This window comes from Trichocoleus sp. AS-A1, assembly GCF_039962015.1.
Classification (GTDB): domain Bacteria; phylum Cyanobacteriota; class Cyanobacteriia; order Cyanobacteriales; family FACHB-T130; genus FACHB-T130.
In genome coordinates, this window is sequence record NZ_JAMPKG010000003.1 from 1 (window position 1) to 57,671 (window position 57,671).

At 46.7% G+C, this 57,671-nt stretch carries 56 protein-coding genes and 2 pseudogenes (1 of these 58 running past the window's edge); 27 read left to right on the plus strand and 31 right to left on the minus strand.

Annotated features, from left to right (window positions below):
• Positions 1-127: 127 nt before the first annotated feature.
• Both NC994_RS03300 and NC994_RS03305 read right to left on the minus strand, forming a co-directional pair.
• On the minus strand, positions 128-1,879 hold the full coding sequence (locus NC994_RS03300) for an ABC transporter ATP-binding protein (protein ID WP_190434215.1): 1,752 nt from the start codon (positions 1,877-1,879) through the stop codon (positions 128-130).
• Between the two features lie 245 nt (positions 1,880-2,124).
• Positions 2,125-2,358, minus strand: a complete 234-nt coding sequence (locus NC994_RS03305; RefSeq protein WP_190434216.1) for a hypothetical protein — start codon at positions 2,356-2,358, stop codon at positions 2,125-2,127.
• 392 nt (positions 2,359-2,750) lie between these two features.
• Between NC994_RS03305 and NC994_RS03310 the strand changes: the two genes are divergently transcribed.
• The 5 genes from NC994_RS03310 (at position 2,751) to NC994_RS03330 (ending at position 8,554) form a co-directional block, all read left to right on the plus strand.
• Entirely contained in the window at positions 2,751-4,454 is a 1,704-nt protein-coding gene (locus NC994_RS03310) for a bifunctional diguanylate cyclase/phosphodiesterase (RefSeq protein ID WP_190434218.1), read from the plus strand.
• Between the two features lie 66 nt (positions 4,455-4,520).
• A complete protein-coding gene (locus tag NC994_RS03315; protein WP_190434220.1) occupies positions 4,521-4,736 on the plus strand; it encodes a hypothetical protein in 216 nt (71 codons plus the stop codon).
• A 943-nt stretch (positions 4,737-5,679) separates the two neighbouring features.
• Positions 5,680-5,859 (plus strand): hypothetical protein, encoded by a 180-nt coding sequence (locus tag NC994_RS03320; RefSeq protein WP_190434224.1) that lies wholly within the window; start codon positions 5,680-5,682, stop codon positions 5,857-5,859.
• A 132-nt stretch (positions 5,860-5,991) separates the two neighbouring features.
• Positions 5,992-6,888 carry an AraC family transcriptional regulator gene (locus tag NC994_RS03325; protein WP_190434226.1) on the plus strand — a complete coding sequence of 299 codons (897 nt, stop codon included), beginning with the start codon at positions 5,992-5,994 and terminating at the stop codon, positions 6,886-6,888.
• A gap of 91 nt (positions 6,889-6,979) precedes the next feature.
• Positions 6,980-8,554: an amidase gene (locus NC994_RS03330; RefSeq protein ID WP_190434228.1), complete on the plus strand. Its 1,575-nt coding sequence runs from the start codon at positions 6,980-6,982 to the stop codon at positions 8,552-8,554.
• Positions 8,555-8,955: 401 nt separating this feature from the next.
• On the opposite strand, the gene NC994_RS03335 is transcribed toward NC994_RS03330, so the two are convergent.
• Positions 8,956-9,084 carry a hypothetical protein gene (locus NC994_RS03335; RefSeq protein WP_277877550.1) on the minus strand — a complete coding sequence of 43 codons (129 nt, stop codon included), beginning with the start codon at positions 9,082-9,084 and terminating at the stop codon, positions 8,956-8,958.
• Here NC994_RS03335 and NC994_RS03340 point away from each other — a divergent pair.
• The 3 genes from NC994_RS03340 to NC994_RS03350 all read left to right on the plus strand — a co-directional run bounded on the left by NC994_RS03340 (position 9,083) and on the right by NC994_RS03350 (position 15,328).
• Positions 9,083-14,476 (plus strand): AAA family ATPase, encoded by a 5,394-nt coding sequence (locus tag NC994_RS03340; protein ID WP_190434230.1) that lies wholly within the window; start codon positions 9,083-9,085, stop codon positions 14,474-14,476. The genes NC994_RS03335 and NC994_RS03340 overlap by 2 nt on opposite strands.
• 283 nt (positions 14,477-14,759) lie before the next feature.
• A complete protein-coding gene (locus NC994_RS03345) occupies positions 14,760-15,035 on the plus strand; it encodes a hypothetical protein (protein ID WP_190434232.1) in 276 nt (91 codons plus the stop codon).
• On the plus strand, positions 15,032-15,328 hold the full coding sequence (locus tag NC994_RS03350; RefSeq protein ID WP_190434234.1) for an antibiotic biosynthesis monooxygenase: 297 nt from the start codon (positions 15,032-15,034) through the stop codon (positions 15,326-15,328). The genes NC994_RS03345 and NC994_RS03350 overlap by 4 nt, the downstream gene beginning before the upstream one ends.
• Here NC994_RS03350 and NC994_RS03355 read toward each other — a convergent pair.
• Together NC994_RS03355 and pyrC are read right to left on the minus strand one after the other, a co-directional pair.
• Positions 15,325-15,945 (minus strand): heme-binding protein, encoded by a 621-nt coding sequence (locus NC994_RS03355; protein WP_190434236.1) that lies wholly within the window; start codon positions 15,943-15,945, stop codon positions 15,325-15,327. The genes NC994_RS03350 and NC994_RS03355 overlap by 4 nt on opposite strands.
• Before the next feature lie 205 nt (positions 15,946-16,150).
• Positions 16,151-17,179: a dihydroorotase gene (pyrC, locus tag NC994_RS03360; RefSeq protein ID WP_190434238.1), complete on the minus strand. Its 1,029-nt coding sequence runs from the start codon at positions 17,177-17,179 to the stop codon at positions 16,151-16,153.
• Positions 17,180-17,362: 183 nt separating this feature from the next.
• Here pyrC and NC994_RS03365 point away from each other — a divergent pair, with 183 nt between their 5' ends.
• Positions 17,363-18,115 (plus strand): DUF4336 domain-containing protein, encoded by a 753-nt coding sequence (locus NC994_RS03365; protein ID WP_190434240.1) that lies wholly within the window; start codon positions 17,363-17,365, stop codon positions 18,113-18,115.
• 222 nt (positions 18,116-18,337) lie between these two features.
• Here NC994_RS03365 and NC994_RS03370 read toward each other — a convergent pair whose 3' ends face one another.
• Positions 18,338-18,757 (minus strand): helix-turn-helix domain-containing protein, encoded by a 420-nt coding sequence (locus NC994_RS03370; protein WP_190434241.1) that lies wholly within the window; start codon positions 18,755-18,757, stop codon positions 18,338-18,340.
• A 137-nt stretch (positions 18,758-18,894) separates the two neighbouring features.
• Here NC994_RS03370 and tmpT point away from each other — a divergent pair, with 137 nt between their 5' ends.
• The 6 genes from tmpT (at position 18,895) to NC994_RS03400 (ending at position 25,348) form a co-directional block, all read left to right on the plus strand.
• Positions 18,895-19,533 (plus strand): thiopurine S-methyltransferase, encoded by a 639-nt coding sequence (gene tmpT / locus NC994_RS03375; RefSeq protein WP_190434526.1) that lies wholly within the window; start codon positions 18,895-18,897, stop codon positions 19,531-19,533.
• A gap of 14 nt (positions 19,534-19,547) precedes the next feature.
• The gene (locus tag NC994_RS03380; protein WP_190434243.1) at positions 19,548-20,351 is read left to right on the plus strand and encodes a sulfite exporter TauE/SafE family protein; all 804 of its coding nucleotides are present in this window, start codon (positions 19,548-19,550) and stop codon (positions 20,349-20,351) included.
• 104 nt (positions 20,352-20,455) lie between these two features.
• The gene (locus NC994_RS03385) at positions 20,456-21,430 is read left to right on the plus strand and encodes an aldo/keto reductase (protein ID WP_190434245.1); all 975 of its coding nucleotides are present in this window, start codon (positions 20,456-20,458) and stop codon (positions 21,428-21,430) included.
• 310 nt (positions 21,431-21,740) lie between these two features.
• Entirely contained in the window at positions 21,741-23,753 is a 2,013-nt protein-coding gene (locus tag NC994_RS03390; protein WP_190434248.1) for a methyl-accepting chemotaxis protein, read from the plus strand.
• Between the two features lie 426 nt (positions 23,754-24,179).
• Positions 24,180-24,677 carry a cupin domain-containing protein gene (locus NC994_RS03395; RefSeq protein ID WP_190434250.1) on the plus strand — a complete coding sequence of 166 codons (498 nt, stop codon included), beginning with the start codon at positions 24,180-24,182 and terminating at the stop codon, positions 24,675-24,677.
• A gap of 152 nt (positions 24,678-24,829) precedes the next feature.
• Complete coding sequence (locus tag NC994_RS03400) at positions 24,830-25,348, plus strand: DUF1993 domain-containing protein (RefSeq protein ID WP_190434252.1); 519 nt, start codon at positions 24,830-24,832, stop codon at positions 25,346-25,348.
• A gap of 400 nt (positions 25,349-25,748) precedes the next feature.
• Here NC994_RS03400 and katG read toward each other — a convergent pair whose 3' ends face one another.
• Positions 25,749-27,977, minus strand: a complete 2,229-nt coding sequence (gene katG / locus NC994_RS03405; RefSeq protein WP_190434254.1) for a catalase/peroxidase HPI — start codon at positions 27,975-27,977, stop codon at positions 25,749-25,751.
• Positions 27,978-28,512: 535 nt separating this feature from the next.
• On the opposite strand from katG, the gene NC994_RS03410 reads away from it, so the two are divergent.
• From NC994_RS03410 to NC994_RS03425, 4 genes are all read left to right on the plus strand, one after another.
• Positions 28,513-28,866 carry a DOPA 4,5-dioxygenase family protein gene (locus NC994_RS03410; RefSeq protein ID WP_190434257.1) on the plus strand — a complete coding sequence of 118 codons (354 nt, stop codon included), beginning with the start codon at positions 28,513-28,515 and terminating at the stop codon, positions 28,864-28,866.
• Positions 28,867-29,374: 508 nt separating this feature from the next.
• Entirely contained in the window at positions 29,375-31,270 is a 1,896-nt protein-coding gene (locus NC994_RS03415) for a potassium transporter TrkA (protein ID WP_190434258.1), read from the plus strand.
• A 26-nt stretch (positions 31,271-31,296) separates the two neighbouring features.
• A complete protein-coding gene (locus NC994_RS03420; protein WP_190434260.1) occupies positions 31,297-31,914 on the plus strand; it encodes a DNA-3-methyladenine glycosylase in 618 nt (205 codons plus the stop codon).
• Between the two features lie 419 nt (positions 31,915-32,333).
• Positions 32,334-33,752, plus strand: coding sequence for a Shedu immune nuclease family protein (locus tag NC994_RS03425; RefSeq protein WP_190434262.1), 1,419 nt, complete (start codon positions 32,334-32,336; stop codon positions 33,750-33,752).
• A gap of 68 nt (positions 33,753-33,820) precedes the next feature.
• On the opposite strand, the gene NC994_RS03430 is transcribed toward NC994_RS03425, so the two are convergent.
• The 3 genes from NC994_RS03430 to NC994_RS03440 all read right to left on the minus strand — a co-directional run bounded on the left by NC994_RS03430 (position 33,821) and on the right by NC994_RS03440 (position 36,360).
• A complete protein-coding gene (locus tag NC994_RS03430; RefSeq protein WP_190434263.1) occupies positions 33,821-33,973 on the minus strand; it encodes a hypothetical protein in 153 nt (50 codons plus the stop codon).
• 1 nt (position 33,974) lies between these two features.
• A complete protein-coding gene (locus NC994_RS03435) occupies positions 33,975-35,339 on the minus strand; it encodes an aminotransferase class V-fold PLP-dependent enzyme (protein ID WP_190434265.1) in 1,365 nt (454 codons plus the stop codon).
• A gap of 124 nt (positions 35,340-35,463) precedes the next feature.
• The gene (locus NC994_RS03440) at positions 35,464-36,360 is read right to left on the minus strand and encodes a pirin family protein (RefSeq protein ID WP_190434267.1); all 897 of its coding nucleotides are present in this window, start codon (positions 36,358-36,360) and stop codon (positions 35,464-35,466) included.
• Between the two features lie 220 nt (positions 36,361-36,580).
• On the opposite strand from NC994_RS03440, the gene NC994_RS03445 reads away from it, so the two are divergent.
• Positions 36,581-37,780, plus strand: coding sequence for an FAD-dependent monooxygenase (locus NC994_RS03445; protein WP_190434269.1), 1,200 nt, complete (start codon positions 36,581-36,583; stop codon positions 37,778-37,780).
• On the opposite strand, the gene NC994_RS03450 is transcribed toward NC994_RS03445, so the two are convergent.
• On the minus strand, positions 37,769-37,969 hold the full coding sequence (locus tag NC994_RS03450) for a hypothetical protein (protein WP_190434271.1): 201 nt from the start codon (positions 37,967-37,969) through the stop codon (positions 37,769-37,771). The genes NC994_RS03445 and NC994_RS03450 overlap by 12 nt on opposite strands.
• Positions 37,970-38,875: a LysR family transcriptional regulator gene (locus NC994_RS03455; RefSeq protein WP_190434273.1), complete on the minus strand. Its 906-nt coding sequence runs from the start codon at positions 38,873-38,875 to the stop codon at positions 37,970-37,972.
• Positions 38,876-39,015: 140 nt separating this feature from the next.
• On the opposite strand from NC994_RS03455, the gene NC994_RS03460 reads away from it, so the two are divergent.
• Positions 39,016-39,378 (plus strand): SnoaL-like domain-containing protein, encoded by a 363-nt coding sequence (locus tag NC994_RS03460; RefSeq protein ID WP_190412393.1) that lies wholly within the window; start codon positions 39,016-39,018, stop codon positions 39,376-39,378.
• Positions 39,379-39,413: 35 nt separating this feature from the next.
• Here the strand turns inward: NC994_RS03460 and NC994_RS03465 are convergent, their stop codons facing one another.
• The 4 genes from NC994_RS03465 to NC994_RS03480 all read right to left on the minus strand — a co-directional run bounded on the left by NC994_RS03465 (position 39,414) and on the right by NC994_RS03480 (position 42,496).
• Complete coding sequence (locus tag NC994_RS03465; RefSeq protein ID WP_190434274.1) at positions 39,414-39,953, minus strand: inorganic diphosphatase; 540 nt, start codon at positions 39,951-39,953, stop codon at positions 39,414-39,416.
• Positions 39,954-40,376: 423 nt separating this feature from the next.
• Positions 40,377-41,093 carry a carbonic anhydrase gene (locus NC994_RS03470; RefSeq protein ID WP_190412391.1) on the minus strand — a complete coding sequence of 239 codons (717 nt, stop codon included), beginning with the start codon at positions 41,091-41,093 and terminating at the stop codon, positions 40,377-40,379.
• Between the two features lie 115 nt (positions 41,094-41,208).
• Complete coding sequence (locus tag NC994_RS03475; protein ID WP_190412390.1) at positions 41,209-41,520, minus strand: P-II family nitrogen regulator; 312 nt, start codon at positions 41,518-41,520, stop codon at positions 41,209-41,211.
• Positions 41,521-41,524: 4 nt separating this feature from the next.
• Positions 41,525-42,496 carry a sodium-dependent bicarbonate transport family permease gene (locus NC994_RS03480; RefSeq protein ID WP_190412389.1) on the minus strand — a complete coding sequence of 324 codons (972 nt, stop codon included), beginning with the start codon at positions 42,494-42,496 and terminating at the stop codon, positions 41,525-41,527.
• Positions 42,497-42,716: 220 nt separating this feature from the next.
• Between NC994_RS03480 and NC994_RS03485 the strand changes: the two are divergent.
• Together NC994_RS03485 and NC994_RS03490 are read left to right on the plus strand one after the other, a co-directional pair.
• Positions 42,717-42,899: pseudogene (locus NC994_RS03485) on the plus strand (hypothetical protein); the annotation flags it as partial.
• A gap of 695 nt (positions 42,900-43,594) precedes the next feature.
• Positions 43,595-44,701, plus strand: a complete 1,107-nt coding sequence (locus NC994_RS03490; RefSeq protein WP_242032520.1) for a HAMP domain-containing sensor histidine kinase — start codon at positions 43,595-43,597, stop codon at positions 44,699-44,701.
• Positions 44,702-44,896: 195 nt separating this feature from the next.
• On the opposite strand, the gene NC994_RS03495 is transcribed toward NC994_RS03490, so the two are convergent.
• The 8 genes and pseudogenes from NC994_RS03495 to NC994_RS03530 form a co-directional block, all read right to left on the minus strand.
• On the minus strand, positions 44,897-45,916 hold the full coding sequence (locus tag NC994_RS03495) for a glycoside hydrolase family 43 protein (protein ID WP_190434276.1): 1,020 nt from the start codon (positions 45,914-45,916) through the stop codon (positions 44,897-44,899).
• Between the two features lie 7 nt (positions 45,917-45,923).
• Complete coding sequence (locus NC994_RS03500) at positions 45,924-46,730, minus strand: phytanoyl-CoA dioxygenase family protein (protein ID WP_190434278.1); 807 nt, start codon at positions 46,728-46,730, stop codon at positions 45,924-45,926.
• A gap of 453 nt (positions 46,731-47,183) precedes the next feature.
• Positions 47,184-47,472: pseudogene (locus NC994_RS03505) on the minus strand (type II toxin-antitoxin system VapC family toxin); the annotation flags it as partial.
• Positions 47,456-47,692, minus strand: coding sequence for a type II toxin-antitoxin system Phd/YefM family antitoxin (locus NC994_RS03510; protein ID WP_242030398.1), 237 nt, complete (start codon positions 47,690-47,692; stop codon positions 47,456-47,458). The gene NC994_RS03510 and the pseudogene NC994_RS03505, both read right to left, overlap by 17 nt.
• A 67-nt stretch (positions 47,693-47,759) precedes the next feature.
• Positions 47,760-48,506, minus strand: a complete 747-nt coding sequence (locus NC994_RS03515; RefSeq protein WP_190434283.1) for a nucleotidyl transferase AbiEii/AbiGii toxin family protein — start codon at positions 48,504-48,506, stop codon at positions 47,760-47,762.
• Positions 48,503-48,739 (minus strand): hypothetical protein, encoded by a 237-nt coding sequence (locus NC994_RS03520; protein WP_190412383.1) that lies wholly within the window; start codon positions 48,737-48,739, stop codon positions 48,503-48,505. The genes NC994_RS03515 and NC994_RS03520 overlap by 4 nt, the downstream gene beginning before the upstream one ends.
• Positions 48,740-48,895: 156 nt before the next feature.
• Positions 48,896-49,288: a type II toxin-antitoxin system VapC family toxin gene (locus NC994_RS03525; RefSeq protein WP_199299550.1), complete on the minus strand. Its 393-nt coding sequence runs from the start codon at positions 49,286-49,288 to the stop codon at positions 48,896-48,898.
• A gap of 97 nt (positions 49,289-49,385) precedes the next feature.
• Positions 49,386-50,057 (minus strand): hypothetical protein, encoded by a 672-nt coding sequence (locus NC994_RS03530; RefSeq protein WP_190412382.1) that lies wholly within the window; start codon positions 50,055-50,057, stop codon positions 49,386-49,388.
• A gap of 242 nt (positions 50,058-50,299) precedes the next feature.
• On the opposite strand from NC994_RS03530, the gene NC994_RS03535 reads away from it, so the two are divergent.
• Complete coding sequence (locus tag NC994_RS03535) at positions 50,300-52,216, plus strand: GTPase family protein (RefSeq protein WP_190434285.1); 1,917 nt, start codon at positions 50,300-50,302, stop codon at positions 52,214-52,216.
• Positions 52,217-52,417: 201 nt separating this feature from the next.
• Complete coding sequence (msrB, locus tag NC994_RS03540) at positions 52,418-52,912, plus strand: peptide-methionine (R)-S-oxide reductase MsrB (RefSeq protein WP_190434287.1); 495 nt, start codon at positions 52,418-52,420, stop codon at positions 52,910-52,912.
• Between the two features lie 338 nt (positions 52,913-53,250).
• On the opposite strand, the gene NC994_RS03545 is transcribed toward msrB, so the two are convergent.
• The 4 genes from NC994_RS03545 to NC994_RS03560 all read right to left on the minus strand — a co-directional run bounded on the left by NC994_RS03545 (position 53,251) and on the right by NC994_RS03560 (position 55,098).
• Entirely contained in the window at positions 53,251-53,754 is a 504-nt protein-coding gene (locus tag NC994_RS03545; RefSeq protein ID WP_190434289.1) for a GNAT family N-acetyltransferase, read from the minus strand.
• Positions 53,755-53,760: 6 nt separating this feature from the next.
• A complete protein-coding gene (locus NC994_RS03550) occupies positions 53,761-54,042 on the minus strand; it encodes a DUF1778 domain-containing protein (RefSeq protein ID WP_190430711.1) in 282 nt (93 codons plus the stop codon).
• Between the two features lie 133 nt (positions 54,043-54,175).
• A complete protein-coding gene (locus NC994_RS03555) occupies positions 54,176-54,562 on the minus strand; it encodes an alr0857 family protein (protein ID WP_190412376.1) in 387 nt (128 codons plus the stop codon).
• A gap of 14 nt (positions 54,563-54,576) precedes the next feature.
• Positions 54,577-55,098, minus strand: a complete 522-nt coding sequence (locus NC994_RS03560; RefSeq protein WP_190412857.1) for an HNH endonuclease — start codon at positions 55,096-55,098, stop codon at positions 54,577-54,579.
• A 410-nt stretch (positions 55,099-55,508) separates the two neighbouring features.
• On the opposite strand from NC994_RS03560, the gene NC994_RS03565 reads away from it, so the two are divergent.
• A complete protein-coding gene (locus NC994_RS03565; protein ID WP_190412375.1) occupies positions 55,509-55,847 on the plus strand; it encodes a hypothetical protein in 339 nt (112 codons plus the stop codon).
• Between the two features lie 134 nt (positions 55,848-55,981).
• On the opposite strand, the gene apcB is transcribed toward NC994_RS03565, so the two are convergent.
• Genes apcB through NC994_RS03580 form a run of 3 tightly spaced genes read right to left on the minus strand, consistent with a single transcriptional unit; the run spans position 55,982 to position 56,991 of the window.
• Positions 55,982-56,491 (minus strand): allophycocyanin subunit beta, encoded by a 510-nt coding sequence (apcB, locus tag NC994_RS03570; protein WP_190434291.1) that lies wholly within the window; start codon positions 56,489-56,491, stop codon positions 55,982-55,984.
• 46 nt (positions 56,492-56,537) lie between these two features.
• Positions 56,538-56,666 carry a hypothetical protein gene (locus tag NC994_RS03575; RefSeq protein WP_277879670.1) on the minus strand — a complete coding sequence of 43 codons (129 nt, stop codon included), beginning with the start codon at positions 56,664-56,666 and terminating at the stop codon, positions 56,538-56,540.
• Positions 56,656-56,991: a hypothetical protein gene (locus NC994_RS03580; protein ID WP_242030399.1), complete on the minus strand. Its 336-nt coding sequence runs from the start codon at positions 56,989-56,991 to the stop codon at positions 56,656-56,658. Before NC994_RS03580 ends, NC994_RS03575 begins: the two co-directional genes overlap by 11 nt.
• A 472-nt stretch (positions 56,992-57,463) precedes the next feature.
• On the opposite strand from NC994_RS03580, the gene glnA reads away from it, so the two are divergent.
• On the plus strand, positions 57,464-57,671 hold the 5' portion of the coding sequence (gene glnA, locus NC994_RS03585; protein WP_190412373.1) for a type I glutamate--ammonia ligase. It continues 1,214 nt past the right edge of the window; the window shows 208 of its 1,422 coding nt (coding positions 1-208); its start codon is at positions 57,464-57,466; its stop codon lies off the right edge, out of view.

Here is a 57,671-nt window from a genome sequence, read left to right on the forward strand (position 1 = left end):
GATCACTTTCTGACGAAAGTCGTAACTGTAAGGTTTAGGCACGGCAGAGCAAACGGTAACAAGTCACAATTACACCTTCATTCTACGTCCTAACCATCTTGGCGGTTGCTATAACAAATTTCTCTGATTAAATTGCTCCACTTTCAATCTTTCGCTTCACCTGGGACTCCAAAATTGCCCCATAAAGGGGACTATTTTGCATCAACTCTTCATGGGTTCCTTGCGCTACCAATCGTCCTTTATCCATCAACAAAATCCGATCGGCATTCCGCACGGTACTAATGCGTTGAGCGATCGCAAAGGTCGTGCAAGCTTTTTGGCGCATCAGGCGATCGAGTTCCTCCTGAATCTGGGCAGCGGTTCTGGCATCTACGGCAGAGGTGCTGTCATCGAGGATGAGAATGCTGTAATCTGTCAGCAATGTGCGAGCGATCGCGATCCGTTGCTTTTGTCCGCCCGATAAGCCTACACCCCGTTCTCCAACAATCGTTTCGTAACCATCCGGCAAGCTGGTAATAAAGTCATGCATTTGCGTAGCTTTTGCGACTTCAATGACTTGCTCCAAGTCTGCATCAGGCTTAGCATAAGCAATATTCTCGCGGATGGTGCCAGAGAACAGTGTGGTTTCCTGAAATACGATGCCAATATGCGATCGCAAGCTTGTTAGGGTGAAGTCCCGCACATCTCGTCCATCGATGCGAACTGACCCCGCCGTAACATCATAGAAGCGCGGAATCAGGTTGATAATGGTGCTTTTCCCGGAACCAGTCATCCCCAGAATGGCGATGAGTTCTTTCGGTTTAGTTTCAAAAGAAACATCTTTCAGGGCTTCTGTGGTGGCTCCTGGATAGCGGAACGAGACATTTTCAAATGTAATTCGACCGCCGCAAGTTTCAAAAGGGACAGCACCAGGGCGATCGCGAATTTCAATCTCTGCATCCACTACTTCATAGACTCGTTCGGCAGATGCTGCCGCTTGCGCGATCGCGGGAGCCGCAAATCCTATTAATAAAACGGGTTGAAGAATCAACAGCAAGTAAGAGTTAAACGCTACCAATTCTCCAATTGAAAACCGATTTTCAATGACCTCTGCACCCCCATAACCGATGACAACGACTGTCACCAAGTTACTGAGCAAAAAGATGAACGGAAAAGTATCGCGGATGGCGCGAATGGTCTTCATGTTGGTCACAATCAACGCATCATTCAGCGTCGTGTAACGCTTTGCTTCTGCTGATTCTCGGACAAACGCTTTTACCACTCGCACGCCCAGCAGGTTCTCTTGCAATACAGTATTCAGATTACCGAGTTGCTCCTGAACTTGCCCGAACAACCGGCTATTTTTGGTGAGAAATTGCGCCAACAACCACCCTGAGATGGGTACGACTGTTAGCGTAATCAGCGCTAGTTGCCAGTTCATTAATAGCAGGATGGTGGCAATGCTGACAAGTGTTATGACTGCACCGATCACTTGCATCAGGCTCGTACTGAGGAACGTGCGGATTTGCTCAATATCGCTAGTGACGCGAGTTAGCAGTTGAGAAGTCTGGGATTGGTCGTGATAGCTGAAACTGAGGTTTTGAATCTTGCTGAAAATCTTGTTTCGCAGATCGTAGGCAACCCCCTGAGATGCGGTTTCTGCCCAAAAACTTTGTCCGAAGTTAAACAAACCGCGCGCGATCGCAGCAACGACCATCCATCCAGCGCTGTAAAACACAATTTGGAGGTTTCGCTGGGCAATCCCTTCATCGATTCCCCAACGAAACAGTTGGGGAGTGACGGCATAAGCAGCCGTTAAAAGCAAGGAACTGAGCAACGCCCCTATCGAGATCCAACGGTAGGCGATTAAACTTCCTAGCACGCGCTGAAGCGGCTGCATTGATGACTTGTTTTGGAGTTCTGATTGCTGAACCAATAGAATTTACCCTTCTGTATTTAGAAAAGTCTCTCCTGACTAAGATTAACTAAGATTCGATAGAAAAAAGCTGCAATCCTCAAGGACAAGCTGCTTTGCATAACCGTCGCCTCACGCCTCACTCAAGTCGCGATCGCATCTTGCACCAAGCCGTAAGCCGTCACAATAGAATTCTGGGGCGATCGCATTTCCAGCCCTAAAAGCGCAGACTAACCGAGAATCAAGGATTTTATAACCTGCGTAGCCAGGTTTTGTTTGTGTGCTTGCGATCGCTGTGCGGTTTCAACCACCAGGTTGCAAGATGCGAGGAAACCCACCCACGGCAATACCTCGTCTACCCACCGCATCGAAGTCACCGTAAATTTATGGCTTCTCGTTTGGGTGCCATACATCTCTAGCGGCATAGCAATTAAAAAGCCTCTATCGAACGTTAGAACCGCCATCTATTCCACCTAACTGAAAAATGCTGTACATGCGATCTCAATCTTTCCCGGTCGTCCCACGTTCAAAGCATTACACTGAGTGACTTAAATTCTGGCGATCGCTTTCACTTTCCCTAATTTCTCGGAGATCAAAGCTTTATTTATTCTTAATTTTTTTATAAATCAGTGATTATACGGTGAACATTTATGATTTCAAAAATGTACTGTGTAGTGAGATGTATCAAAAATCTAAAATTTGGTTTCGGTGAATACCATATTTAAGGTTATAAATGTAACCTTGCATCGGTTGATTTGAAAGGGAAGTAGTCCTCTATATCTCCAAAATGCCAGATATGGTTCTGCCATATTACTTGGTAAGTAATTTGCCAACTTTTAACCCTTGAGCAGCATCTATGAAACTCAATTGCAAGCTTGCCCTGTACTCCTTTCTAGCTCGGTTCGGACTGCTTAAGAAAAGCTATACCGCCAAAATTATGTTGGTGGCATTTTTAGGCACTCACGTACCACTTTTAACCTTATTGATAACTTTCGTTATTTCAAACTCTTATTCCTGGGAAATGACAGTGCGAGTGCTGGTGATTGCTCTGTTGGCTACCTTAGTGGGTACAGCAGCTACTCTGTATGCACTACGCCACCTCCTCGCCCCAGTCATTTTGACATCTGCTGCATTACAAGACTATTTGAATACCAAAAAGTTACCCGAACTGCCTACAGAATTTGCCGATGAAGCAGGCACATTAATGGCAGATACCTCACAAACTCTTCATAAGTTAGATGAATTAATTCACTACATCAGCAACTACGATGGACTGACTGGATTACCTAATCGGGATTTATTCTGCGATCGCTTGCATCAGATAGTATCCCAATCTGAAAACGACCAGCGGCTGGTAGCAGTGGTTTTGTTGGGTATCGACGATTTCACTGATATGAGTCATACATTGGATCGGGAAACCTTAAATTTGCTGTTAAGAGCAGTTGCGCAACGTTTGACAACCTGTATGAGTCAAACAGAGATTCTGGCTCATGTGAGTGGAGATGAATTTGCGATCGCGCTAACGGAAATTCCCTGCTTTGAGAGCGCGATCAAGCTATCCCAGTTGCTAGTAAGTACGCTGGCAAAACCCTTCTTTTTAGAGGGAAACTCGATTCGGATTACCGCCAGTATTGGTATCGCGATTAATGACCTAGAAGATCGTAATGGTGTGGATAAACTGTTGCAAAAGGCTCGTCTGGCGCTATATCAGGCGAAACAACAAGGACGTAGCCAATATCAGTTCTATTCGCCAGAAGTGAATGCTCAGTTGCAGGAACGACTGGTATTAGAAAATGAATTACATGGAGCGGTTGAGCGCAACGAAATGGTGGTTTATTACCAACCCTTGATTGATTTGCATACCAGAAAAATCACGGCAATGGAAGCCCTGGTTCGCTGGCAGCACCCGACGCTAGGGTTGGTTTCTCCAGCTAAGTTTATTCCCATTGCAGAAGCAAATGGTTCGATCGTGCAAATTGGGGAATGGGTTTTGCGAACTGCTTGCGCCCAAACTCGTGCTTGGCAGCTTGCCGGATTCCCTCCAATTCGGATATCGGTAAATCTGTCAGCTCGACAGTTTGAACAACCAAATCTAGTCGAAGTCGTCAACCAAACCCTTGAGGAAACCGGGTTAAAAGCATCTTACCTAGAACTGGAAGTGACTGAAAGCCTCCTCATGGGGGACGTTCAGCGATCTGTTAACACTTTAGATCAATTACGAAACCTGGGTATCTTGCTGGCTTTGGATGATTTTGGCACCGGCTATTCCTCTCTGAACTACTTGAAGCGCTTTCCCGTTACCATGCTCAAGATCGATCGGTCATTTGTGCAGGATGTGACATCTAATCCTGATAGCGCCGCCGTAACCGATGCCATCATTGCCCTCGCAAAGAGCCTGCGGTTGAACATTACAGCAGAAGGCATAGAAACCCAAGAACAGCTTGACTACTTGCAAAGACGGGGGTGTGAAGAAGGTCAGGGGTTCTACTTTAGCCGTCCTGTCCCCGCTGATGCGATCGCCCAAATGCTCCAAGAAAGTTTTCAGCAAGCCGTAGCCTAGAGAAAATCTGGCTAGCTGTTAGAGTGCCTCCTTTAATCTCTAGAGATCGCACTTGTTTCGTATTGGGTGAGTGCGATCGCTATCCTCATCAAGGTATCTTTGCTGCTAGATGAAGCGGATATTGCGATCGCACTCACTTTTTACCTAGATGAAGCGGGTATTGCGATCGCCCTCACTTTTTACCTCACCCAAATTTACACGATACAGCAGAAAGGTGAGAGAGGCTCTATGTGCGATCGCACTCCACATACCAACAAACGAGATCGCATCGGCTGTTACTGAAAACTGTAGTTTATCTACTCTCCTGAGAAATCATATACCGAAAGTTTCAGTCTTATAGAGAGTTAAGTAGTTACTTATCCTACATTTCTGGCTCGAACCTGTAATGAATGTTCAAATATATTTAGCGAAGCCTGAGGATTTGGAGAGGATCTTGGAACTCCAAGCGAGTTCGCTTAAGCTTTTAGCATCTCAAGAGTACAATGCTAGGCAAATTGAGTCTTTAATTAGAAGTCAGAAGTCAGCTAGATCAGAATATAAGGAGATAGTATTCGTAGCATATTTCCATTCTAAACTAGTTGGATTTGCCTCTTTGTCAGTCTATACGTCTACAATTCATGCCATCTTCGTTCATCCTGATTTTAAGCGTCTAGGCATTGGCAAAAGGTTACTTGAAACTATGGAGCATACAGCGATCGAGAAGGAATACAGAACTCTTTATGTGATGTCATCCCTAACAGCAGTTAATTTTTATCGAGCGATGGGTTATAAGAAAACTCACAAATCTGGTTTTTGGTCCGAGGGCAAGACTTGGATACCATGTGTAAACATGCAGAAGCAGTTAATTCCTCTGACACCGAGGGAAAAATGGACTTGGCGAATCATTTTTTTCATTATTTGCTTAGTTGTTGTTGTCAGGCTCCTGCGGGGTTAGCTAACGATCAACCTTAATTAGACTCCGCGATTGCCTACAGCACAAGCGAAGCCGATCCACACCATCCCCAACTTCCCTGCATAACCGTTGCAACTGATGTTCTTGGCTGGGAAAACAATAATCCAGCGATCGCTTTCCCTTCATCAAAAACGCGCTCGCTTGTATAAATTGCTTTTAGTGGCGATTCACGTGGCGCTGTTTAGCGCTCGCTAAATTGCAGATTCATGCAATTTACATCTGCTTAAAATTCTGTAAGAAGCGATCGCGATCGCTATCATCATCAAGGTATCTTTGTTGGTATATCCAGGGTTTGTTGCGATCGCTCCCAACATTCATTCTCCACATTCAGAGTGTGCGATCGCTTTTGGCGTGCAACCACATCCACAACAACTCTCGATCCTCCACGCCTTCTTCCGGCGCAGAGCGATCGGGAGCCTTCGGTTTGGCTCTGATGAATTCCTATACAAATAAACAAGACTTTTGGTTGCATTGCAGAAGCTGCTCAATCTTTCTGATGGAATCTTTGTGCGCCTGCGCCTTTTTGTGTCGATGAACTACGCGATCGATATTGATACACTAAGCATGTAGGGATGAGTTCACCCCATGTCACAAGTCAAACCAAGAGCGATCGCCAATGAAGACGATCTCATCCAAATCTTGGAGCGATCACCAATTCTCACAAGTCAAAAGGCAGGTTGGAATAACATTTTCCTTGGACATTTCCGCACACCTGCCTATGAAGCTCCTGAAGTTTCCAGTCTCTTTTGGCATAGTCTTCTCATTTTCCCAAAAACCGAGGCTCCGATTCAGGCACAGCGAACCCTAGACGGAAAAATACGGCATGAGCAAGTAATTGAAGGAGATATAGTCATTACTCCTGCCCAGGTTAGTCATCGTTCTTGTTGGAATGCAGAACATGACTTTATCGTTATGGCTATTGCTTCTGATGTTTTCGCTCGTGCTATTGACGAATCGGCTGAATCTTCTAACGTTGAGCTATTGCCTCAGTTCGCCATATCTGACGGGCTAGTTCTGCAAATTGGGCTGGCACTTAAGCAAGTGTTAGAAAACAATCCTCAAGGGAGTCGTCTCTACGCTGAGACGATGGCTAATGCTCTAGCGGTTCACCTGTTACAAAACTACTCAGCACGCCAACCTATTCTACGTGACTATAATGGCGGTCTTTCCAAACACCAATTGCGGCAAGTCATTGACTACATTAATGGGCATCTCGACCGAGATTTAGGTTTAGCGGAACTGGCGAAAATCGTGCAGATGAGTCCCCATTATTTTACTCGCTTGTTTAAACAGTCAACGGGCTTGACTCCGCATCAATATGTGATTCGCCGTCGAGTCGAACGGGCTAAAGAATTACTCCTAAACGGAGAACTCAGTATTGCAGAGGTAGCCTACAGCGTTGGTTTTGCCAACCAAAGCCATCTCAACCGTCACTTGAAACGTCTGCTAGGCGTGACTCCCAGACATATCCGACAAGGATAGCAAGAACGTACAACAAATTGGACGAATCTACAAGACGCTCTGGATTAGAAAGGTAATTCTGAGTAATGTAGAGTTACAAGGTGAGCGGCAAATGGATACCGTTAAAATTCCTTCCGCTATTGTTGGCAGTAGCGCCACAGAAATTACTCAAAAAATTGCGGCTGGAGAACTTTCTGCTAGTGAAGTCGTTGAGGCGCACATTCAACGCATTGAAGAGGTTAATCCTCGCTTAAATGCTGTTATTATCCCTCTATTTGAGCAAGCGCGATCGCAAGCAAAAGCTGCTGATGAAGCTCGTTCTAGGGGAGAAACACTGGGACTATTACACGGAGTTCCCATCACTATCAAGGAGTCCTTTGATGTAGCGGGAACTGTCTCCAACATGGGAATCTCTGCTCTCAGTCAAACGGCAAAGCAGGATGCGCCACTGGTCAAAAGACTGCAACAGGCAGGAGCGATTATTTTAGGTAAAACCAATGTCCCCCAGTTGCTAGCATCGAACGAATCGGATAACCCCATCTACGGTCGCACCGTGAATCCCTGGAATCCGGAACGCTCTCCAGGGGGAAGCAGTGGTGGTGAGGCGGCGATTATCGCGGCTTTGGGTTCGTGTTTTGGCTTGGGGAGTGATATTGGCGGCAGCGTTCGGATGCCTGCTCATGCCTGTGGGATTTCCAGCCTGAAACCCACATCGAATAGGTTATCGATGGTCGGTCACATACCCCTGTTACCCGGTCAAGAAGCGATACTGGCACAACCCGGCCCAATGGCACGGACTGTCGCTGACTTGAACCTGGCGATGAAAGTTCTGGCGGTACCGGGACAGGAAGCGTTTGACCCCAGTATTCCACCCGTACCTTGGCGCGAACCGTCTGATGTCAAAGTGGAGAATTTGCGAATCGCTTTTTTCACTGACAATGGCATCATTACTCCTTCCCCTGCCGTGCGACGTGCGGTGAGAGAAGCTGCTGTTTCGCTTGAAAAACGTGGTGCGATCGTCGAAGAGTGGACACCTCCAGACTTGCTTAAAGCTTTACAGTTATACCTCCAACTCTATGGTGCAGATGGCTTAGTAACCTCGAAAAGGCAGTTAGGTAACAGCAAACGGCATCCACAAATTAATCAGACCATTCAAACAGCTTCTCTGCCAAAACCTTTACTCAGAGTTATTGCAGCAATTTCTGGATTCATGGGGCAGCCGCTCATCGCTAAGCTTTTTCCTTATATAGGCGAAGTATCGGTGAGCGACTACTGGCGCGTTATTGATGAACGTAACCGCTACCGTGCTGCTTTTATGGCAGCTTTAGATGCTGAACAGTTCGATGCGATACTCTGTCCAGCTTGCGCTCTGCCAGCGCTGATTCATGGTAGTAGTAACTACTTAGTCCAGGATGCGACTTATACTATCCCGTACAATTTACTGGGTATGCCCGCAGGCGTGGTAGCCGCCACGCGGGTGCGTCCGGGTGAAGAAAGCGATCGCTTACCTAGTACACAGTTAAGTGAGCAAACAGCTTCCAAAGTAGAACAAGGGAGTGTTGGATTACCTGTGGGTGTACAAGTTGCAGCGCGTCACTGGCGTGAAGATATTGTTTTAGCCGTGATGGCGGCAATAGAAGAACATTTCCAGTCGCAACCTGACTATCCGATTCATCCACCTGTTTAGGTTAGGCTGACATCTCCCGTGACCCCTATTTTCAAGAGAGATCGCAGTTATCGCTCTTGTGTCACTCCAGGAAAATAAAAATAGTAGCCAATGGATGAAAGCCCTACTTAATGGACAATCTAGCGATCGCTTGCCTGATAGAAACTCATGTCATAGGCTCAAATGCTAAAACTAGCTTGCTGTAATGGTTTCAGCTTTCGCTCCGGTGAGAGTGATAAAAGAGCGATATATCCTCGATCCTTAGATGAATATTAGAAAAAATACTAGCCTGTTGGCTGCGATACTAAGTTGTTGGAGCAAAGAAATCACTAGAGTCAGACAAGTCAATTTCAAGAAGCCTTGAGTGTTGTCAACAGACATTGATTATCTACCGAGAGATTAAAGACCGTTAAAGTGAAGGGTCAGCATTGGGTAATTGGCGAAATGTTTACGCTTCCCTGGGCAACTCGGCCAAGGCGATTGAGTACCATCAGCAGTCGTTGACCATCGCCCGTAAAGTTCATGACTGCCAAAAATGGAGACCCAAACATGATTAAACTCCCTGGAATTAAAGTTTTAGCCCAAATTTACGAAAGTGCCAATTCCCTGGTCTACCGAGGAATTAGAGAACAAGATAACCAACCGCTGATCCTGAAAGTCCTCAAAGAAGACTATCCTACCCCTGCCGAACTTGTCCGTTACCAGCAGGAATATGAAATTACTCGCAGCTTGGAGATAGGGGGAGTTGTTAAAGCTCACGAGCTACGAAGACATAACAACACACTGGTAATGCTATTAGAGGATTTCGGTGGAGAATCTTTAGAGAGACTACTCAAAAACCGATACTTTACCTTATTAGAATTTCTCCAAATTGCCATTCAGATCGCTGAAACTCTGGGAAGAATTCATCAGTCAAACATTATCCATAAAGATATTAACCTGTCCAATATTGTTTTAAACCCTCAAAACGGAGAATTAAAAATTATTGACTTTGGCTTGTCCACAGTCTTGTCCAGGGAAAACACTGCCTTAAAAAGCCCTAATGTTTTAGAAGGAACGTTAGCTTATATTTCTCCCGAACAAACAGGCAGGATGAATCGAGCAATCGATTACCGCACTGATTTTTACTCGCTCGGAGTTACCTTTTATAAAATATTGACAAACCAATTGCCTTTTGATGCTATCGATGCAATGGAGTTGGTTCATTGTCATATTGCTAAACAACCCATCCCACCCCATATAATTAATCCCGAAATTCCTCTGGTCGTTTCAGAACTCGTGATGAAACTCCTGGCGAAAACAGCCGAGGAACGATACCAAAATGCTCTAGGCATTAGAGATGATTTGGTGATATGTCTAAGACAACTAGAAACAGATGGGAAAATTGAAGATTTTGTTTTAGGTGAACAGGATATTTCTAATAAATTTCAAATCCCGCAAAAGCTCTATGGTAGGTCAACTCAAATTGAAACGTTACTCGCAGCTTTTGAGCGAATCACTCATGGTACTAGCCAACTTATGCTCGTTGCTGGATATTCCGGGATTGGTAAATCAGTATTAGTTCAAGAAATCTATAAACCAATTACTGAACGACGCGGTTATTACATTTCTGGTAAATTTGACCAGTTCCAGCGAAATATTCCTTACAGTGCTATCGTCAGTGCATTTCGAGAATTAGTTCGACAACTGCTAACTGAAACGTCTGAACAACTGCACCTATGGCGTGACAAACTCGTATCAGCATTAGGAGTAAACGGACAAATTATTATTGATGTTATCCCCGAAATCGAACTGATTATTGGCAAGCAACCAGCCGTCCTAGAGCTAGCAGGAACTGAGTCCCAAAATCGGTTTAACTTAGTTTTTCAAAACTTCATTCAGGTCTTTTGTCAACAAGAGCATCCCTTAGTTATCTTTCTAGATGACTTACAGTGGGCGGATGCCGCTACTCTAAAATTAATGCAGCTAATGATGACCGATGTAGATATGAACTATCTACTGCTGATTGGGGCATATCGGGATAATGAAGTCAGTGCAGCCCATCCCTTAAAAATCACCTTATCAGATATTCAAAAATCTGGAGCAACTGTAAATTCTATCTTGCTCTCGCCGTTAGATTTAACTTGTATCAATCAGTTAATTACCGATACGCTTAAATGCGACGCAGAAAGGGCAAAGCCATTAGCCGAATTAGTGCTTGCCAAAACTCAGGGTAATCCGTTCTTCCTGAAAGAGTTTCTCCAGTCGCTTTATACAGAAAACCTATTAGATTTCGATTTTCTCAGTAGCAGTTGGCAGTGGAATTTAGATCAAATTCAAGCACGAGGTATTACTGATAATGTCGTTGAGTTGATGACTCAAAAAATTCAAAAGCTACCAGAACTGACGCAAGAAGTATTAAAAACGGCTGCGTGTATCGGCAACCAGTTCGATTTAAAAACTCTCTCAAGAGTAGGTAAAAAGCCGCAAAAAGAAACGGCAAACGAACTTTGGCCAGCCGTGCGAGAAGGTCTAATTGTTCCAGTGGGAGATGATTACAAATTTCTGCAAACAGACCGAAATCCGAATGAATTGAAGGTAGCTTACAGGTTTGTCCACGATCGCATCCAACAAGCCGCCTACTCTCTCATTCCCTCACACCGCAAGCAAGCAAGCCATCTGCAAATCGGTCAACTACTCCTGAATAGTACCCCACTCCAGCAGCAAGAGGAAAAAATCTTTGACATTGTTAATCAATTGAATTTCGGCAGCAATCTGCTTGAAAACCAGCAGCAGCGAGATGAATTGGCAAAGTTAAACCTAATAGCTGGCAAGAAAGCAAAAGCCTCAGCCGCTTATCAACCCGCCCTTACCTACCTAACAAACGGCTTAGATTTGTTGAACCCCTCTGAGTCCTCCCTTAGCAAGGGGAGCCAGTGCGTTGCGGGGGTCTCCCCCGTTGTAGCAACTGGCGTGGGAAGTGAAGGCGGGTCAAGTTGGCAGACGCAGTACGATACTACACTTGCTCTGTATGTAGAAGCCGCAGAAGCCGCCTATTTGTGCGGTCAATTCGATGAAATGGAGAGATTAGTTCCAGTCGTGCTGCAACAGGGCAAAGGACTACTGGATAAGGTGAAAGTTTATGAAGTTAAAATCTCTGCTTATCTAACGCAGAACAAGCCATTAGAAGCAGTCGATACTGGACTAACAGTTCTGAAGCTGTTGGGAGTAAGTTTGCCTAAAAAGCCCAGTAACTTAGATGTCTTACTCGGTTTGATGGGGACAAAGTTAGCCTTGCTAGGGAAACGCATTGAGGACTTAATCGAATTACCGGAAATGACTGATCCTGATAAGTTGGCAGCAATTCGTATTCTATCGAGTGTAAGTTCTGCTTCCTATATAGCTGCTCCTAACCTATTACCGCTGGTTATTTTGAAAGGTATCAATATATCGGTCAAATACGGTAATGCTTCCTTCTCAGCAGTGATGTATGCAGCTTATGGGTTGATTCTTTGCGGAGTATTAGGAGACATTGAATCCGGCTATAAATTTGGCAATCTAGCTTTAAGTCTATTAGAGCGGCTCAATGCTAGGAAAGTAAAAGCGAAAACAGTCGCTATTGTTAATTACTTTATCAGGCATTGGAAGGAGCATGGAAGGCAGACATTACAGCCTTTACTGCTCGCCTACTCGAGCGGACTAGAAACAGGAGATTTAGAATATGGGACATATTCCATATTGTGGAACTCCTACAATTCCTATTGCATGGGGCAAGAGTTAGCTGTTGTTGAGCGGGAGGCAGCCAAATACAGTGACACTATCCAAAAATTAAAGCAAGAGCGAAACTTTCATTACATTAATCTAAATCGGCAGATGGTTCTGAATCTGATGGGGCAATCGAAAAATCCCTGCCGTTTAATTGGTGATGTTTATGACGAATCGAAAAGACTGCCCCTTGATCTTGAGGCAAATGATCAAACCCTACTTTTTCATACATATCTTGAAAAACTGACACTCTGTTACCTATTTGGAGAGTATGAGGAAGCGTTAGACAATGCGGCACTAGCGGAAAAATATATAGATAGTGCAGCCGGGATGTTGACGACTACGTTATTTTACTTTTACGATTCGCTTGCAAGAGTGGCCGTGTCTTCTTCTCCCTCAAAATTTCAGCAAAAACGCCTTTCTCGAAAGGTACAATCTAACCAGAAAAAACTTAAAAAATGGGCGCATCATGCCCCAATGAATCATTTACATAAATTTTATCTTGTAGAAGCAGAACGGCACCGAGTTCAAGGGTCAGAAGTTGTGGCAATGGACTATTACAAAAAAGCTATTGCTCTTGCTAAAGAACATGAATACATCAATGAAGAAGCACTAGCGCACGAACTCGCCGCTAAGTTTTATCTCGCTTTAGATCAAGATAAAATCGCGCAAGTCTATATGCAAGATGCCCGTTATTGCTATCTCCGCTGGGGCGCAACAGCTAAAGTTAACGACTTAGATACGCGTTATCCTCAGTTATTACAAAGAACGTCCTCGAACAGGGGAACACTTAGCAAAAAGGTATCTACGCCGCCTACCACAACAGGAAGTAGCACTTCTTCTGAACTGGATTTGATCGCAATCGTGAAAGCTTCGCAAACCCTATCTGAAGAAATTCTGCTAGAGAAATTACTGGCAAAATTGATGCGGATTATTATTGAGAATGCCGGAGCGCAAAAGGGCTTTTTGATTCTGGAAAAGAAGGGGAAATTGCTAATTGAAGCTGAAGGAGCTGCGGATAAAGATGGCGTGACTGTGTTGCAGTCAATCCCCGTCCAGTCTATATGGGAACCTGATGATGAACTTCTAATATCTCACACAATTGTTAACTATGTGGCTCGCACGCAGGAAAGTGTAGTCTTGAACGATGCTGCTAATGACCCTAAATTTGCTCATTCTCCCTATATCAAAGTACATAAGCCTAAATCAATTTTGTGTTTCCCTCTCCAACATCAAGGTAAACTGGCAGGAATTATCTATTTAGAAAATAATCTAACCACAGAGGCTTTTACTCCTGATCGCGTAGAAGTCTTAAATCTACTTTCCTCTCAGGCGGCGATTTCCATTGAAAATGCCCGCCTCTACAATAATCTCACCGAACTCAACCAAGCTTTTGAGCGCTTTGTCCCCCGTCAATTCCTCCAATTCTTGAATAAAGAAAGTATTATTGATGTTAAAGTAGGCGACCAAGTTCAACAGGAAATGTCGGTACTCTTTTCCGATATTCGCGACTTCACAACTTTATCGGAAAGTATGAACCCTCAAGACAATTTCAAATTTATTAATTCCTATTTGTCTCACATGGAGCCAGCCATTATTGAAAACCAAGGATTTATTGATAAATATATTGGCGATGCAATTATGGCTCTATTTAGTGGCGAGGCAGATAATGCAGTGAAAGCAGGAATTGATATGCTGCGTCGTCTTACCGAATACAATCAACATCGCACCGCTTCTGGACACGTGCCGATTCAGATTGGCATTGGCATCAATACAGGTTCTTTAATACTCGGTACGGTTGGGGGAAAAAACCGGATGGATAGCACGGTAATTAGCGATGCAGTGAATTTAGCCTCGCGGATAGAAAGCTTGACTAAAAAATATGGGATTTCGCTGTTAATTAGTCACAAAACTTTCCAGTCTTTGCCAGATTCTAACCAGTATGCTATCCGTCTTATCGATCGCGTAAAAGTTAAGGGAAAATCAAAAGCGGTATCGATTTTTGAAGTTTTCGATGCCGATCCGCCTGAGACTTATGAGGGCAAGGTAGCCACGAGAACGCTATTTGAAGAAGCTTTGATACTCTACCATTGGCAAAAGCTTAGAGATGCTGAACAATTATTTGCTGAGTGCCTGCGCCGCAATCCTACAGATAAAGCAGCTCAAATTTATCAACAGCGCTGCACTCAACCCGATTAGGACTAGGCAAAAATAGAAGGTTGGTGCAACCTAGGGCAACTCTGAGTTGGAATTATTGATATGTATAGGTTTCAGCCTTTGTCTCTTTACTGATGAATGATACCCGTTTTCACCGCTTGTTATCGCTCTTTTGTCACTCTCGCCTGAGCGAAAGCTGAAACCCTTACACCAAGCTAGGTTTAGCATTTGAGCCTATGACATGAGTTTCTATCAGGCAAGCGATCGCTAGATTGTCCATTGAGTAGGGCTTTCATCCATTGGCTACTATTTTTATTTTCCTGGAGTGACACAAGAGCGATATATTAGAGCGATCGCTCTCTTCGGCTTTTGTTATGGAGGATTGACGCTGAATCTTGCGATCGCAGTGGGCATTATTCACACCCTAGAAGAAATTGCGATGACGTTAATCCTTCCTCAGTGGACTGATGATGTATTAAGTATCGTTCATACACTCTCGACTGCACCAATCTTACTGAAGAGAAAGCGATGCTGTGAAAGCCACCGCTACTTGATAGCACCTTGTATTATAGTATCCGTGCTAAAAACATCCAGCCCATGATACTAGAGGTTGCAATCCTTGATGTTAAGCCCAGTATGGTTAATGAGTTTGAAACGGCTTTTAAAACAGCTTCAACCATCATTGCCTCCATGCCAGGGTACATCTCTCATGAACTCCAACGTTGCTTAGAAACCACGAACCGCTATATTCTACTTGTGCGCTGGCATTCGTTAGAAGATCACACCATTGGGTTTCGACAATCGCCAGAGTACCAACAGTGGCGTTCCTTGTTGCATCACTTCTATGACCCGTTCCCAACAGTGGAACACTATGAGGTCGTTGCTTTTCGCTAGCCATCTACCCGACGAATTGGAATTTGGATTTCACTGCGCTTGGCAGGTTCGGGGACATAGGGAGCATCGTAGAAGAAGCGGCGAGGTGAACCGACGACAGTCCACTCCGGGTGCTGCGCTAACCACTCCCGTAAGCGCTCTATGTTCTTTTGGTAGCTTACGTAATCGTAACTGCCTTTTAGCCCAAGCCTGACGACTGTCATGGGTGCAATATCTTCTACCTGAATGTTTTGTGCAATCTCAGAAGGGTAGATGTCAGTGCTGCGGTAGAGGAATGAAACAAGTGCTTCACCCCGTTCATTGGATGCGCCCATCTCACTGGCTTCTAGGGTGTTAACTGGATAACGGGTTTCTACCGGAGCCGTCATGGAGATATTGTTAGAGCTGATGTGGCGATAGAGAGGGTCAAAAGCTCTATTAGCTGCCATTGAGAGTTCTCCTGAATAGCGAACTGTGGCAGAACGGTATGCGGGATATTGTTTGACTTCAATTTGCCCTTCTGGTGTTGGAGGTGGAAATCCTTCTGGCAAGGGAGCGGCGGTAGCACTGTAGGCGAAAAATGCGATCGCAACTACTACCAGGATTCCTACGGGGAATAATATGTTCTCTAGCTTCACAGGGAACCTCAGAAATTCATCCTATTCTCAGTCTGGCAGTTTTTCATGCGAGCAGGGTTTCACCTTCCTTGCACAGCGCAATCATGCGATCGCAATTCCCTCTCGACACAGTACCTATCTTACCTTTACCCATCAGCTCCGAACCTAAGGAATAGCGTGTCTATAACACGATTGCCTAAATCAATTAGCCTCAGCTATGCTAGCGTCAAGCTATTTGCCACGTCATCTCCTGACCTGCCCGTAAGGGCACAAGTCCGGATTCAGTAAATGGCAATTCATCGGGAACGCGCCAGGTCGTTCTGGTCAAGGTAATCTGTTCGGTATTGCGCGGAAGTTGATAAAAATCTGGCCCATAGAAGCTAGCGAAAGCTTCAAGTTTATCGAGTGCATCAACGCTCTCAAAAGCTTCTGCATATAACTCCATAGCATGCAGAGCCGAATAGCAACCCGCACAGCCACAGGAACTTTCTTTGCCATTGCGGGGATGGGGGGCGCTATCGGTGCCCAGAAAAAACTTAGGATTGCCAGAGGTTGCTGCTTGCAAAAGCGCCAAGCGATGCTCCTCGCGCTTCAAAATTGGCAGGCAATAGAAATGGGGGCGAATGCCACCTTGAAATAGGATATTGCGGTTAAACAATAGATGTTGTGGCGTAATCGTTGCAGCGATATTGTTGGCAGACAGGACATACTGCACAGCATCTGAGGTGGTAACGTGTTCAAGCACCACGCGCAGGTTGGGAAATCGCTGCTTGAGAGGGATCAAATGTTGCTCGATAAACGCTTTCTCGCGATCGAACATATCAACATCTTGATCCGTCACTTCCCCGTGCAGTAATAAAGGCAGGTCTACCTGCTGCATCGCTTCAAAGACGCGATCGCACTGCCGAATGTCCGTCACACCGAAGTCTGAATTGGTCGTTGCACCGGCTGGGTAGTACTTTACCGCTTTGACAAACTGGGATTTTTTAGCTCGGATAATTTCTTCGGGGCTGGTGTTGTCGGTGAGGTAGAGCGTCATCAGTGGCTCAAAATGTTTGCCAGCCGGAATCGCTGCAAGGATGCGATCGCGATAGGCCGCAGCATCCGCTACCGAGCGTACTGGGGGCTTCAAGTTCGGCATGATGATAGCGCGGGCAAACTGACGCACCGTATGGGGCAGAACCGCTTTCAGCGCTGCACCGTCACGTAGATGTAGATGCCAGTCGTCGGGTCGGGCGATCGTAAGCTTTTGCATCTTTCAATTATAAAACTGCGAGTGCTTTAGCAAGGAAGACACAAGCTAACAACGCCCAGGCACACTGCCTACCAACAGATAATCGGTTTGATGCAGAGGTTACTTGCGGCAGGTGATGGTCACTGCTAGCCTACTTTTATACCCCGCGCTAGAGCAGTAAGCCTTTACCTTCCTTTCGTAGCTATGAGCAACGACGCGATCGCACTTTATGAACCAATCAACCTTCTGAAACAGGTTGACGAAGATATTTGGATCGTAGATGGTTCCATCGTGCAGATGGCAATGTATGGAGCAAAGGTGCCCTTCCCAACCCGAATGACGATTGTGCGACTGAACACTGGTGACCTATGGTGCCATTCACCAACAGAATTGACTCCAGAACTGAAAGCTCAAATTGACTCCCTCGGTTCACTGCGCTACCTCATTTCGCCCAACAAAATCCATTACGCCCATATCGGTGCTTGGGCTAGCGCTTATCCAGAAGCTGTAGCATGGGCATCTCCAGGTGTTCGCGATCGTGCCGCACAGCAGAAAATTGCCGTGGATTTTGATGCTGACTTGGAAGATGAACCACCACGTGAGTGGGTAGCAGACCTAGACCAATTAATCTTTCGTGGCGGTCGATTTATGGAAGAAGTCGTCTTTTTCCACCGCAAGAGTGCCACTCTCATCCTTGCCGATCTCATCGAAAACTTTGAACTAAATAAAGTAAGTCAGCAGTTGCATTGGCTACTTAAATTAGGGGGTGTTGCCGATCCGGATGGAAAACTCCCATTGGATTTGCGAATGACATTTCTCGGGAAAAAGGAACAGGCACGTAGCTGCTTACAGCGAATACTTCAGTGGAACCCTGAAAAAGTTATCCTATCCCACGGTCGTTGGTATGAGAATAACGGTACTGCTGAGTTACGGCGTGCTTTTCGCTGGCTTGAATAACGTTTAGACGACAGCAAGCTGACACTTTAATGAAGCGGATAGTGTAAAGGATCTCATGCTTAGTTTCACTTGTATCTACCGTCGCTCACTTTTGCCGTTAGCCAGCAAGCATTTAGGGCGTTATTGGACTAAATTGTATAACTGAACGTATTGTGAAGGGCTACGTTAAGCATTTCTAAAAGCATTTAATATCGTTTGCATTACTTTTTCTGAGCCTCTTGCTTAAAGCTTATTGTCCTTCAATTTATTGGGTTGCCTAAAACGATTTTTACCAGCAATACGCAGGAGCCGCAAGAATTTTGGACATTCAAAATGGTTAGGCGCAGTGCAAGCTGCTGCGTGGCGGAGACCATCGCGCATCGCAGTCAGTTCTTTAATCTTTTTATCCAACTCATCTGCCTTCGCTAAAAGCAGCGTTCTATTGATTTCAGGGACTTCAGGCGTAAACATTTCACGAATCTCATCGAGTGAGAAACCGGCGCTACGCCCCAAGGAAATCAAAGCGAGCCGTTCTATGATATTAGTATCAAAAAGCCTGCGTAAGCCATTTCTGCCGTTCGACTGGATCAGCCCTTTTTCCTCATAAAATCGTAGCGTTGAGGTCGGTAATCCAGAAGCCTTTGAGACCTCAGTGATATCCATGATTTTCTTGGTGCAACGACTGCTTGACTTCAAGTCAACTTGAAGTTGTATCGTATATTCAAACACAAATAAGCACAAGGCTGACGGAATTCAGTTTGTGGCAAGTGATGGATACCTTGAGCAATGAAGGCGTTGATATGGAAGCAAGTTTTTGGCAGCAAAAATGGGAAGCGGGAGATATTGGTTTTCACCAAAGTGAGGCAAACCCATTCCTCGTCGAACATTTTGAAAAATTAAATGTGGCGAAGGGCAGTCGTGTATTTCTACCGTTGTGTGGCAAGACGCGCGATCTTGCATGGTTGCTTAATTGTGGTCATCGAGTGATTGGTGCAGAGTTAAGCGAACTCGCAATTAACGAATTGTTTAACGACCTGGGAGTCAAGCCAAAAATCTCCAGAGTTGGTAAATTAACCCACTACTCCGCCAAGGATATCGACATCTTTGTTGGCGATATTTTTGATGTGTCTGCTGAAGTTCTTGGGCCGGTTGACGCGGTATATGACCGCGCAGCGTTGGTTGCAATGCCTGAAAATAGGCGTCATCAATATACGTCACACTTGATGGAAATCACCCACGCGGCACCGCAGTTGCTGATTTCTTACGAATACAATCAACAACTCATGGATGGCCCTCCATTCTCAGTCGGTGAAGCAGAAGTAAAACACCATTATGCGTCTGCTTATCAATTGAACTCTGTTGAAAGCAGGGAAATCACTGGTGGATTAAAGGGAAAAGTTGCAGCAATTGAGAGGATTTGGTTGCTCAAAAGATTCTAAAAAGTTAGGTTGATATGCTGAGTATTGAATGGATGTTGTTGTACATCTTGTTGGGTTTCTTTGTCGGTTTTATGGCAGGCTTACTGGGGGTTGGTGGCGGTGGAATACTCGTTCCCCTGCTAGTATCCATTTTTAGTAACCACGGTATCAGTGCAGATAACGTCGTTCATTTGGCGTTAGGAACAACATTGGCTTGCACGATCATTTCTTCAATCGCAAGTATTCGCGCCCATGCTGCTCAAGGAACTGTATTGTGGAAGGTGGTTTACGGGATGGCACCCGGCATTGTGGTGGGTGCCTTTCTGATTACCCGCATCGCCGCCAAGGTCAACTCAGCTTACATCGCTATATTCTTTGCGCTGTTTATGGCTCTGGTCGCGGGTCAGATGTTTCTAAATTGGCGACCAAAAGCTAGCCGAAAGCCGACTAAGTTACGTGGCTTATTGCTAGCGGGAACAGGCATTGGATCGGTATCCGCTCTTGCTGCGGTGGGGGGTGGTTTTTTAACAATCACTTACCTCAGCTATCAGAATATGGAGATGAAAAAGGCGATTGGTACTTCATCTGCAATTGGATTTCCCATTGCGATCGCAGGTACTGTTGGGTACATGATGAGTGGCTGGTCTCAAACGTTGAGCCTTCCCTATACGATTGGCTTTATCTATGTGCCAGCTTTTTTGGTAATCGCGATCGCAAGTTCGATTGCGGCTCCCTATGGTGCTCGCTACTCTCATCGTTTACCTGAGACTCATTTGAAGAAGATATTCGCCGTTCTCTCGCTCATTCTGAGTATAAAGATGCTTTTCTCAGTTGTTTAGTGTTGACCTAAAAGTGTGTTCCTAATTAGTGGGCAGATGCTGTGACCGCCAGTAGGATGGGGACAGAGTGACCTGTTCATCGCTCCACCTAGCTCTAGACGCTGATGCATACCTACACGCTGTCGGGCACTGATTTGAGAGTTTCGCGAGTTGCCTATGGCTGCATGAATATTGGCGGCACTTGGGATGATACACCGCTTTCTACAGATGTGAGGGAAAGTGCATATCGGGCTATTCAGGCAGCTCTGGAAACAGACATTACCCTGTTTGACCATGCAGATATTTACACGCGGGGCAAGTCAGAGCAGGTGTTTGGTGATGTGCTCAAAGCCTCGCCAGGTTTGCGTGAGCAAATTGTGCTTCAGTCGAAGTGCGGTATTCGTTTCGCGGGAGATCCTCAGCCAAGCGACCCCCAGCGCTACGACTTTAGCTATGAGCACATCGTCGCGTCAGTGGAAGGCAGTTTGCAAAGACTGCAAACCGACTACCTCGATATTCTGCTGCTGCATCGCCCCGATCCGCTGGTAGAAACCGAGGAAGTCGCGCGAGCCTTTGATGCCTTGCAGACATCGGGCAAGGTGCGCCACTTCGGGGTCAGTAATCATACAGCGGGGCAGATTGAGCTATTGCAAAAGAGCGTGGGGCAACCGCTGCTGATCAATCAGGTGGAGCTAAGCCTGTTGCACTCGTATTTGATTGACGAGGGCATTGTTGCAAACATGTCTGGCGTCAGCTCGGCCTTGGCAACCGGAACGCTGGACTACTGCCGCAGCCACAACATCTTGATACAGGCCTGGGCACCGCTGGCAGGTGGCAAGCTTTTCAAACCCAAGGCAGAGGCAGATTCGGCGTTGAGCAAGATGGCTCCGCTGGTGGGTCAGTTGGCTGAAGCAAAGCAGACAAGTCGTGAGGCCATTGTTCTTGCTTGGCTGTTGCGCCATCCTGCGGGCATTCAACCGATTGTGGGGTCAACTAAGCCAGAACGGATTGCAGCGTGCGCTTTAGCCGATGAAGTCGCTTTGACGCGGGAAGAGTGGTACTCGTTGTTTACAGCAGCGAGGGGTGGGCGGGTTCCCTAAACAGGGGTGGAGCCGATGCTCTCGGCGGGAATTGCGATCGCACGCTGAGCAGCGGAGCACTCCTCATGCTGCATGTCCGCCCTCTATTATGCAATGCCTATCTTCGCGACGACGGTGAGGCATAGGCGACCTTCTAATATTTGAGTTAATTTTGACCGCTTCACAAAATAATTTACAGTCTCAGGTGCCGCTTACTCAGTATTAGCACAACTCTCAGTATTATTTCAAATTGTAAGGATTTTTACTAAGTTTAGATAGTTTGTGGGCAGCTTAATTAAGCTGAAACATAACTGTTAACTTAAAACTATAAATGTTTGACTTTCATTCTCCTACAAAACAAGGCTCTCAGAGTCAAAAATCCTTATCTTCTCAAGCTAAAACGAAAAAATCACTTGCTCGTCGAACACTTATTCAAATTGCGTTTAGTGTTACGGCTGTTATTGTTGGCTCAACAGCGATTAGCTACTTTCAGATTGTTTCTACTCTCAAGTCGCAGACGTTAGACCAACTCAAGAGTCATGTAATAGAGCGAGGTCAACGAGAACAAAGTATCTTTTTAATGGCAGAAGATAACCATGCCATCTTTAAGGAGGAGTGGCTACGACGCTTGGAAAATACTGATAGCGAAGGCGTGAAAGCTCGCTTCGATCAGCTATTTGTGCGTTTTCCCGATGGGGCAACCCGCAATCGCCCCAACTTGTTCGATGGCAAACGGCAAGCAGGCGTGTTCATTGATAAGCCAGTTCTAATCAATGATGACATTCGCCGTCGCGTAGTAACGTCCTACGATTTAATCAATGCCTATGGTCCACCCTGGCATAATCGCTTTCCGGATCTCTACCTGAATATGCCAGAGAATATTGCTGTTATTTACTGGCCTGATTATCCAACATGGGCACAGGATGCCCCCGTTGGCTTTGACTTATCCAAGGAAGAATATGTGTGGGTTGGTGACCAGAAGCACAATCCAGCCAGAGAAACGGTTTGGTCGGGGGCTCAAATCGATGGGGTTGCTAAAATCTGGATTCTTTCTTGTGTAACGCCTATCTACTCTAATGACAGAATCATCGGTACTCTTGGACAGGATGTATTACTGAATGATTTATTTAAGCGAACGATCGAGGAGCACATTGAAGGCGGTTATAACCTAATTTTTCGAAAAGATGGTCGCCTGATCGCTCATCCGCAATTGATGGAGCAAATTCAGCAACAAAAAGGTGAGTTTAAAATTCTTGAATCAGGAGACACTCAGCTAAAACGTATTTTTGAGGCGGTCACAAATAAAGCAACCGATCAAGTCGTCATCGATAATCCGAACGAGAGCAATTACTTAGCTGTCACTACGCTACAGGGACCTGATTGGTACTTTGTTACCGTTTTACCCAAAGCAATTTTGGCTGAAAAAGCGATCTCGCTAGCTCGCTTTACGTTGTTTCTAGGCTTTGGCTCCCTCATGATTGTTGTAGCAATTGTGTTTTGGGTTTTACGTCGGCGCATTGCAACTCCTTTAGAAGAAATCACTGTTGCAACGAATCGAATTGCCAATGGAGAGTTTCAGGTGGTTCTTGATGACAGCAGCCAAGATGAGTTAGGTCGGTTAGCACAGGCATTCAACACAATGATCCGAGAGGTCGCCGCTAAAACGACAGAATTGGAGGCTAAAACGACAGAATTGGAGGCTAAAACGACAGAATTACAGAGAAACCTGGAGCAGCAGGCTATTTCGGTCAATCAGACGACTGCCACAATGGATGAGTTAAATACCTCTTCTCGGCAAGCGGCTGAACAAGCTGAAGCGGCTGCAACTGGAGCGCGCCAAGTTCTCATATTGATTGATGATAGTGAGCAAAAGAACGGTTCTGGAACTGCTTCTAGCTTAAAAGCGAAGGTCGAACAAATTGGAGAACAAATCTTACACTTTAGAGATCAAACGACTCAAATCAATGCGATTTCTAACTTAGTTAGTGATTTAGCTAACCAAACGAACATGTTGGCACTCAATGCGGCGGTCGAAGCAGTTCGGGCAGGCGAAAACGGTAGGGGCTTTGCTGTTGTGGCTGCTGAGATTCGAAAACTAGCGGATAGAAGCCGTAAATCGGCTGAACAGATTAGTGAACTGGTAGCCAGTATTCAAAAAGCGACGAAAGCTACTGTGGCAGTATCCGATGAAGGCCGTAAAACCGTGGAAGAGATCGTAGATGCAGTCAATACGATTACAGTGAATAGTCAGCAAATCTCTCTAACGGCTAAACAACAGTCGAGCGGAATTCAGCAAGTTGTCAGTGCGATGAATGCTTTGAGTCAAGCTGCAAACCGTGGATAGTCCCAATTAATCCCAATGGAGTGAGCATTTCCAGGCCAGTATTGAATCTGGTGAAGCTTTAGGGAGAACTCCGATTGGAGAAGTTACTGTGGCGTATTTGGAGGTGAATAGCCCTGCTCAAGTAGTAGCACGACAACTATGGATTCGTTTGGGTTTGTTCCATAACTACGCGGTACAACAACGCCCATGCACCCGCCGAACATCAAAATTGATTAGTTGGAATCACAAAGTTATCTGTATCGGCTCAACTGTACCGTTATGCTGCTGAGTCTTCGGTAAAGAGGCAACCAAAGGGCTATCTGTCGATGTTCAGGATTGAATTATTTTGAGGTTTCGGTAGGGCGGCAGGTGTTGGGTGTCTGCGGAGCGGTTTAGGCTTTATTGTGGTGCTCAGACCCTTTACCAACTTGATCGGAGGACATCAACGTGACTGATGAACAACATTCCCTGCTGAAAGCATCAGACATCAATTCAATGGATGCGTTTGAGTTTCATCATCCGCTTAACCCCAATTCAGAAATTTATTTACGGTTCCTTGGGCGTGCTGCCGGTCTTAAACGCATTGGTGTAACAATAGCTCGTGTACCATCAGGCAAGGAATCCTTCATTTTCCACGCTCACCAAAATGAAGAAGAATGGGTTTACATTTTGTCGGGTCGAGGTATTGCGGAAATTGGAGATGTGGAGTACGAAGTCGAACCAGGAGACTTCATGGGCTTTGGGCTACCTCAACAACCCCATCATCTTCGTAATCCATTCGATGAAGACCTTGTATATCTGATAGGTGGAGAAGCAGGACGCTTAGATGTTGGCGTTTTTCCTCGGCTTGGTAAACGAGTGATTAGGGATGATGAGTCCGCCTACATATTTGATGAGTCAGCGCTTCAACTTTTTTGGAGCAGCAAGCAATCTACTGAGGATTGATATCTGTTGGAGCGATCGCGGCATAACAACCCTAGTGCAGCGGCCACTTGTGGAGTTAAATAAAGTGTTGGCAACCGCTGACCAAGAGCGTTAGGCTGAAATTTGTTCTAAGTACAGCTAGGGTTCATAGAAAAGACTTGAGGGATCACAAAATGCAAAGCCAGAATATAGATTTAATCCGAACCCTCTTTCAAAGCCGCTTAGCGACTCTTGAGCATCTCTTGAAGTCAGCTCAGACTCATTTTTGTGATGACGAGTCGTTTCTTCAAAAGCGCATTGCAGCTGATATGTTTCCCTTCGGTACACAGATTGCTTTCACCTGCAATCAACCACGCAACTTTGCTCTCTGGTGTGATGGCAAACCTGCGAATAATCTAGATCCAGACGTCATAGCTCTCACACAGGCATACGAACACATAGCAAACACTAAGGAACTTCTTTTGGGTGTTAACGCTGAAGATGCAAAGCTAGCTGAGGTGACGCGCATTAACTTGAGTCAGGACCTCTACGTCGAGTTATCTGGTAATGCCTACGTGAATGAATTTTTAATTCCAAACTTTTACTTCCATATGGTCACAGCTTACGATATTCTTCGCATGACTGGTGTACCAATTGGAAAACGAGATTACATGCTGCACTTGGTGCCATTAATCAGAAAGAATGAGGCCTAACTATTTAAATGCAGCGGACGGTCAAGAGTCACTCGCTCTAAATTCGGGATTATTGCCGCCACTGATTTGAGCTGTTATGCTTCGGAACCAGCAGCGACGTACATCAAGAGGTTAAATCTACTCTGTATGCAACTCCACGCAATGCTGTGAACAGCCGTTGTGTATTCGATTTTCTGGGTGTTCTAGGTTATGCTAACGCTCGTACAATTGGGCACCAACAAGAACCCAATTGCAGATTTTTAAGCAGCTTTGGCATCAGGGCCTAAAAATGAGAGCGGCACTTCAACTTGACTTGAAACGCCGCTCTCATTTTCGTCTGTGGCTTTTACCCACGTTTAAAATTGCCGCATATTAGCGTAGCCTCGACCTCTGAGCAGCTGATGATCGGTTGAATTTACGCTTAGAAACCCCTAGCAGAGCTTTTCGCTAAGACTGAGCGAAGGTCATAGCGATCGCGGTTCATCACCTTGTCCCACGCTGCTACAAAGTCATTCACAAACTTCTGCTGCGAGTCCACACATCCGTAGACTTCTGCAAGGGCGCGGAGCTGAGAGTTTGAGCCGAAGATCAGGTCAACACGGGTCGCAGTCCACTTCAGGTCGCCTGTTTTGCGATCGCTCCCCTCGAACTCATACTCATCTTCAGAGGTCGCCTTCCACGTCGTACCCAGGTCGAGCAGGTTCACGAAGAAGTCATTGGTCAACGTCTCTGGGCGATGGGTAAAGACGCCGTGCTTAGACCCTCTATAGTTCGCACCCAAAACGCGCAAGCCGCCCAGGAGAGCCGTCATTTGAGGGGCTGACAGGGACAGCAATTGCGCCCGATCGACCAGCAACTCCTCAAGCGATTCGCTATGTTTGCCGCTCGTGTAGTTGCGGAACCCGTCCGCCGTCGGCTCAAGTGGAGCGAAGGATTCTACATCCGTTTTCTCTTGCGATGCATCCGTGCGTCCCGGTGTAAAGGGAACCGTCACGTCATGACCGGCATTTTTCGCCGCTTGCTCAATGCCCGCGCATCCGCCCAGAACGATCAAGTCAGCGAGCGAAACCCGCTTTCCGCCAGACTGCGAGCTGTTGAACTCCTGTTGAATTCCCTCTAGGGTTTGCAGCACCGTTGCCAGTTGGGCTGGCTGGTTGACTTCCCAATCCTTCTGCGGCGCAAGACGAATGCGCGCCCCATTCGCGCCACCGCGCATATCGGAGCAGCGGAAGGTCACTGCCGACGCCCAAGCGGTCGAAACCAGTTGGGAGACAGACAGCCCCGAAGCTAAAATCTTGGCTTTGAGAGCGGCTATGTCTTGCTCGTCAATCAATTCATGATCGACTGCGGGGATGGGATCTTGCCACAAGAACTCTTCCTGAGGAACCTCCGGGCCGAGATACCGCGATCGCGGTCCCATGTCGCGGTGCGTCAGCTTGAACCACGCCTTGGCAAACTGCTCTGCGAACTCATCCGGGTTGTCGTGGTAACGCTTCGCAATCTGGTTGTAGATGGGGTCCATCTTCATGGACATGTCCGCCGTGGTCATCATGGGGGCGTGCCGTTTCGACGGATCGTGTGCGTCGGGCACCGTACCCGCACCAGCATCGCCCTTAGGCTTCCATTGCCACGCGCCAGCGGGACTCTTCGTCAGCTCCCAGTCATATTTGAACAGGGTTTCAAGATAGCTGTTGTCCCACTGCGTCGGCGTGGGGGTCCATGCGCCTTCGATACCGCTGGTGATCGCATCGACACCGACACCCGTGTTGAAGGCGTTCTTCCAGCCGAGGCCCTGATCGATAATGGTGGCACCCCCAGGATCGGCACCTACGTGCGTCGCCTCGCCCGCACCGTGACATTTGCCAAAGGTATGTCCACCGGCGGTGAGCGCGACCGTTTCTGCATCGTTCATCGCCATCCGAGCAAAGGTCTCGCGAATATCGCGCCCTGAGCCGATCGGATCGGGTTCGCCGTCTGGTCCTTCCGGGTTGACGTAGATTAGGCCCATCTGAACAGCGCCGAGGGGATTCAGGAGGACGCGATCGCCTTCGTAACGCTCATTGCCGAGCCAAGCTTTCTCAGAACCCCAGTAGATGTCTTCTTCTGGCTGCCAGACATCCACGCGCCCACCAGCAAAGCCCAACGTTTTGAAGCCCATCGATTCCAAGGCGCAATTGCCTGCGAAGATCATCAGGTCAGCCCACGAAATTTTCTTGCCGTATTTCTGCTTGATGGGCCAAAGCAACATGCGCGCCTTGTCGAGGTTGGCATTGTCAGGCCAACTGTTGAGGGGTTCAAACCGCTGGCTACCCGAACCCGCGCCGCCGCGACCATCGCCAATCCGATATGTGCCGGCGCTGTGCCAAGCCATCCGGATGAAGAGCGGCCCATAATGACCGTAGTCGGCTGGCCACCAGTCCTGGGAGGTGGTCATCAGCTCGTAGATATCTGCCCTCAAGGCAGCTAAGTCAAGACTCTTGAATTCCTCAGCGTAGTTGAATTCCTCACCCATAGGATTGGCCTGGGGTGTGTGCTGGTGGAGGATGCTCAGATTCAAATAATTCGGCCACCAGTCTCGGTGTGACGGCCTATGACGAGGCTGAGATTTCTGACCGCCGCCCGTAAACGGGCATCCGCTTCCGCTGCTCATACTATTTTCCTATCAAGATGTGTGGGTCGATTTTTTGATGTACTGCGGGTATTGCCAACAAATAGCACATAGTAATTACTCGAATAATCGATGAACAAATAATTGAAGAGAAATATAATCAACGTTATGATTTGAAACAATGAATTTGTGATTTGCAACAATTAGTGAGTTACCAATAAACCAAGAGTGCGATCGCGTTAGCGAAGTGGGGCGTAGTCCAGCGCTGCTGCATTCGCCCTACAGCCCTCCCTTGCCTCCTACAGCAGGCGTTACCGAAGGCTAGTGCAGATCGCAACTCTATTAGGTTTGTTAAGTCACTACCACAGCGTACTCATTGCGATCGCACTGATTGTTCATTATGGAATTGGATCAAACTTTGCCGTAGGTTGAGTTTCCTTCTGTCAACCCAACCTACGGCAAGGGGCGATCGCACTAGACGGACAAGAGTGTCAGTTATGATGCAAGTATTGCCTGCCACAGAGGAATATCTACCGTTACGATTAGTTGACGCCTAGATAAAGTGGAGCTAAGCGCTATGAAAAATACTGCCCAGATTACGGGTTTTCATGCTCATATCTACTTCGATACCTCCAGTCGTGATGCGGCGGCGCGTGTACGTGAAGGATTGGGCGCGTCTTTTGAAGTGCATCTGGGGCGTTGGCATGACAAGCCCATTGGTCCACACCCAAAGGCAATGTATCAAGTTGCATTCTTACCAGAGCAATTTGGCAAGGTTGTCCCCTGGTTAATGCTCAATCGTGAGGGATTGGATATTCTCGTCCACCCCTCAACAGGCGATGATGTGGGAGACCACACCGATCGTTCTCTGTGGTTGGGAGAGAAGCTAGAGCTGAATATCGAGATCCTAAGGGCGATTGGAATCCGCTAATAATTAGACAGCTAGTGGCGATCGCAGTTATCTATCTCCCCTAATAAGGGTGTTATGGGGCGATCGCACTCCTATTCACAAAGTGAAGGCTATCCCCATTTTCACACCTCTCTCCCAGTTCGACACTTAAACTGAGAGCGATCGCCCAGCATCTGATCGTGTACTAGAAGTTGGTTTCCGTAGGCAATTAGCTTGCTTCATTTGTGAGTTGTGACGGTACACTAAACTATCTATTTTGTCTTCGAGCGACAGTAACTCCTCATAATATTCCTAGGTTTCATCCGGTCAATAATTGATTCTTTGCAACGTGCGATCGCTTCTACTAAAAAGGTAAGCAGCTCAGCCCTTCGTAACAAACTTTCAAAAAATAGCTGTAGTGCCAGTAAATCTGGGAATACTTATATAGATTACCGAAAGGTACTAGGGAACCTGAAATTCATCCAAAATTAGGAGTTCCGCTCCCTCACCTAAAACTATTTGCCATCGCAGCAAGGAAACTTCTATTAAGATGAGTAAAATTACGCTTTCAGAGCGCGTGCGCTACGGGTTCGATAATTTCATGGCTAGAGGTACTGTTGCTCTGATTGGCGGATTAGCCTTGACCTCTCTAGCCTTTATCTTTTTAATGGGGTTCTTGGTCAGCATCACCGGAGTTGCGCCGGAAGGAAGCGATCGCCTTCATCCTCTAGAAGCGATTTGGAGCGTTTTCATGCGGACTCTAGACTCAGGCGCAATGGGCGGCGATACAGGCTGGCTATTTCGGTTTGCGATGCTCTTTGTCACCTTTGGCGGTATCTTCATCATCAGTACCCTAATCGGCATTCTCAGTAGCGGCATTGATACGAAGCTAGAAGACTTACGGAAAGGACGTTCCCGTGTCGTTGAAACCGATCACATTGTAATTTTGGGTTGGTCGCTGCAAGTATTTACCCTCATCTCAGAACTCACCCTTGCTAATGCCAATCGACCCGGTACTTGCATTGTCATTCTCAGTGAAGAGGACAAAGTACAGATGGAAGATACCCTTTCTAATATCTTGGGTAAACGTTCCAAAATTCGCTTAGTTTGTCGCACGGGTAGTCCCAGCAATATTACTGATTTAGGGATGGTTAACGTCCAAACGGCACGCTCAATCGTGATTATAAGCTCATCCAATGCCCATGCTGATATTCAACTCGTAAAAACGCTGCTGGCGATTACCAGTATTCCACGCGGCGTACCCCAGCCTTATCACATCGTTGCTCAAGTTCAAGACCCCAAGAGTTCCGACGTTGTTAGTCTAATCGGACGCAACGACATAGAGGTTTTACTGACGAACGATCTCATCTCGCGGATCGTCGTGCAAACCTGTCGTCAATCAGGCTTGTCAACGGTTTACATGGAGCTACTTGACTTTAGCGGGAATGAAATTTATATCAAAGCAGAACCAACTTTACAAGGAAAAACCTACGGCGATGCGCTTTTAGCCTACAACGATTCTGCGGTACTGGGAATTAAACACGCTGATGAGACGATCCAGCTTAATCCACCGATCGACAGGTCGTTACAACCCAACGAACAACTTGTTTTGATTAGCGAAGATGACAGTACCATTCATCTGTCTCAACTATCTAATATCCCTATCGATCGTCAAGCGATTCAAGTTAAAGAGAAAAATGCGATCGCTGCCGCAGAAAACACCTTAATTTTGGGATGGAATGACCGCATTTCTACCATTATTCAACTACTCGATCGTTACGTTGCTCCCGGCTCCACCGTTACAGTCGTTGCTGAGTTTCCAGAGGCTGAGGTCGTATCAACTGAATCGCTCAACTTACAACAACAGACTGTGCGGTATTCTCAGGGAAATCCTACCGAGCGTCAGGTATTAGAAAGCCTCGACTTAACTAAATACAACCATGTTCTCGTACTCTGCAATACTGACTTAGAACCAGAGCAAGCGGATGCTCAAATCTTGATTACATTGCTTTATCTGCGGGATATTGCCGATCGCTATAAGTGCAATTTTCAGGTTGTCACGGAAATTTTAGATTTGCGAAATCAAGCCTTGGCACAAGTAGCTCGCCCGGATGATTTTGTCATCAGCGAGCAAATTGTTAGTCGGCTGCTGGCTCAAGTTTCCGAACAGAAAAGCCTCAATGCTGTGTTTGCCGATCTCTTTAGTCCTGAAGGCTCAGAAATTTATCTTAAGCCTGTCGGTGAGTATGTTGCGCTCGATCATCCCGTTAATTTTTACACAGTTGTTGAAGCCGCCAAGCAACGTGGTGAATCCGCAATTGGCTATCGTTGCAAAGCGGATGCTAATAATTCAGGTAGAGCTTATGGGGTGACGATCAATCCCAAAAAAGATCAACTGATTACGTTTGCCCCGCAAGATACGATCGTTCTATTAGCGGAAAACTAAATTTCAGTTTCAATCTTTTTGTATTAATGTACGCGATCGCCATTGACTATCTTAAGGATTCCGACCCTATCCTGGGACGACTCATTGACCAAATTGGTGCGTGTCAACTGAACCAGTACGAACTGGAGGGAGACTTGTTCTTTTGCCTATCCCGGTCAATTCTCCACCAACAACTTTCTACCAAGGTGGCTAAAGTCATCCACCAAAGGTTTCTCCAGCTTTACCCAGACACTCTGTTTCCTTCAGCGCAAGATGTCCTCGACACGCCAGATGAAGTCCTTCGCGGTGTGGGGATTTCGCGCCCCAAAATCTCTTATATCAAAGATTTGGCACGTCACGCGCTTGATGGATTGCCCACGCTTGAGGAGTTGGAAGTCATGGATGATGAAGCGATTATCAAGAGTCTGACGCGGGTTAAAGGTATCGGACGCTGGAGTGTGCAGATGCTCCTGATTTTCCGTCTCAAGCGGTGGGATGTTTTGCCTGTGGATGACTTGGGTGTACGTGCAGGTATTCGGAAACTCTATAATCTTGAGGCACTTCCTGAGCGCAAGACTACGGAACGTTTCGGACAAAAGTGGAAGCCTTATTGCAGTATTGCCTCATGGTATTTGTGGCGTAGTTTGGAACTAAAGCTAGTTTGATGACTTGGGTGTACGTGCAGGTATTCGGAAACTCTACAATCTTGAGGCACTTCCTGACCGCAAGACTACAGAACGTTTCGGACAAAAGTGGAAGCCTTATTGCAGTATTGCCTCATGGTATTTGTGGCGTAGTTTGGAACTAAAGCCAGTTTGAGGACTGCTGCGAAAAGGGGGGGAGATGTTTCCGACAGATCCCGACTTCTTTGTTGAAACCCTGATGCGCTGGATAAATTTGATTCAGAAGTCGGGGATCTTGGTTGATTGCTTCATGCCTCTCGTAGGCTAAGGGGCATACAATAAGGGTCAAACCTACTACAGGTTCGCGTCATTACAGATCGTGAGCCAGATTTGCTTCTATAGAGTTTAGATTGAAGGATAAGGGCAATCTGATATCTTTGAAAAGCAAGGAGAGCTTTGCAATGGCTATTTGGCGTCTTTATATAACTGGTCTTCAAGTTCTATGTACTGACAATGATGGATGGCCAGTTACGCAGGTTGTCAATTTAACTACAGATATTCAGGAGAACAACATTATTCGGCTTTATAGAACTGCACCAAGACGTGCTAAGGAGCAACTCCCTGATCTTTGCGATCTCGTTGTAAATCGTATTGAGCGGATAGACAAACAAACAGAAAAGGATTATGGATATCCTGAGTATGATCACATTGAACCTACTTACGAACTAAATTCGGATCAAATAAAATTTTTACAAGACTTAAAGAATGATATTTTAACGAAGCTTCTAAGAGATAGCGAACTAAAGAGTGTCGTTAACAGCTTTATGTCCTTTAGAGAAAAAATAACATTTATTTCTGAGGATATGGCATATATTCGTCACTACGATACAATAGTGCCTCATGAAGAAGCCATGAATATTGTCTCGGCACTTGAAAAATTTTACTCAAGAATAACTTCAACAGAACTTGAAATTTTAACACTAGAAAAAATCAAGCTGGCCCACAAGGAGATAAGTCTTGTTGGAATTTACAAATCGAATAGGATTTTGGATGTTAACAGTTTAATAGAGAAAAGAAATGTATATATTAAATCTAACTCTAATACAATAGGTAGCCTAGAAGTTAGCGAGGAGAAATTAAAGAATTTTCTCCAACTAAATCAGGAGACTGGTTTCGATTTGTTGTCTAAGCTTCTTAATTGGGCTATTCAATCTGAAGATGCTCCACAATTTATTGAAAGAATTGGAAATCTTGATATAGAAAAGCTACAAAAACTTAACGCCTCAATTGAAATAAGCAGTCTAAAAAATGTTTTGTCTGTTTGGGAAAATAATAAACAAAATTCCGAGGAAGAATTTTGGCAGTCTTACTTATCTGAAAATTCATTTGCCTTTTCACAAATTTTTTCTATTCCCATCATTGTCCTTAAAGACAAAGCCTATGTCGGAGGGAAAGGCATAGAAAATATTGGTGGAGGCATTCTAGATTATCTATATACCAACAAAATCACTAAAAATTTAGTATGTATTGAAATAAAAAATCCTCAAACCAAACTTTTAGCCTCTGAATATAGATCTGGCGTTTATAGTATATCCAAGGAAATATCTGGTGCCATTATCCAAGTTGCAAACTACAGAGACTCTCTCACCAAAGAATATTATGCACTTGTTAGAAAATCGAAACATGATTTTGAAGCCTTTAACCCACCCTGTATGGTGCTAGCAGGAAATATAGAAAAAGAACTTATAGATCCTGATAAAAGAAAATCATTCGAGTTATTCCGGAATGGGCTTAAAGATATTGAAATAATTACTTTTGACGAACTATTTACTAAGGTAAAAATGCTGATAGATCTTCTGGAGGGTAATACTCTGGGCTAACCCTTTAGAAGAGAGGCCATATCCGTGCGATCACCTTTGGTACGTTGTGCGCTCGCTTATACTAAAATTCAAACACCAGCATAGGTTGGAGTACCCCCATGTCCTTGGAAGAACTCCAAAAGCAGGTTCGCCAGTTGTCCGTGAGCGATCGCGTAACTTGGTTTTAGCTGTATGTAGGCTTTGGTGCAATCGCAATCCGCAATCATCAAGCGATCGCTCATCCTAAAATTCAGGAGAACAATATTTCCCAGCCACTCGCAGCATCGCTGCCAAACTTTTTTCTACATCAACATCCGTTGTTGCCCAAGACGAAACGCTAATTCGCATCGCCGTCTGCCCTTGCCAAACCGTACTGCCACACCAACAAGTCCCCTCAGCTTGAATATCGGCAATCGCTCGATGCGTCGTTTCTGCATCCCCAAAGGACACTAAGACTTGATTCAACACCACATCGTTGAGAATGGGATAACCAGCCGCATTCAACTCCTTGGCAAAGTGTCTGGCATGGCAACAAGTCCGCTCAATTAAATCTGCCAAACCAGAACGCCCCAGCGATCGCAAAGCTGCCCACACCTCAACGCCACGCGCACGCCTCGATAATTCAGGAGTATAGTCTGACGGGTTGCGCTGCTCACTGACGGTGGGTAAATACTCCGCAGTAATCGCCATTGCCGCTTGCAACGCTTTAGCATCGCGAACAAACGCCAACCCGCTATCATACGGCACGTTCAACCACTTGTGAGCATCTGTCGCCCAAGAATCTGCCTCTTCCATACCAGCGGTGAGGTGCGCCAACGATGGAGCGGCGGCGGCCCAGAGTCCGAATGCGCCGTCTACATGCACCCACGCTCCCACTTCCTTGGCGCGATCGCAAATCTCTCCAACTGGATCGCACGCGCCTGTGTTCACATTTCCCACTTGGGTACAGATAATCGCAGGACGAGTCAGGGTGGGAATGGCATCCGGACGCATCCGCCCCTGTCCATCAACAGGCACTTTCACCACTCGGCTTCGACCTAATCCCAGCAATCCCAACGCTTTCAACAAGCTTGGGTGTACTTCCTCGCTGACGGCAACCGTAATCGGTGGCGCACCAAACAACCCGTCTGCTTCTACATTCCAACCCTCTCGTTCGAGTACGGCGTGGCGGGCAGCGGCTAATGCGGTAAAGTTAGCAACGGTTGCTCCCGTAACGAAAGCACCACCACACTCGGCGGGGAGATGCAGTACGTCGAGGAGCCAGCGCAGAGCTACCTGCTCCAGTAAGGCTGTAGCTGGAGTGATGCGATAGAGTCCACAATTTTGATCCCATGCTGCGGCTAACCAGTTGGCTGCTAAGGCAGCAGGCAAAGAACCACCTGTAACAAATCCGAAGAAGCGGGAACCTGCCTGTGCCACTGATGCGGGTGAGCCAATTTTATCGAGTAGTTGCAAGACGAGTTCAGGTTCGACAGGCTCATTAGGGAGGGGTTCATCAAACTGGATGAGATTAGCGATCGCTTCCTGGGTTGGCGCAACGTTCCGAGCGTCCAAGCCTTCAAGATAGCGAACAGCATATTCAGACGTTGTTTGCAAGAGTTCTCGCATATCCTCTTCCTTCCCTGCACGGGGCTAAACAATCCCGCATAAGCGAGCATAGCGCAGCGCTACTGGAATGATTTTTGGATGCAACAAGCTGCCGTCGCGCCTAAATAGGAATAAGCTGCTCCTTTTACATGGGTTGTTCAGGCAGCGAGAGGGGTTCTTCAGGCAGCGGGATAAACTCGGTTTCGTGTGGAACCCGCTCAAACCGTCCGTTCTTCCAGTCCACTTTCGCTTGCTCAATGCGATCAAGGCGGCTAGAAACAAAATTCCACCACTTATGTCGCTCACCGACAGGTTCACCACCCACCACAATGCAACGAGCGTCAGCTTTCGCACTAATGCTCACAGTCTGATTGGGATTCAGTACAATCATTCGTTGTGGCTCCAGCGGTTCGCCATCTATGCTCAGACCGTTTGTAACGCTGTAGACAGCTTGCTCACTATAGTCCGGAGGCAGCGTGAACTGGGTTCCACTCGGCAGTTGTACATCAAGGTAAATCATCGGCGAGAACGTTTGAACGGGTGATGTGCGACCATACGCCTGCCCTGCAATCAGTGTGATTTCGACACCCCCATCTTGCCAAGCGGGGATGTCAGTCGCTGGGTAGTGACGAAACCAAGGTTCGGTCTCCTCGTGTTCCTCTGGAAGTGCGAGCCACGTCTGGATACCGTGTAGCCGTCTTTCGCGACTCCGAACAGCATTGGGCGTTCGCTCCGAATGGACAATGCCACGACCCGCCGTCATCCAGTTCACTGCTCCGGGATGAATTTCTTGAACAACCTTGAGACTATCGCTATGGAGCAGCACCCCTTCAAACAAGTAAGTCAATGTTGCTAAATTGATATGCGGATGCGGTCGCACATCCATTCCTTGACCCGGTGCAAAGGTAGCTGGGCCGAGATGGTCGAAAAAGATGAATGGTCCAACCATCTGCCGAGTTGCGTGAGGCAAGATGCGCCGAGCCTCAAATCCGCCCAAATCTTTAACTTCGGGTTCAAGAACATCACCAATGCTGTTGGACATAGCAAAGATTACCCCGTAATTCTGACCAACGCCTGATTAATTTTCTAATCTTAGAGCTATATCAGCTTCTTCCTTCTGATTAGGGATACAGATTGTTGATTGCATCTTCTCTACAGCCTGGAGCTACTTACCTCAAATGGGTTATGCCACGCTATTACTAGGAGTTAGATGGCACAGATAACTTTGGTATTCTGAAGTCATTCAAAGCAGTTTTAAAGTGATGACTCAGGTTGTAATTGTCGGGGCAGGACCTGCTGGTGCAACGCTTGCACTGCTTCTCGTCAAACGTGGCATCGCCGTCAAACTGATTGAATCCTCCCGTAACTTCCGGAGAGTTTTTCGCGGTGAGGGACTGATGCCCAGTGGGCTAGATGCTCTAGAGCAGATGGGATTGTCGTCTGTGCTAGAGAGCATCCCTCATCGACCTTTAGATGCTTGGGAAGTTCTGATTGAGAATCGGTTTCTGTTTCGAGTTGATGAGCCAATCGAACCGGGTGGTAAGCCCTGCACCCTCGTTTCACAGCCAGCTTTCCTGGAAGCAGTAATTGACAAGGCAAACACTTATCCCAATTTTGAGTTTATCCCCGGCAGTCCTGTGCAAGATTTGCTGTGGAGCGAGCAACGGGTTTCGGGCGTGAAGCTGGGTGACGAGCGCTCTATTTCTGCGAATCTAGTCATAGGGGCAGATGGTCGGAATTCTGTTGTTCGGCAGCGAGCTAACTTGCCTCTAGAACAACAGTCCGGAAGCTTTGATATTCTTTGGTTTAAATTGGCTGATAGCGATCGCTTGGAATCCGAGAACGTATTTTATTCGATTGTGCGCGATCGCAATGCATTTGGGCTGTTTCGCTCTTCCGAGGGGAATCTTCAGATAGGCTGGGCACTCCATGAAGATGCCCCAATGGGCTGGAAGCAAGCCGATTGGCCTGATATTTTGGCAGAAGCCTCGCCCCCGTGGTTAGCCGAGCATATCCGGACTCATGCGGAAAGTATTGAGCGTCCTGTTCTGTTATCCGTTGTCGTCGGGCGTTGTCCGCGTTGGTATGCACCAGGCTTACTGTTACTGGGCGATGCCGTTCACCCAATGTCACCGATTCGCGCCCAAGGCATCAATATGGCTTTACGAGATGTAATTGTTGCAGCAAATCATCTGGTTCCCCTGTTGCGTGAGGAAGCAACAGATGCAGCAATTGATGCCATTTTCGCACAGATTCAAGCTGAGCGAGAGCCGGAGATTATTCGAGCGCAGCAGCTTCAAAGTCAGGAAGCGGCTCAGGCTGAGCTACTACGTAAAAGCGCACTGTTGCGTTGGGGGGCAAGTCAGTTAGCACCCCTGCTGGGCAAGCTTGTGAGGCACTCTTGGCTCGCTAGGCAGCGCCAGTTGCGCCAAGGGGTAACGCAGATACAGTTAACGGTGTGAAGTACCGCCGCCGGAGATTGGCTTGCCCAGCAGGGGCGCTGATTTCAGATCGGTTTCCACCAGTCGATTTACCGTTTCCAATCCCTCGCCGTCATACAGGATAAAGCAAGCGATCACTTTGACAACGCCAACATACAAAGCATAATGATAAATCGTCTCGCTACAAGCTTGACGACCATCATCAAACAACTATTCCAAAGGTGAGGTAGGTTGCCAACTCGGACCAGCCTTAAACTCATGTCGGAGAAAGTCAATAAAGCATTTTACCTTCGCCGATTGAAAGCGCCCTCGACGGTAAACGACCTGAATCGGTATTGGGTCAGGTTCGTATTCTTTCAGGATGACTTTGACCGATTGATTTTGGAGTTCATCAGTAAACGCCCATATGGGGGAGGTGCCAATGCCAATGTTTGCCAACACGGCTTCACGTAGCGCCATCGAGTTATTGACTTGTAGATTTCCACTCACTGTTACTGTCGTGCCTCGAAAATGCCATTCATTACCCGTAGACTGCCGGGTATAAACAATGCAGTTGTGGTGCAAAAGGTCGGCTGGTACTTGTGGCTCACCAAACTTCTCCAAATAGTCCGCCGATGCGACTGCGACAAATCGGTATGTGCCGAGTGGCTGTGAGATTAAGTTGGGATCGACAAATTTGCCAATTCTGATTGCTAAATCGATACCCTCTCCAACTAAATCGACAAAGTGGTCAGACATCGTCAGGTCAATCTTGATATCCCCATAGCGATCGAGAAATCGTTTCAGGCGAGGGAGTACCTGCATCTGCCCAAACGCAACCGAGCAATTGAGCCGCAATAGTCCAGAAGGGTTCTGCCGTTTTCCCACACTAGACTCGGCTTCAGAGAGTGCTTCGAGAACGGCTTGGCAACGCTCATAAAAGCGCATTCCCTCATCGGTCAAACTCACTTGGCGCGTCGATCGCAGCAGCAATTGCACGTCCAGATAGTCTTCCAGTGCAGCAATCTGTTTGCTAATCGTGGGTTGAGTGGTACCCATCTCTCTAGCAACGGCGGAGAAACTGCCTGTTTCTACGGTTCGCACAAAACTCTTGATGCAGGCGATCAGGTCTGACATGGGGATTGATTCTCAAACGGAATAAATCATATTCCATTTTGCAGTCTTCTCAAACCCGAAGGAATGAAACATGATTAATGTTGTGAGCCAAATCAAGTTTCTCACCTGACAACTCTGAGCTAACCAATAGAACAAAAATCATGATTACAGCAACAGACCTGAAAGCCAACTTTGAAGACATCAAGACCCTGGTTTTACAAGGGAAAGCGATGGAAGCCTTTGAGAAATACTATGGCGAGGATGTAGTGATGCAGGAAAATGAAACGCCTGCCACTGTGGGGAAAGCCGCCAATCGCGCTAGAGAACTGGACTTCTTTTCTAAAGTGACCGAATTTCGTGCAGCAGAACTGAAAGCGGTTGCTTATGGCGAAGACGTGATTATTTCTGAATGGTTTGTCGATTACACTCATTCTGAATGGGGCAACGTCACGCACGATCAAGTGTCTGTACAGAGATGGAAAAATGGCAAAGTAATCCACGAGCGTTTCTATTACGCCGCCTAAACTGCCTCAACGATTTTGATGAATCCGACAACTTGCTAGGACTCGCGAAAACGCTCCGCAGCCTCAATAACCAGTTGTCGGGCTTGCTCCGGTCCGAAGCGACCTTGTGGCTCGAACGTTTTGCCCTTAGCCGCGTTGTACGACACGAAAAAGTGTTCAATCTCGTGGATGAGGTTCTGATTCAGGTCGTCGAGCGTTTTCACGTCATGCTGGTTGCGGGAGTTGGCGGCAACAGCGAGCAAGCGGTCATTGCGATCAGTTTTCCCCTCCTCGGTTTGAAAAGCGCCAAAGCCGCCGATGAGCCGCGATGGGACAAGGCAGCCGACGAAGGCAGGCTCCTCCATCAATACCAGCACGTCGATAGCGTCGCCGTCGTCGGCTAGAGTCGAGGGCACGAAACCGAAGTCGTATGGGAAAAATGCGCCTGCTGCCAGTACGCCGCCCAACTTGTACAACCCGTACTTCTTGTCCCACTCAAATTTGTTACGGCTGCCCTTGGGCGTGTCAATGATGACGTTGAGCGTTTCGGCATCATCTGAGTCAAACGGAGGGAGGTGGAGAGGGTCGGTTGCCATAGTTTACTAGCACGTATCTATTTCTTGCTAGCGATAGCGAAGCGCTGCTGCGTTTGCCTTTGGCGTTGCCGAAGGCTAGCGCAGATCGCACTTATCATATCGCGATCAGTCATCTAGTTTTATGGAGCGTAGGACATAGAGTTCGACTGCATCTGCCCCTTGACCTATCCAAACTTGGATTGCAACTCCATCCGATTTGCTCAAAATTCAGCCTGCCAACCAACCTTAGGATGTAATTCTCGATCTACTTTACCCTGCGGAGTTTATCTACCAGGCTATGCAAACGCCCCTACCCATCTATTGCAACCATCATTTAGCAGAGAGAGTAGGGGCGAATTTATCTAGTCTCAGCGTTAGCAGAGCGAATGTTCGCAGCAGTGGAATCAGCATTGATGGAAATTCAGATGTCTGCTATACGCAATCCTAAATCAATGTGACTTTTCCGGTATCCAGATCGTAACGACCTCCGACAATTTTGAGCTTGTCATCTAGCAATCGTTCCGAAACGATCGTTGAATTTTGTTTTAATTTCTCAATTTGATACCGAACGTTTGCAACTACAGCGTTATCAACCGGATCGCCTGATTCATCTTTTGTCTTAGCGATCGCAGGTTTGATGGCTTTAACAAAAGAATTCATGCTTCCAGGGAGACGTTCCCCCTGGACTGCGGCAGTGACAGCACCACAGCGTTCGTGACCTAAAACCATAATCACAGGAGTACCGAGGATAGCGACAGCGTATTCCAAACTGCCAAGCACTTCTGGAGTCACAATATTTCCGGCAACCCGGATATCAAATAAGTCACCGAGTCCTTCGTCAAACAAAATTTCCGCAGATACCCGCGAATCCGCGCAGGTTAGCAGCGTTGCAAAAGGGTGTTGTGCTTGGGCAATTTCTTTAACCCGTGCCTCTGATTGATCGGGATGTTTAGCCTTGTGTTGCACAAACCGTTGATTGCCCTCCATCAACCGTTTTAGGGCGGCATCAGGGCTGGGAGGCTCAACGGTCGCTGCGATCGCTCGATTTGCTTGCACACCCCAGAATGCACTTCCTGTCACAGCAGCCATCAGTGCTATTCCGCCATTTCCCGTTAAATTCAAGAAATTGCGCCGCCCCATCAACCCATTGTTTTGATTCATCGCTATTGAAGAAGTAAAAGTTGCAGAATAAACGATTCAAAGTTCAAAGCCGAAGCTAGACTTTATTTTTGTTTTTTAGTTTCTTCAGATTTCACAGAAGATAGAAACAGCCACCTTACAACGAAGCAACGCATCTCGTCGAGCGAATTTCCATCGCATCAGAAATGTAACAGCTGCCTCCAAACTTGTTGAGGATTGGTCGAATAATTTCCACAGCACCTTTAAGTTTTTCTGGCGCACAAAATGCGATGACATAGACATTATCCAGCATCGTCATATCTAAATCTTCAGAACCGCCTCTAAGCCCCTGTCCGGCAACATTTCGGATGACTAGGTGCCCGGTTACACCTGATTTTTTTAAACTGTCTAAAATTTTGCCAAGTTCAACTGAATTTGCGATGACTTCTATTCGTTTAACTGAATGCATGATGTTATCTCCAAAGCATCTCAATGCCGTACAGATATACGGGAATTCCGACAATGATGTTGAAAGGAAACGTTACAGCTAGTGCGGTAGAAACGTACAAGCTAGGATTCGCTTCAGGAACCGTTAAACGCATAGCGGCGGGAACAGCAATATAAGAAGCACTTGCACAAAGTACCGCAAATAAGAGCGCGTCCCCCTTGGGCATTCCGATGAATTTTGCAATCAAAATTCCAATGCCTGCATTGAGGATTGGGATTAGTATTGCAAAAGAAATGAGAAAAACGCCCGTTTTTTGCAAGTCCTTAATCCTTCTAGCTGCAACCAACCCCATGTCGAGCAAAAAGAAGGTCAGGATACCGTAGAACAATCCCTGAGTAAAGGGTTCCAAAGTGTGCCAACCGCGTTCTCCAGTTAGGACTCCGATGATCAGGCTACCAACCAGCAGAAATACGGAGCTATTCAGGAAGGCTTCTTGCAACACTTCGGGCCAGGAAAAGTCCCGATCTCCCTGGCTGGGTGTGAATAGATTGACCAGAATCAGCCCGACGATGATAGCCGGAGATTCCATAAGCGCTAGGGCTGCAACCATATAACCATCATAATCAATCCCCAACTCGGTCAAAAAAGCTCCTGCCGTGATAAAAGTTACGGCACTGATGGAGCCATAAGTCGCGGCGATCGCTGCTGCATCGTAGATATCCAGCTTCAGCTTCAGGATAAAAAAGGTATAGATCGGGACGGCACACGCCATCAATACGGCTGCCAGCATGGTGAATATCACTTCCTGGGTTAAGCCGCTTTTAATCAGTTCTACTCCTCCCTTAAAGCCAATGGAAAATAGTAGATAAAGTGACAGTAACTTTGGGAAAGGAGCCGGAATTTCCAGATCCGATTTAACAAAAACTGCCACCATACCTAGAAAGAAGAATAGGATTGGTGGATTTAGGATATTAGAAACGATCAGGCTTGTATCCATATCTACTCCCCATCCTGGATAACCAAGAATTTGAAAAAGGTTTTAATCATGACTGAAGTGACACAGTGGTTCTACGCAACATCTGATGCGTAGAACCACTGTATGGCAATTGAGCCGCTAAAAAGATATAGGAAATTTTTATACTAAGTATAAATAAAACCTTTCTAACTACCGAAATCAGCCGGGAGATGGGTTTGACAAGAACTGAAGTCGCTACTGCAACAACAGCGCCGATTACGGGCGAATTGTAGTGAGAATGGCAGTACCTCCCCAGGAGATGGAGGCGTTGATGCCATTTCTCGATACGTTTAGGCTTAGCTATAGGGATGACAGCCAGAACTCAGGAATCTGTTTTTGGGCTAGGGCGATCGCTCGTATACCGATGACGACCCAGACGCATTAAAAATTGTCAACCCAATTGGTAAAGCGCTTTCATCCAGCCGTTTAGTGCAGTGAGGTGTTAAATCTCATCGTCAGGAAGAGAAACTGACATAATTTTCCCCTGAGAGAGATACACACTAAAGCGATCAGAAAATTGCATTACTGGTTTCTTTTGTCCATCAAGTTCCTCTTCATCAAGTAGCGGTTTGATTGACCAACGCTAGTTTTTAGAATACATTACCAAAAGTATCCGAATTAAAAGGACTTATTGACCAGACATATATGCCCGAATGCAGTGGTAGAAATCGGACTGTAGTAGTTAAAAATAATCCTTGAGCAGTTTTTTTCGCTTACCCTAAAGCTATTGGCAGATAATGTGGCTTCAAAATTATGTTTGCAGTCGGTTTACAGATAATGTGATTTGATTTGCAGCTATTGGGGTTTAGACTAACCTTTTATTTGCAATTTAATGTAGTTTCAGTTTTGTATTGGAAAGCGGTTTGAAGCGTTTGGGTTTGCAGTTCGCTACAATTATATCTTTCTGCTGCTTGTCCAAACTACTTACCATCTTTGGTAATTTAACCTTGTCTGCTACTTGACGGGGTATACAGAGGCATTGCAACTTCTGTTGCTTGCTGCCCGAACCTGCTCAAACTCAATCAAACCCACATCTTGGAAACTTTCCCTTACCTGCACGCATGCAGAGAATCAAGAACGATGTCTAATCAAGCGTCTGACCGTCTTAAGCAAAATGCTGAAAGAATTATGCATCTGTGGGAGGAGCGGGCGCGTGATGAAGTCAAAGCATCAATGCATCATGAGTCTCTTGTTTTACGAAATTCGCTACCTCTGTACTTAAACCAACTGGTAGATGAACTCTCAAACAGAATTGACAGGACACCTGCCCGAATCGCAGCCGACAAGGTAGAAAGCACTCGGATTGGCAAGAAGCATGGGCATGAGCGGGCCGGTTATGCCGACTACTCCATGACTCAACTCATTTTCGAGTACCACATCCTTCGTCAAGTCATCTTTCAAGTTTTAGAGGAAGAAGCACCTTTAGACGTGAGGGAACGAGACATTATTATCGACTCCATTGAGCAAGCCGTTAATGACGCTGCCACTCAATTCTCCGAGACGCTGCGAGATATTCAAGAGCTATTTATGGTGACGCTAACTCACGACCTCAGAGGCCCCCTTAATGTTGTAAAAATGGGAACTCAACTGACTCTGCGTCGGGTGGAACGAGGAGATAGCCACGTGGATATAGCCGCGAGGATGCTCAATGCAATCAATCGGCTGGATTCGATGATTCAAAATCTGCTTGATGCAAGTCGGCTGCGGACAGGGCAGAGTTTAAAGATTGAATTTGAAGAATGCGATTTAGAGGTGCTAGTTCAAGAGGTAGTAGAGGATTTGAGCTTCGCTTATGGAGATCGGTTTGTTGTGGTTTGTGATTCTGATATCAGGAGTTATTGCAGCCGTAAAGAAATACGGCGGGTGATTGAAAACTTAGCAGTTAACGCTGTGAAATATGGGGCGTCTGGCACGCCGATTACACTCACGCTTCAGCAAACTGAAACGCAGATCAGCCTTACTATCCATAATGAAGGCGATCCGATTAGCCTAGACGCTCAATCAATCCTATTTCAACAATTTCGTCGAACTATCTCTGCTGAGGAGCAAACGGGATGGGGACTAGGATTATTTTTGGTAAAGAGTATTACTGAAGCACATGAAGGGACGATTGAAGTTGAAAGCGCTGAAGGCAGGGGAACAAGCTTTATCATCAAGTTACCCAAAGTTCCCGATCAGGTGGCATAGTGGCTAAGGTTCTTCGCTGATTTTGGTGAAAAGAAGGACGGTCGCCAATTTCTGTAACCTGGATTATAGGCTAAAAATCTTTCCAGAGAATTGCCCGTATACATGACACTCCTCAAGAGCGATCGCACTTGACATCTTGCCGCCAGCAATCGCTAGAATTGCTTCGGTTTCGGTAAGCGCGATCGCTATTCGCTGTTAGATAGTCTGCGATGTCCAGGTGGGACCCTCACAGCGCGGGCCATCCGCCGTCCAAATCAATTTATCTAAGCACATTCGCCGCGCCGACCTGCCCGTGTCCCAAGCATGGTAAGCGATGTAATCAGTTTTACCATCGGGACCGACAACGATTGAGTTATGACCGGGACCGAGAACGCGATCGACAACAGTTTTCAATACGCGGGGTCCTGCTTCATTCCCCGCATCCGAGTAGGGACCCATGACGCTATCTGCAACGCCATAATCGACACCGTAGTTTTCAGTTTCCCAACGCCCACCGCTGTAAAAGCAGTAGTAGCGATCGCCATGTTTGCGGACACTGGGACCTTCTAAGGTATGCCAATCATAGCGATCGCCGTACATCAAACGGTTCGCTAGAAACCGCTGCCAGTCAGAGCGGGCGCGTAAAACAACTTTCCCCTCTCCAGCCAGTTTTGTCATCCCTATCAATCGGTCTACCATCAGCGCCGTTCCAGCCCTTACTCCGCCTTCTGTATCTAAGAAATCGCGGGCGTAGAACAGATACCATTGCCCATCGTCATCCCGAAAGGCATGGGGATCGATAGCGAAAGGACACGATTCAGGGTCTATGAGGGGTTCACCGATGTCTTGATAAGGCCCCAAGGGGCGATCGCTCGTTGCAACCCGTAACTGATGCCGCTTGTCTTCGTGTCCTACGGAGTAGTAGAGATAGAACTTGCGATCGCAATAAGCAACTTCGGGTGCCCAATAGTTATCTCCCAAAGCAGCGTCTGGGCGCAGCAGTGCATTACCCGCAAACTCCCAGCTTACAAAGTCCTCAGAGCGCAGGAGGGGAAAGACGCGCCGTTTGCCGATTTCGTCCACCTCTCCCTCTGCTTCTGCTGCACCCGTGCCGATTGCGTAATATACTCCCTCGTGTTCCCAAACAAACGGATCGGCAAAATAGCCGTTGTACACCGGATTGGTGTAGGTGCGCTTGCTAGAGAATTCTTCAGGCGTCGGCTCAAATTGAGACATTAGCGTCCTAATACTTGAAATTCACGTAGGTTTCAACTTTGTTCTCTGGCAACTGCTCTACCACGTGGCACCGCAGTAATTCCCTTATTTCCTCTGGCAGACTTTCATAATAGTCCCGTTGCACAGTCAAGTCTACTTTCGCGGTGTGCAGCCAATGCATCACATAGCCCATCACAACCATCGGTCTGGGAGTGTTTGTCCGGTTCGGTGAGCCTCGATGTAGCGCCAGGGGCGAGCGAATCATCACATCACCCGGCTGCATATAAAAGGACTCCATCGGAATTTCGCCAGCAGCCACTTTCACTAACCCTTCCTCACGAGGCAAAACATGAGTCCCCCGTGCCATTTGAAACGGTCCATTGTCTGCCGTTACTTCTACCAGTGGAAAGTTAACCGCCAGCGCGTAGAGTGGCGTTACTATCTGATCTGAGAAAAGTGGGCGAAAGTCCCGGTGAATTTCTTGGTAATCCGAACCCTGTACTGGAATATCAGCCCCCAATTGCACCATCTTATATTCTTGGTAGAATACGCGATTGAGAATCCCCAAAATGACTGGATTCGCAAACACATCTACATTGGCAAAGGGAGCAACCCAGGGGAAGGTTAGATAGAAGCGGGCTTGTTCGCGAGGTGCCAGACCACCCGGTTGATTTTGGCGCTTTTGGAATAATTCATTAAAAGCGTCTCCCCACTCTTCGATTAATCTTCTGTCAAACAGACCCCGAATCACACAAATTCCATCTCGATTGAGTTCTTCAGCAAAGCGATTTAGGTCAGTCGTCGAAAACTTAGCTGTATCTGTAGTTTGAATCATGTTCTGCTCCAATTCAGGGCGTTAGAGTTGAAGTAAAATCTAGCTTTCAAGAGCAAAGTGTTTCAGGAAGCTAGTTTGCTGCTCCCAAAACCTTCCGTATAATTACTGCTTAACAAGGTGTTCAAGAGTTCAGTAATTTCCACGCTTCGCGCTTATGGAATCTCCTGAACTTTCAGATGAAACTGTGACCGAGCTGCTTAATCAGCAGGCAAAGAATGAAGCTGTAAAATCTTCACTCACCCTCAACGGTTGAATTATTAACCACTATCGTCCAATCGTCATTTCCATATCCACAAGCCTTAGTGACCTAGCTTCTCGAAGTTTCATCGCTGCTACTAAAACTGATTCCTCATTGCCTAAAGAAAAACATAGCGTCATCTACTTAATACTATTATTCCCCGCGATAGATGCAGAATAGCAATCACTACTTGAAATCTTAAAAAAACTTTGGGTTAGTTTTGCAAGTTGAGCAACACTATTTTTCTCTGGATGAAGACTGGCGATGAGATGGCAAATGCTTACAGCACGCTATGCGATCGCGCTATTTGGGTAGATAAGTTCCGGGAGACTCTGGCAGTGGTAGCTTGCCTAATTGATACTTGATAATTGCTTCCCACACTGAGACAACACTCAGATATACCTTATTGTCTGGATCGCGGATACTGCCCTTGCGGTCATTTGATAATCGGCAATCGCCACTGATGAACCAAAGAAACACATGGGTATCAAGCAGTAGCTTCATGTCCCTCAAAGGCGGTCAAAATGTCTTCTGCTAATGGAGTGTCAAAATCATCTGGTACAGCGAACTCTCCGGCACAAAGAGCAAAAGGTCGAAGTTGCTTAACGGTTGGTGAAATCAGTCTAATTTCAGCAACTGGCTTTCCTGCTTGCATGACAATAAGAGTCTCACCTGCTTCGACTTGGTGAAGGTAAGTTGCAATATCTTCGCTAAATTTCCTCAATCGTTACCGTTAGCATAGTGTCACTTTTGCATGGTTATGGCTCTTCCCTTATTCCCTCTTGTGTTTCTCAATCAGTAAAAATATCATGCTGCTCCTTAAAATGTCTCTCGGTAGTAGCCAAGCCTAAATCGGTAGCTAGGAAATCAACACCGTCAATAATTCTGGGTATCTTAACTTTATCAACTTGCAGACTGAGAAAGCATTCCTGCCTGTAATGGGGTCTTTCCTGAAAGCGTGCGATCGCAAGTTTTAAAGGACGTATAACTTCATACGCTTTCTCAGCTTTCTCAATTGATTCCTGTGGAATCGAAGATTGCAGCCTAAGAATTGCTAAATCGATTAAATCTCTTGCCTCAACGCTGTCGTCCATGTAGCGATCGCAATTTGAAAGCAACTTAGAGGTGAAACAGTCATTTAGGCTTAAGCAGGCAACAGGCGACCATTTTGGATATCTTGGTGGGTCTAGTTGAAACCGAGCTTCAGCGATTATCTCAATCTTAATGGGGATATTATCAACAATGACTATCATCCGAATTCCATACTGGTCAGTGGTGCCACGTCCAACTTGAATTCTACTTAGATCGTGAAACAATGCTTCATATCCATCATCAAATATGACTGTGCGGAGATACTTATAGCCTGATTCACCAACAGGTGAAATAAAATCAACGTCCTTACTCCAGCGGTATTCTTCAAAATCAAGTGCAAGAAGGGTTCCCCCAGCGAAGTAAGCAGAACCCCTCCTAAGTACCTCAGCATCTAAACTTTCAAGAATCGTGAGGATTGTATTATGGTGATCTAACCTGAAGGTCATAAACAGGCTTGTAGCCAAGAATTGTAGCGTTTTGCAAGTTCCTTGAGAAAACTTAGTTCTTCGCCTTCAAGATTGCTAAATAGCTGGCGATATTTCCAACCCCGCTCATAGCGACTCAGCATTTGCTCCGGAGTAAACCGATAGACATCTCCTGTCTGCCAGCAGATTGACTCCAAAAAAGGCAGCTTTTTTGGGACAACAGGTGGATTAGTTGCTGGTGTAGCGGTTGTCATAGCTCCTCTAATCGACAACTTTGGCTAACTCTACTTCTAGAATAGCCCAATCATTGGCGATGGCATTGCTTCCTACGTGCAACCAAAACCAATTTATACGAACAGAGCGATCGCTCTATTTTACGAAAAGCGATCGCTCGTTGTTATGTTAGTCTCCTATAGGTAGTCATTGGGGTTTTCAATGAGCTGACCCTCACTTGCTGCCGCTACATTCAACTCGTCGTCAGCAGATACAAAGGTTACAGGGAACAAACTGCTAGCTATGCAGAGGGCATTTATCTCACGACCTACCGCTAGCTGAACTGCGTTGTAGCCTCTTAATCCAATTGCTTCCGCTAATGCCATCGCAGAATTGATGAAGCTCGGTGTGATTTCGACAACTTGGTACTCACACTGCAAGCCACTCCTGAACTGACCACACGCTGCTGTCGCGTCCATAGCACTGATACTTCCGCCACGCGCCAGTCGTGTAATTGCAGCGACGCTCTCAACACCTGTAATTGCAGCAATTAGTACGTCGTTGTTTAGTACGGGGTTGAACAAACTCAAAACCCATGCTCAACCACTTTCACCGATGTAGCGTTTGACCAGCGCACTGTTATCTACAAAATAGACAGCCATCTAGCGGCCTTCCTGAATGATTGTCTCAGAAGTTGAACAGATCCAGTTGAACAGATTCATTCTCTTGAGAGCCAGACAAGAAAACCAATTGCCTTGCTTGATAGCGAGTGCGTAATCCTTCCAAAGCATTAGGAGTTGCACAACGGATATCTCTATCTCCTATAAAGCATTCGAAGTGTTCTTGATAGAACTTTTTCATGGGTCTGCTTATAAGTTCATGAGGGTTACAATCTCTGGCTGCGAGAACTTCTAGTGCAGGAACAATAACAATACCAGATTGCTGAGAATAGAGAAAAACAAAGGAGGCGGAGGAATGCGATAACATCTTCTCGCATTGCTCTTTGAGGCGATTGACTTCGTTACTGTTAAAAGTCTGACTGGGTTCAACAAGCTTTGACTGTGCTAAAAATCCTTTTGCAACTTGGTAGCCGTCTAGCGAAAGCTCCAATGCTGCTAAGAAGTCAGCACCAAATTCGCTTTCTTGGCTTCCTCGCCCTCTATCTGTAAGTGTCTTAACCGTCCATTTCACTCCGGCTGTGGTTTGACCATTCAAGACATACTCCATAACGCCTAGTAATCTATCAGTAATTGCTGGCTCTTGCTCAACTCTCCCATCGCGCATAGCAGCCAGTGTTTCTTTTTCTATTTTGCCAATCTTAGAAACAAGACTATTAATAAGCTTTTTGTTAGCGAACATAGCGAGTAAATGTTATTAAGCAGGCATAGTGCAATGGTGCGATTAAAATTATGGCATAGGATCATCTTGGCAATTTGCTCTTCTCATATTGCTTTCGCACACGCCGTGTAGCTTTACTTCACGCGAAGAAATCAGCGATCGTACACGCTGATTCGTCATGCTATCCCGCATCATGGGGTCTAGCATCAGAGGCAGTTAGATCGACAATAACGGTATAAGAAGTCTAATCGAGGGGTGGAGTAATGGTGCAATTAAAGGTGTGGCAGTGGGTGGTGTTGGCAACGCCGATCGCAACGATCGTTGGTTTCTTGCTGATATCGGCAGGGTTGCAGATTCACGAGTGGCGGATTAATTGGATCTGGGGCGTGTTTACCGTTGTATTTGTGGGTTGGCGTTGGCTGCTAGTGAAGTGGACGCGACCGGCGATCGCGCAAATAGAATCGGTCATGGCGGAGGTCAGCGCCGAACTAGAATCTGGTGCAGGCGACACGGTAGGGCTACCAGCAGGAAATGATGCTGTAAATCAAGCGGAAGTCGCTTATCAAGAGATCCTGAAAGCAGCACAGAGCGATCGCCCGATTTGGGAAGATTGGCAAACCTTTTGGCAGCGATGTCAGGATCTGGTCAGTGCGATCGCTCATGTCTACAATCCTGAAGTAAAGTATCCCCTGCTCAACATTCACGTTACCCAAGCTTACGGACTGATTCGGGGAACGGTGGACGATCTGGACGGTTGGATACAGAAGTTATCTCCTGCCCTCGATCGGGTCACGATTGGGCAGGCATACGAGGCATACGGAGTTTACCGCAAGCTGGAACCATCGGCTCGGAAACTCTGGCAAGCCTGGAATTGGGCACAGTGGTTCTTGAATCCGGTGGTGGCGGTAGCAAAACAAGTCACTCAGCGTTCCAGTAATCAGGCAAATCAGGAATTGCTGGGGAATTTGAGCCAGATGCTTCGGGAAGCCGCTCTGCGGAACTTATGTCGGCAAGCGATCGCTCTCTATGGAGGAACGACTACACTACCAGAGTCAGAATCCTCTACTTCCACACCGACACTACCCAAGGCAAAGACGCAAACCCTCCGAGACATCCTGGCTCAAACAGAACCCGTCGAAGCGGTTGAGCAAAAACCTGTCAATATTCTGCTAGTGGGACGAACCGGATCTGGAAAAAGCAGCTTGATTAATACGCTATTTCAAGCAGATCGAGCCGCCGTGGATGTGTTGCCCAGCACCGATAAAATTCAGAATTACCACTGGCAGAGCCAATTAGGGGAAACCCTGACGCTTTGGGATACGCCGGGGTACGAACAAGTGAACCGGGCGGATTTACGAGAGCTTGTGCTGGATTATGCCACCAATGCAGATTTGCTGCTCTTAGTCACTCCTGCCCTCGATCCGGCACTGCAAATGGATGTGGACTTTCTCAAAGATATGAAGGCGGAAGTGGCAGACTTGAGCGCGATCGCCATCGTCACTCAGGTGGATCGTCTGCGCCCCATCCGCGAGTGGGAACCTCCCTACAACTGGCAAGCAGGCGATCGCCCAAAGGAAAAGGCGATTCGGGAAGCGACCGAGTATCGGGCGAAGCTTCTAGGCGACTTCTGCGATTTGGTTCTACCCGTCGTCACAGGTGACACGAAAACGAGTCGAACTGCGTGGGGAATGGACGCGCTATCATTGGCGCTGGTGGATGCGATCGCGCCTACCAAGCAACTCCGCCTTGCCCGCTTTTTGCGTAACTTGGATGCCCGCACTGTCGCTGCTGCCAAAATCATCGACCGCTACACCTTTCAGATGACAACGACACAGGGACTGGCTGCACTCCTCAAAAGTCCCGTTCTCCAGTTCATTGCGACACTGACAACCGGACGACCAAATCTAGCATACGTGCTGGCAGACCAAATTCCCGTGGAGCAATTGCCCGTTGTGATTGGCAAACTCCAGATGGCGTATGATTTGTTCTCGCTCTTGAATCCGGGCGAAAACCCGATCAACTTTGACTTGCTCTCCCTTTGGCCTTTACTACTGGAAAACCCCGCTTCACCAGAACGCAATGCTTGGGCATTTGGTCACGCTTTAGTGGAATATTGGACTCAAAATCTGACAGTTGAACAATTCCGGGAACGATTTGAGTTCTATCTCAAGCAAATTTGAGCCGATGCCTCTTTATCTGCTCTAGGCTTCTTAGCGAATTTTAATCCGGCTATCAAACTTAATTCAGAGCGAACCAACAGGTCGGCGCTAGGCTAACGCCTCGCTTCGCATGAGCGCGATCGCGCATCCTAGAGATAGAGCCAAATAAACTCTCTCAAAGTTGAACTGGCTCGCCTCACATTGACAACTGAATGATGCAGCATGAAAAAACGTTATCTTTTAAAAGCTGGCGCTGTAATTGTAGGCGCGGCATGGTTATCACGCAATCTAATTGGGAATTCGGGAGATATGGCAGCTTCAAACAATAATTTTGAAATCAACAAAACTGAGGAAGAATGGCGTCAAATTTTGACGCCCGAACAGTTTAACGTCTTGCGTAAACACGGTACCGAACGTGCTGGAACTAGCCCGCTTGATAAGCAATACGGTAAAGGAATTTATGCGTGTGCGGCGTGTGAATTACCGCTGTTTACCTCTGACACGAAATTCGACAGCCATACTGGTTGGCCTAGTTTTTATGCTCCCATTGAAGGGGGAGTCGGTACCTCTACAGACAAGTCACTTTTTATGACTAGAGTTGAAGTACATTGCCATCGCTGCGGTGGGCATTTAGGCCATGTATTTAACGATGGTCCACGCCCGACTGGCAAACGCTACTGCATGAACGGTGCTGCGCTTAAATTTATTCAAGGCTAGCGATCGCTCCTGTTTGACTACATCGTTTGGTAGGTGTTCTAGTGAAGCTGGCGAATAGAATTCGCGCCTACATACACAAAACCTGCCTCCGCAGGTTTCAAAAGTCCGCGCAGGTGGACTTCGTTTGTATAGCCGCGATTTCTAATCGCCAAGGCTGCAAGATATGCGATCGCTTCTCAAGAAAAGGGCGCACAGCCGTGCGCCCCTACAGTTAGTTCAAGGAGAAGGTACAAGCTTGTACATCTTGCCAAAGCTTGAAGAGGAAGAATCAAGTGGGTGAAGCTCCTAGTTCGCCATTTAACAATAAATCTGCTTGACCACAGCGACGAAACTACCTGCTATTTACGACTCTTTAATATTGTTGCCATTGGTAGGAAAAGCGAGGATTCATAATCAATTAAGGGAACGAAACCGTATTTCAGATAAAATTGCTTTGACTCATCATCCAGAGCATCAACTCTAACTGCAAAAATCCCTACTTCATCTGCAAGGCGAACTGCTTTACTAAGAGCATCCATTAGTAATCTTTTTCCCAATCCTCTCCCTTGCATTGAGGTGTCAACGGCAAGTTGTCCGATTAACATAGCGGGAACAGGATAACGGGGTAATCTTTTTCTTAGTTGCTCTGGAAGCGAGTCAAACGTAATGCTAGACATACTGATGGTGTAATAGCCAACAACTTCATTACCATCTTCTTTGGGAATAGCAACAAAGGTTTTCGCAATGCCTTTTCTATCGTTTTGTCCAGCGTATTGCTTCAGGTAATCGTTTAACTTTGGAACTCCGCAGTCGAAAGCATCCTTCCTTACACTGCTATCGAGAGGGTGAAAAATCCATTCCACAAAGTATTACTTTTCGTACTCCTGATATTCACACATCGCCGATTTTAAAGCTTCGTTCGGTTCAGGCGGATTCTCTAGTATCGACAAAAAGAGATCCCGATCTCTATCTGACAAAACCAGTGTTTCATGAAAGGCAATGTCCTTTCTGGCAGCATCAAGTGAGTGGCAAAGCACATAAGAACTTACACTGAGTCCCATCAGTGCAGCTGCCTTTTCAAGCGTCTTTTTTTGCTCTTGGCTCAGTCTCAAATCAATTCTGCTTTCTTTGGTATTGCTGCTGGCTGACATAACTAATGTTTAATCAATCTCAGTGTGGTATCCCGCTATGACATACCAATAGTTTGATGTATTATCCGGCAAATGTCCACACAAATACTAAGAAAAAGGGTGGGTTTTTCGACCCACCCCAAAAGTGATTTGATTACCTCAAGGAGGAGGTGCAAGCTTGTGCATCTTGCCAAAGCTTGAAGAGGAAGAATTCAGCGCGATCGCTCATTGCAGTCACAAAAACGCCCTCTCCATTTTTCGAGCCTCCGTCCACCCAGCTACCGTGCAGGCTGACTTCAACGTACTCGGCATCGCAAGCACACAAGCCAATAATTTCCGAACCTTCCTGCTGTGCTTCCTCTACCAACCGTCCGATTTCTGGCAAACTAGCCGGAAGTAAGAAGGAAGCGGTGCTGGGTTCGACTGAGATGGGGGTACCCACTCGCAGCGCTAAAATCACCCGCCGTGTCACCCACTCTTCCAGAGATTGAGCCAGACACTCCAAGTAAAAGCCGTTTTCTGTGTAAGTTAATTTCAGCATTGCTTGGTGTCTCCTTACAAATCCAGGTGATCGTGCTGTTCGCGCCAGAACTGTTCGGCAAAGGCAACAGCAGGGTGCATGGGGGCTTTAGGCTGGGTGCGAAGGGGCATTCCCGCTTGAGTCGGGGTGCGATCGCCTTTGCGTTGGTTGCACCTTTCGCAGGCAATCACTACGTTGTCCCAGGTGTGTTTTCCGCCCTTTGATAAGGGTAGGACGTGATCGATCGTCAACTGTTTCGTGTTACCGCAGTATTGGCAGGTGTGGTGGTCTCTCCGCAGCAATTCCCGACGGTTCACTGGGGGAACCTTCCAAACTCGCTCTGCACTCGTGATGGTGAGGCGAATTTGTTCTGGCACCTCGATTACCACGCTGGGCGATCGCACTTGCCAGCCAGGTGCATCGCTAAACTGCAAAGGTTCGGCTTTCCCACCGATCAACAGAGCGATCGCTCGCTTAATATTGACCCGGCTTATGGGCAAGTAGTTCTGGGAAAATACGACTACCGACCTACCTAACACGTCAGTTGCGCTTGTCACGACTTGGCTCCTCATACAATTAACCCCCGCCTCTGGTAATTAGAAGCGGGGGTTGGAAAAACTTTTTGAGTCTTCTCGTCCTATGTTGGTACGGCTACTTTTAGCCTGTACCTCCCGCTTTGTTTGTTTAGTTTGAGTTCTGCAAACCGCAGACTCCCACCATTATTGCGATCCAAATTTTGATCAATCTCCGTACCTCGTCTCTGACAACCATATCCACCCATAAAAAGAAACTCCACGCCCGCGCCGGCTGATTCCCAACTCGTTAAGGAGTCGGAATCGCTGGCTGAGATGGAGAAAGCAGGTATATGTGTCACAGGAAGGCTTCTTGAACGGTTTAACTTGAATCTGGCTTTCAATATACTACACTTGTATTACTAATCTGTCCACAAATTTTAGGAGAAAAAATCATGCGTACCCTACCTCGCACCTCAACCACTGAAATGGAAGTCACCAGCATACGCTTGGAGAGAGAACTGAAGGAAGAACTCAAAGAACTCGCAGGTCATCAGGGATATCAAGCTTTGATTCGAGATATCCTCTGGAACTACGTGCAGCAGAAATCCGATGATTATAAACCTCAATTCTCTAGGTCTGATATCCTCTCTAGCGTCCCCGCTACAGCGCAGCAAGAACAACGCTGTGTACTGACAGGTAAGTTTATTCGACCGCAAGAGCCAATGTTATTAGGATTTACCAATCATGGCGATCTAGTTCCCTTAAGTGTTGAGAGTTTGTCATCGAGATAGGCTTTTGGTGTCTTCAAATTAGCGTCAGCGCAGCATAAACAAAAGCGATCGCACTCTACCCCCAGTACTAGGTAAAAAGTGCGATCGCTCTTCAGCTAATGACGAATGGCTAATTGTTCGTTGCCATCTGCTGCTTAGACATCCTGTTCGCTTAAATCACGGGTCATGTGGTCAAAGGGCTGATCTACAAATGCTGTATTTGCAACTCCAGCCGCAGCCACTTGTTCTTTCACAATGTCCTTCATGATTTGGATGCCCATTACGGTGGGGCCAATCGGCACTCCCAAAGAGTTGTAAGTTTCCCGAAGACCTTGCAGCACCCGCTCATCCAGCACATTCGTATCACCTGCAACCAACGCATAGCTGGCATAGCGCAGGTAATAGTCCATATCCCGCAGACAAGCAGCATAGCGACGAGTCGTATATGCATTTCCGCCTGGTCGAATCAGTTCCGGCAGTTCTTCAAACAGCCGTGACCCTGCCTGCTTCACAATCGAAGCTGCATTCGAGTTAATCACAGCAGCCGCCTGGACTCGTGCTGTGCCGGTTTCAAAATAGGATTTCAGGGAATCTACGGCATTGCGATCCAGGTAACGACCCGTAACATCGTAATTTTTAATCAGGTTTGTGACTGCGTCGCGCATGAAATTGCTCTCCCAACAACAAGCTATATAGATAATTTTCTATTGTTTAGTGTGCTGTTGCATACCCAGTTTCTAGGGTGTAGTTTACAACAACAAACACTTTCATTAGCATATATCCATCTCCACAAGCATCTCCACATTGTTGAGAGCGATCGCGGCAATTTTTAGCGGGCAATTTTTTCTGGGATGCTGCTGTAAGCCTTCTGACGCATCTGGTTGCCATCCCGTGACCGACCCGTAGAGCCAGCTTTTCGACGGCTCACCGGCTTCAACCAACAGACCCCTCTCATGGGCACTGGCAGTAATGTCAGCTCTTCTGGATATCGCGGCTGCGGATCGTTGAGCAACCAAATAGGCGGCACCATCATCGGGTCATATTCAGCAATAATATCAACCACCCCAGGACGCTGCTTTAGCTCCACTCTCGTCCCAGGACGATACTCAAATGCCTCTTGTTCGTCAAAATCTTGATCAAAATCCGTATTTAAATTAAACATCATGCTTCCCCCCGCACAAAAGTAGCCAAAGCTACTGATTAGTAAAATTGTTGCCGCCTATAAGATTTTTTTGTAAATCTCGCTACAATTTTTAACTTTTTCCCGCTTTAAGTCAAACGGCAACTGCCTTATTCTGTATAGCTGAATACAAAATCTCCTGGCACCTATCCCTAGGATGATCCAGTACATCGATGCCTTACGTCTTGAAAAAAGGCTGAAGACTGTTAGCGTAGCGGCGCGTAAGCGCCAACTGGGAATTGAGTGGGAGAGTTCTTGAGATGGGCAAAAGAGGAGACAAAAGATTTTCAGCCAGGAAAGTTGTACTTCTGGATCGGGAAGTCTCACCTGAAAATGCTTGCTTTCAATCCAGGTTCTCCCCCTCTTGACTTGACGATTCACCAACCCTGATGATCGCTCTTACTGTTTTTTCTGCTTTCCAGACTGAGCCAGCTTAGAAAATAAGGAGTCCGTCGTAATGTTCCAGACCCCGCAAGAATTTTTGACTTACGTCAAAGAAAAAAACATCCAGATCATTGACCTCAAGTTCATCGATATGCCGGGTATCTGGCAGCATTTGTCGATGTATCACGACCAAATTGACGAAAGTAGCTTTACCGAGGGCGTACCCTTCGATGGCTCTAGTATCCGGGGTTGGAAAGCCATCAACGAATCAGACATGGCAA

What these genes read in the sequence shown, in the direction of transcription:
- NC994_RS03420 (WP_190434260.1), top strand. Translation starts at nt 31,297, where the DNA reads ATGTACGCGATCGCCATTGACTATCTTAAGGATTCCGACCCTATCCTG.
- NC994_RS03325 (WP_190434226.1), top strand. Translation starts at nt 5,992, where the DNA reads ATGTCACAAGTCAAACCAAGAGCGATCGCCAATGAAGACGATCTCATC.
- NC994_RS03370 (WP_190434241.1), bottom strand. Translation starts at nt 18,757, where the DNA reads ATGGATATCACTGAGGTCTCAAAGGCTTCTGGATTACCGACCTCAACG.
- NC994_RS03330 (WP_190434228.1), top strand. Translation starts at nt 6,980, where the DNA reads ATGGATACCGTTAAAATTCCTTCCGCTATTGTTGGCAGTAGCGCCACA.
- NC994_RS03335 (WP_277877550.1), bottom strand. Translation starts at nt 9,084, where the DNA reads ATGTTTGGGTCTCCATTTTTGGCAGTCATGAACTTTACGGGCGATGGT.
- NC994_RS03515 (WP_190434283.1), bottom strand. Translation starts at nt 48,506, where the DNA reads ATGACCTTCAGGTTAGATCACCATAATACAATCCTCACGATTCTTGAA.
- NC994_RS03300 (WP_190434215.1), bottom strand. Translation starts at nt 1,879, where the DNA reads ATGCAGCCGCTTCAGCGCGTGCTAGGAAGTTTAATCGCCTACCGTTGG.
- NC994_RS03535 (WP_190434285.1), top strand. Translation starts at nt 50,300, where the DNA reads ATGGTGCAATTAAAGGTGTGGCAGTGGGTGGTGTTGGCAACGCCGATC.
- msrB (WP_190434287.1), top strand. Translation starts at nt 52,418, where the DNA reads ATGAAAAAACGTTATCTTTTAAAAGCTGGCGCTGTAATTGTAGGCGCG.
- pyrC (WP_190434238.1), bottom strand. Translation starts at nt 17,179, where the DNA reads ATGCAAAAGCTTACGATCGCCCGACCCGACGACTGGCATCTACATCTA.
- NC994_RS03385 (WP_190434245.1), top strand. Translation starts at nt 20,456, where the DNA reads ATGCATACCTACACGCTGTCGGGCACTGATTTGAGAGTTTCGCGAGTT.
- NC994_RS03520 (WP_190412383.1), bottom strand. Translation starts at nt 48,739, where the DNA reads ATGACAACCGCTACACCAGCAACTAATCCACCTGTTGTCCCAAAAAAG.
- NC994_RS03455 (WP_190434273.1), bottom strand. Translation starts at nt 38,875, where the DNA reads ATGTCAGACCTGATCGCCTGCATCAAGAGTTTTGTGCGAACCGTAGAA.
- NC994_RS03410 (WP_190434257.1), top strand. Translation starts at nt 28,513, where the DNA reads ATGAAAAATACTGCCCAGATTACGGGTTTTCATGCTCATATCTACTTC.
- NC994_RS03580 (WP_242030399.1), bottom strand. Translation starts at nt 56,991, where the DNA reads ATGATGTTTAATTTAAATACGGATTTTGATCAAGATTTTGACGAACAA.
- NC994_RS03550 (WP_190430711.1), bottom strand. Translation starts at nt 54,042, where the DNA reads ATGTCAGCCAGCAGCAATACCAAAGAAAGCAGAATTGATTTGAGACTG.
- NC994_RS03365 (WP_190434240.1), top strand. Translation starts at nt 17,363, where the DNA reads ATGAGCAACGACGCGATCGCACTTTATGAACCAATCAACCTTCTGAAA.
- NC994_RS03380 (WP_190434243.1), top strand. Translation starts at nt 19,548, where the DNA reads ATGCTGAGTATTGAATGGATGTTGTTGTACATCTTGTTGGGTTTCTTT.
- NC994_RS03305 (WP_190434216.1), bottom strand. Translation starts at nt 2,358, where the DNA reads ATGGCGGTTCTAACGTTCGATAGAGGCTTTTTAATTGCTATGCCGCTA.
- NC994_RS03490 (WP_242032520.1), top strand. Translation starts at nt 43,595, where the DNA reads ATGTCTAATCAAGCGTCTGACCGTCTTAAGCAAAATGCTGAAAGAATT.
- NC994_RS03480 (WP_190412389.1), bottom strand. Translation starts at nt 42,496, where the DNA reads ATGGATACAAGCCTGATCGTTTCTAATATCCTAAATCCACCAATCCTA.
- NC994_RS03440 (WP_190434267.1), bottom strand. Translation starts at nt 36,360, where the DNA reads ATGTCCAACAGCATTGGTGATGTTCTTGAACCCGAAGTTAAAGATTTG.
- NC994_RS03340 (WP_190434230.1), top strand. Translation starts at nt 9,083, where the DNA reads ATGATTAAACTCCCTGGAATTAAAGTTTTAGCCCAAATTTACGAAAGT.
- apcB (WP_190434291.1), bottom strand. Translation starts at nt 56,491, where the DNA reads ATGCGCGACGCAGTCACAAACCTGATTAAAAATTACGATGTTACGGGT.
- NC994_RS03430 (WP_190434263.1), bottom strand. Translation starts at nt 33,973, where the DNA reads ATGAGCGATCGCTTGATGATTGCGGATTGCGATTGCACCAAAGCCTAC.
- NC994_RS03400 (WP_190434252.1), top strand. Translation starts at nt 24,830, where the DNA reads ATGCAAAGCCAGAATATAGATTTAATCCGAACCCTCTTTCAAAGCCGC.
- NC994_RS03470 (WP_190412391.1), bottom strand. Translation starts at nt 41,093, where the DNA reads ATGAATCAAAACAATGGGTTGATGGGGCGGCGCAATTTCTTGAATTTA.
- NC994_RS03530 (WP_190412382.1), bottom strand. Translation starts at nt 50,057, where the DNA reads ATGTTCGCTAACAAAAAGCTTATTAATAGTCTTGTTTCTAAGATTGGC.
- tmpT (WP_190434526.1), top strand. Translation starts at nt 18,895, where the DNA reads ATGGAAGCAAGTTTTTGGCAGCAAAAATGGGAAGCGGGAGATATTGGT.
- NC994_RS03435 (WP_190434265.1), bottom strand. Translation starts at nt 35,339, where the DNA reads ATGCGAGAACTCTTGCAAACAACGTCTGAATATGCTGTTCGCTATCTT.
- NC994_RS03500 (WP_190434278.1), bottom strand. Translation starts at nt 46,730, where the DNA reads ATGATTCAAACTACAGATACAGCTAAGTTTTCGACGACTGACCTAAAT.
- katG (WP_190434254.1), bottom strand. Translation starts at nt 27,977, where the DNA reads ATGAGCAGCGGAAGCGGATGCCCGTTTACGGGCGGCGGTCAGAAATCT.
- NC994_RS03565 (WP_190412375.1), top strand. Translation starts at nt 55,509, where the DNA reads ATGCGTACCCTACCTCGCACCTCAACCACTGAAATGGAAGTCACCAGC.
- NC994_RS03555 (WP_190412376.1), bottom strand. Translation starts at nt 54,562, where the DNA reads ATGCTGAAATTAACTTACACAGAAAACGGCTTTTACTTGGAGTGTCTG.
- NC994_RS03425 (WP_190434262.1), top strand. Translation starts at nt 32,334, where the DNA reads ATGGCTATTTGGCGTCTTTATATAACTGGTCTTCAAGTTCTATGTACT.
- NC994_RS03415 (WP_190434258.1), top strand. Translation starts at nt 29,375, where the DNA reads ATGAGTAAAATTACGCTTTCAGAGCGCGTGCGCTACGGGTTCGATAAT.
- NC994_RS03495 (WP_190434276.1), bottom strand. Translation starts at nt 45,916, where the DNA reads ATGTCTCAATTTGAGCCGACGCCTGAAGAATTCTCTAGCAAGCGCACC.
- NC994_RS03475 (WP_190412390.1), bottom strand. Translation starts at nt 41,520, where the DNA reads ATGCATTCAGTTAAACGAATAGAAGTCATCGCAAATTCAGTTGAACTT.
- NC994_RS03310 (WP_190434218.1), top strand. Translation starts at nt 2,751, where the DNA reads ATGAAACTCAATTGCAAGCTTGCCCTGTACTCCTTTCTAGCTCGGTTC.
- NC994_RS03460 (WP_190412393.1), top strand. Translation starts at nt 39,016, where the DNA reads ATGATTACAGCAACAGACCTGAAAGCCAACTTTGAAGACATCAAGACC.
- NC994_RS03465 (WP_190434274.1), bottom strand. Translation starts at nt 39,953, where the DNA reads ATGGCAACCGACCCTCTCCACCTCCCTCCGTTTGACTCAGATGATGCC.
- NC994_RS03390 (WP_190434248.1), top strand. Translation starts at nt 21,741, where the DNA reads ATGTTTGACTTTCATTCTCCTACAAAACAAGGCTCTCAGAGTCAAAAA.
- NC994_RS03350 (WP_190434234.1), top strand. Translation starts at nt 15,032, where the DNA reads ATGATACTAGAGGTTGCAATCCTTGATGTTAAGCCCAGTATGGTTAAT.
- NC994_RS03445 (WP_190434269.1), top strand. Translation starts at nt 36,581, where the DNA reads ATGACTCAGGTTGTAATTGTCGGGGCAGGACCTGCTGGTGCAACGCTT.